Annotated in this window: 44 protein-coding genes and 1 tRNA gene; 10 read left to right on the top strand and 35 right to left on the bottom strand. The window is 71.0% G+C overall.

Going from position 1 to position 42,960, the window contains the following annotated elements; translation table 11 throughout:
* From H0488_RS05780 to pafA, 8 genes are all read right to left on the bottom strand, one after another.
* Nucleotides 1-234, bottom strand: a 234-nt coding sequence (locus tag H0488_RS05780) for a diacylglycerol/lipid kinase family protein (RefSeq protein ID WP_312856228.1), incomplete at its 3' end; no start/stop codon positions are given.
* 25 nt (nt 235-259) lie between these two features.
* Nucleotides 260-706, bottom strand: a complete 447-nt coding sequence (locus H0488_RS05785) for a hypothetical protein (RefSeq protein WP_183098337.1) — start codon at nt 704-706, stop codon at nt 260-262.
* Nucleotides 703-1,539: a twin-arginine translocase subunit TatC gene (tatC, locus tag H0488_RS05790; protein ID WP_183098338.1), complete on the bottom strand. Its 837-nt coding sequence runs from the start codon at nt 1,537-1,539 to the stop codon at nt 703-705. Before tatC ends, H0488_RS05785 begins: the two co-directional genes overlap by 4 nt.
* A 13-nt stretch (nt 1,540-1,552) precedes the next feature.
* Entirely contained in the window at nt 1,553-1,795 is a 243-nt protein-coding gene (locus H0488_RS05795; protein ID WP_183098339.1) for a Sec-independent protein translocase subunit TatA, read from the bottom strand.
* A 54-nt stretch (nt 1,796-1,849) separates the two neighbouring features.
* Nucleotides 1,850-2,857 carry a helix-turn-helix transcriptional regulator gene (locus H0488_RS05800; protein ID WP_183098340.1) on the bottom strand — a complete coding sequence of 336 codons (1,008 nt, stop codon included), beginning with the start codon at nt 2,855-2,857 and terminating at the stop codon, nt 1,850-1,852.
* The gene (locus tag H0488_RS05805; RefSeq protein WP_183098341.1) at nt 2,854-3,816 is read right to left on the bottom strand and encodes a helix-turn-helix transcriptional regulator; all 963 of its coding nucleotides are present in this window, start codon (nt 3,814-3,816) and stop codon (nt 2,854-2,856) included. The genes H0488_RS05800 and H0488_RS05805 overlap by 4 nt, the downstream gene beginning before the upstream one ends.
* A gap of 20 nt (nt 3,817-3,836) precedes the next feature.
* Nucleotides 3,837-4,832 carry an FKBP-type peptidyl-prolyl cis-trans isomerase gene (locus H0488_RS05810; RefSeq protein WP_183098342.1) on the bottom strand — a complete coding sequence of 332 codons (996 nt, stop codon included), beginning with the start codon at nt 4,830-4,832 and terminating at the stop codon, nt 3,837-3,839.
* Between the two features lie 63 nt (nt 4,833-4,895).
* A complete protein-coding gene (gene pafA, locus H0488_RS05815) occupies nt 4,896-6,257 on the bottom strand; it encodes a Pup--protein ligase (protein WP_183098343.1) in 1,362 nt (453 codons plus the stop codon).
* A 71-nt stretch (nt 6,258-6,328) separates the two neighbouring features.
* On the opposite strand from pafA, the gene H0488_RS05820 reads away from it, so the two are divergent.
* Nucleotides 6,329-7,759, top strand: coding sequence for an FAD-dependent oxidoreductase (locus tag H0488_RS05820; RefSeq protein ID WP_220794241.1), 1,431 nt, complete (start codon nt 6,329-6,331; stop codon nt 7,757-7,759).
* A gap of 6 nt (nt 7,760-7,765) precedes the next feature.
* Here the strand turns inward: H0488_RS05820 and prcA are convergent, their stop codons facing one another.
* From prcA to dop, 4 genes are read right to left on the bottom strand one after another with little or no spacing between them, the layout of a single operon-like run.
* The gene (prcA, locus tag H0488_RS05825) at nt 7,766-8,596 is read right to left on the bottom strand and encodes a proteasome subunit alpha (RefSeq protein WP_183098344.1); all 831 of its coding nucleotides are present in this window, start codon (nt 8,594-8,596) and stop codon (nt 7,766-7,768) included.
* Nucleotides 8,593-9,444: a proteasome subunit beta gene (prcB, locus tag H0488_RS05830; protein WP_183098345.1), complete on the bottom strand. Its 852-nt coding sequence runs from the start codon at nt 9,442-9,444 to the stop codon at nt 8,593-8,595. Before prcB ends, prcA begins: the two co-directional genes overlap by 4 nt.
* 49 nt (nt 9,445-9,493) lie before the next feature.
* On the bottom strand, nt 9,494-9,691 hold the full coding sequence (locus tag H0488_RS05835; protein WP_183098346.1) for a ubiquitin-like protein Pup: 198 nt from the start codon (nt 9,689-9,691) through the stop codon (nt 9,494-9,496).
* Between the two features lie 9 nt (nt 9,692-9,700).
* Complete coding sequence (gene dop / locus H0488_RS05840) at nt 9,701-11,209, bottom strand: depupylase/deamidase Dop (RefSeq protein WP_183098347.1); 1,509 nt, start codon at nt 11,207-11,209, stop codon at nt 9,701-9,703.
* 30 nt (nt 11,210-11,239) lie between these two features.
* On the opposite strand from dop, the gene H0488_RS05845 reads away from it, so the two are divergent.
* Nucleotides 11,240-12,103, top strand: coding sequence for a DUF1206 domain-containing protein (locus H0488_RS05845; protein WP_183098348.1), 864 nt, complete (start codon nt 11,240-11,242; stop codon nt 12,101-12,103).
* A 99-nt stretch (nt 12,104-12,202) separates the two neighbouring features.
* On the opposite strand, the gene arc is transcribed toward H0488_RS05845, so the two are convergent.
* The 4 genes from arc to H0488_RS05865 form a co-directional block, all read right to left on the bottom strand.
* Nucleotides 12,203-13,954 carry a proteasome ATPase gene (arc, locus tag H0488_RS05850; protein ID WP_376768455.1) on the bottom strand — a complete coding sequence of 584 codons (1,752 nt, stop codon included), beginning with the start codon at nt 13,952-13,954 and terminating at the stop codon, nt 12,203-12,205.
* Nucleotides 13,955-14,033: 79 nt separating this feature from the next.
* On the bottom strand, nt 14,034-14,801 hold the full coding sequence (locus H0488_RS05855) for a glutamine amidotransferase (protein ID WP_183098349.1): 768 nt from the start codon (nt 14,799-14,801) through the stop codon (nt 14,034-14,036).
* Nucleotides 14,801-15,808, bottom strand: a complete 1,008-nt coding sequence (locus H0488_RS05860) for a tRNA (adenine-N1)-methyltransferase (RefSeq protein WP_446685603.1) — start codon at nt 15,806-15,808, stop codon at nt 14,801-14,803. The genes H0488_RS05855 and H0488_RS05860 overlap by 1 nt, the downstream gene beginning before the upstream one ends.
* Nucleotides 15,809-15,819: 11 nt before the next feature.
* The gene (locus H0488_RS05865) at nt 15,820-16,974 is read right to left on the bottom strand and encodes a site-2 protease family protein (RefSeq protein WP_312856229.1); all 1,155 of its coding nucleotides are present in this window, start codon (nt 16,972-16,974) and stop codon (nt 15,820-15,822) included.
* 100 nt (nt 16,975-17,074) lie between these two features.
* Between H0488_RS05865 and H0488_RS05870 the strand changes: the two genes are divergently transcribed.
* A complete protein-coding gene (locus H0488_RS05870) occupies nt 17,075-17,983 on the top strand; it encodes a RecB family exonuclease (protein ID WP_183098350.1) in 909 nt (302 codons plus the stop codon).
* Here H0488_RS05870 and H0488_RS05875 read toward each other — a convergent pair.
* Entirely contained in the window at nt 17,949-18,590 is a 642-nt protein-coding gene (locus H0488_RS05875; protein ID WP_312856230.1) for an HAD family hydrolase, read from the bottom strand. The genes H0488_RS05870 and H0488_RS05875 overlap by 35 nt on opposite strands.
* A 5-nt stretch (nt 18,591-18,595) precedes the next feature.
* A complete protein-coding gene (gene metH, locus H0488_RS05880; protein WP_183098351.1) occupies nt 18,596-22,342 on the bottom strand; it encodes a methionine synthase in 3,747 nt (1,248 codons plus the stop codon).
* A gap of 192 nt (nt 22,343-22,534) precedes the next feature.
* Here metH and H0488_RS05885 point away from each other — a divergent pair, with 192 nt between their 5' ends.
* Entirely contained in the window at nt 22,535-23,386 is an 852-nt protein-coding gene (locus H0488_RS05885) for a PAC2 family protein (protein WP_183098352.1), read from the top strand.
* Here the strand turns inward: H0488_RS05885 and mshC are convergent.
* The 4 genes from mshC to H0488_RS05905 all read right to left on the bottom strand — a co-directional run bounded on the left by mshC (nt 23,381) and on the right by H0488_RS05905 (nt 26,861).
* Nucleotides 23,381-24,622 carry a cysteine--1-D-myo-inosityl 2-amino-2-deoxy-alpha-D-glucopyranoside ligase gene (mshC, locus tag H0488_RS05890; RefSeq protein ID WP_183098353.1) on the bottom strand — a complete coding sequence of 414 codons (1,242 nt, stop codon included), beginning with the start codon at nt 24,620-24,622 and terminating at the stop codon, nt 23,381-23,383. The genes H0488_RS05885 and mshC overlap by 6 nt on opposite strands.
* A 173-nt stretch (nt 24,623-24,795) precedes the next feature.
* Nucleotides 24,796-25,551, bottom strand: coding sequence for an Rv2133c family protein (locus H0488_RS05895; protein ID WP_183098354.1), 756 nt, complete (start codon nt 25,549-25,551; stop codon nt 24,796-24,798).
* The gene (locus H0488_RS05900) at nt 25,551-26,135 is read right to left on the bottom strand and encodes an Rv2134c family protein (protein ID WP_183098355.1); all 585 of its coding nucleotides are present in this window, start codon (nt 26,133-26,135) and stop codon (nt 25,551-25,553) included. Before H0488_RS05900 ends, H0488_RS05895 begins: the two co-directional genes overlap by 1 nt.
* 9 nt (nt 26,136-26,144) lie before the next feature.
* The gene (locus tag H0488_RS05905; RefSeq protein WP_183098356.1) at nt 26,145-26,861 is read right to left on the bottom strand and encodes a histidine phosphatase family protein; all 717 of its coding nucleotides are present in this window, start codon (nt 26,859-26,861) and stop codon (nt 26,145-26,147) included.
* 68 nt (nt 26,862-26,929) lie between these two features.
* Between H0488_RS05905 and corA the strand changes: the two genes are divergently transcribed.
* Complete coding sequence (corA, locus tag H0488_RS05910; protein ID WP_183098357.1) at nt 26,930-27,913, top strand: magnesium/cobalt transporter CorA; 984 nt, start codon at nt 26,930-26,932, stop codon at nt 27,911-27,913.
* Nucleotides 27,914-27,923: 10 nt separating this feature from the next.
* Here the strand turns inward: corA and H0488_RS05915 are convergent, their stop codons facing one another.
* Nucleotides 27,924-28,748 carry an undecaprenyl-diphosphate phosphatase gene (locus H0488_RS05915; RefSeq protein ID WP_183098358.1) on the bottom strand — a complete coding sequence of 275 codons (825 nt, stop codon included), beginning with the start codon at nt 28,746-28,748 and terminating at the stop codon, nt 27,924-27,926.
* 75 nt (nt 28,749-28,823) lie between these two features.
* On the opposite strand from H0488_RS05915, the gene H0488_RS05920 reads away from it, so the two are divergent.
* Both H0488_RS05920 and H0488_RS05925 read left to right on the top strand, forming a co-directional pair.
* Nucleotides 28,824-29,774 carry an aldo/keto reductase gene (locus tag H0488_RS05920; RefSeq protein ID WP_183098359.1) on the top strand — a complete coding sequence of 317 codons (951 nt, stop codon included), beginning with the start codon at nt 28,824-28,826 and terminating at the stop codon, nt 29,772-29,774.
* A complete protein-coding gene (locus H0488_RS05925; RefSeq protein ID WP_376768456.1) occupies nt 29,771-29,971 on the top strand; it encodes a DUF5703 family protein in 201 nt (66 codons plus the stop codon). Before H0488_RS05920 ends, H0488_RS05925 begins: the two co-directional genes overlap by 4 nt.
* 15 nt (nt 29,972-29,986) lie before the next feature.
* Here the strand turns inward: H0488_RS05925 and H0488_RS05930 are convergent, their stop codons facing one another.
* The 6 genes from H0488_RS05930 to H0488_RS05955 all read right to left on the bottom strand — a co-directional run bounded on the left by H0488_RS05930 (nt 29,987) and on the right by H0488_RS05955 (nt 37,491).
* Nucleotides 29,987-31,198, bottom strand: coding sequence for a methyl-accepting chemotaxis protein (locus H0488_RS05930; protein ID WP_183098360.1), 1,212 nt, complete (start codon nt 31,196-31,198; stop codon nt 29,987-29,989).
* Nucleotides 31,195-31,740, bottom strand: coding sequence for a PAS domain-containing protein (locus tag H0488_RS05935; protein WP_183098361.1), 546 nt, complete (start codon nt 31,738-31,740; stop codon nt 31,195-31,197). Before H0488_RS05935 ends, H0488_RS05930 begins: the two co-directional genes overlap by 4 nt.
* 78 nt (nt 31,741-31,818) lie before the next feature.
* Complete coding sequence (locus H0488_RS05940; protein ID WP_183098362.1) at nt 31,819-33,120, bottom strand: M20/M25/M40 family metallo-hydrolase; 1,302 nt, start codon at nt 33,118-33,120, stop codon at nt 31,819-31,821.
* Nucleotides 33,121-33,166: 46 nt separating this feature from the next.
* Complete coding sequence (locus H0488_RS23600; RefSeq protein WP_220794243.1) at nt 33,167-34,465, bottom strand: hypothetical protein; 1,299 nt, start codon at nt 34,463-34,465, stop codon at nt 33,167-33,169.
* Between the two features lie 126 nt (nt 34,466-34,591).
* Entirely contained in the window at nt 34,592-35,968 is a 1,377-nt protein-coding gene (locus H0488_RS05950) for a glycosyltransferase family 2 protein (RefSeq protein WP_183098363.1), read from the bottom strand.
* Between the two features lie 131 nt (nt 35,969-36,099).
* Complete coding sequence (locus H0488_RS05955; protein WP_183098364.1) at nt 36,100-37,491, bottom strand: calcium-binding protein; 1,392 nt, start codon at nt 37,489-37,491, stop codon at nt 36,100-36,102.
* A 97-nt stretch (nt 37,492-37,588) separates the two neighbouring features.
* Here H0488_RS05955 and H0488_RS05960 point away from each other — a divergent pair, with 97 nt between their 5' ends.
* On the top strand, nt 37,589-38,083 hold the full coding sequence (locus H0488_RS05960) for a GNAT family N-acetyltransferase (protein WP_183098365.1): 495 nt from the start codon (nt 37,589-37,591) through the stop codon (nt 38,081-38,083).
* A gap of 22 nt (nt 38,084-38,105) precedes the next feature.
* On the opposite strand, the gene H0488_RS05965 is transcribed toward H0488_RS05960, so the two are convergent.
* Nucleotides 38,106-38,194: transfer RNA gene (locus tag H0488_RS05965), tRNA-Leu, on the bottom strand.
* Nucleotides 38,195-38,326: 132 nt separating this feature from the next.
* Between H0488_RS05965 and H0488_RS05970 the strand changes: the two genes are divergently transcribed.
* Nucleotides 38,327-38,605: a Fe-S cluster assembly protein HesB gene (locus H0488_RS05970; RefSeq protein ID WP_183098366.1), complete on the top strand. Its 279-nt coding sequence runs from the start codon at nt 38,327-38,329 to the stop codon at nt 38,603-38,605.
* Nucleotides 38,606-38,963: 358 nt separating this feature from the next.
* Here H0488_RS05970 and H0488_RS05975 read toward each other — a convergent pair whose 3' ends face one another.
* The 3 genes from H0488_RS05975 to H0488_RS05985 all read right to left on the bottom strand — a co-directional run bounded on the left by H0488_RS05975 (nt 38,964) and on the right by H0488_RS05985 (nt 41,110).
* Nucleotides 38,964-39,566 carry a M23 family metallopeptidase gene (locus H0488_RS05975; protein ID WP_220794244.1) on the bottom strand — a complete coding sequence of 201 codons (603 nt, stop codon included), beginning with the start codon at nt 39,564-39,566 and terminating at the stop codon, nt 38,964-38,966.
* A 228-nt stretch (nt 39,567-39,794) separates the two neighbouring features.
* Entirely contained in the window at nt 39,795-40,649 is an 855-nt protein-coding gene (ppk2, locus tag H0488_RS05980) for a polyphosphate kinase 2 (RefSeq protein ID WP_183098367.1), read from the bottom strand.
* The gene (locus H0488_RS05985) at nt 40,646-41,110 is read right to left on the bottom strand and encodes an HNH endonuclease (protein ID WP_183098368.1); all 465 of its coding nucleotides are present in this window, start codon (nt 41,108-41,110) and stop codon (nt 40,646-40,648) included. The genes ppk2 and H0488_RS05985 overlap by 4 nt, the downstream gene beginning before the upstream one ends.
* Before the next feature lie 91 nt (nt 41,111-41,201).
* Here H0488_RS05985 and H0488_RS05990 point away from each other — a divergent pair, with 91 nt between their 5' ends.
* Nucleotides 41,202-41,795, top strand: a complete 594-nt coding sequence (locus tag H0488_RS05990) for a LysR family transcriptional regulator substrate-binding protein (RefSeq protein ID WP_312856231.1) — start codon at nt 41,202-41,204, stop codon at nt 41,793-41,795.
* Nucleotides 41,796-41,805: 10 nt separating this feature from the next.
* Here H0488_RS05990 and H0488_RS05995 read toward each other — a convergent pair whose 3' ends face one another.
* The gene (locus H0488_RS05995) at nt 41,806-42,318 is read right to left on the bottom strand and encodes a calcium-binding protein (RefSeq protein ID WP_183098370.1); all 513 of its coding nucleotides are present in this window, start codon (nt 42,316-42,318) and stop codon (nt 41,806-41,808) included.
* Nucleotides 42,319-42,420: 102 nt separating this feature from the next.
* Nucleotides 42,421-42,960 (bottom strand): RNA polymerase sigma factor (locus tag H0488_RS06000; protein WP_183098371.1); only part of this gene is annotated, 540 nt, incomplete at its 5' end.

The following is a 42,960-nucleotide window of genomic DNA, read 5'->3' on the forward strand; positions in this document are numbered from 1 at the left end:
GACCACCTGGAGCCCGAGGTGCACGAGCCCGTCGCCGCCGCAGACCACCAGTGCCTCCGCACCCTCGGCGACCGCCTGCTCCGCCAGGTCGGACGCCTCGTCGGCGTCGCGGCCCTCGAGGGAGCGGACCCGCCACCCGGCCCCGTGGAGCAGCGGCAGCGCCGCGTCGCGCATCCGCAGGGCGCGGCCCTTGCCCGCCGTGGGGTTCATGAGGAGCGCGATCTGGCGAGTCACAACCCGAAACCTATCGGGCGCCCGATCAGTCGCCCGGGCCGCCGCCGCGGTCCCAGCCCGACCCGCCGCGCGCGACCCGCAACCGGACCGCGAAGTGGTCGGGCGGAGCGCCGACGGCCTTCGCCAGCCGACCGACCGCGTCGATCACCCGGGGAGCGGTGAAGTCCGTGCCGGGCGCACCGAGCGTGAGTCGGTCACCTCGTCGTACGACGTGCACCTGGCCGTGTCGCCACGCCTGGTGGATCTGGACCCGGGTCTGCTCGTCGACGACCGCCACCGGGTATGCGACGTCGCCCGCCATCAGGTCGCACGGCAGCTCGACGCCGGTCAGGTCGCTGCACAGCGTCCCGGGGACGATGCCGAGCCGGAGCGGACCGACCGCCGACCAGGTCACCGGGTCGGTGCCGAGCCACTCGGGCAGGTCGAACGCGTCGACCGCGCTGCACGAGGGTTCATTCGCAGGGGCGGTCACAGCGGCGAGGCCTCGTCCGGGCTCAAGCCGGCGTTGATGCCCCGCCCCGCGCGACGGCGGTCGTTGAGCCGTGCGATCACCTCGGAGATGAGGAAGAGGACGACCAGCGGGACCGCCATGAACGTCATCGTGAACGGGTCGCCGCTGGGCGTCGCGATCGCGGCGAACAGGAACGACCCGACGATGATCCATGGCCGGTGGGCGCCCAGCGACTTGCCCTTGACGATGCCGGCCATGTTGAGGAGGACGACGAACACCGGGATCTCGAACGCGATGCCGAACGCCAGGAGGGTCCGGGTGAAGAAGGAGAGGTAGTCGTTGAACTCCACCAGGTTGGTGAGGTCGCCCGGGGTGAAGCCGATGAGGATCTCGAGGCCCTTCGGCAGCGTCAGGTAGCCCAGCGCCAGCCCGGCGAAGAACAGGGGGCCGGCGATCGCGCCGAAGATGGCGGTCCACTTCTTCTCGGTGGAGTGGAGGCCGGGCAGGATGAACGCCCAGATCTGGTACAGCCAGAACGGGCTCGAGCCGACCAGCGCTCCGAGGCCGCACAGCTTGAGGTAGAGCAGGAAGCCACCGGCGGCACCGCTGGTCGTCGCGACCGTGCGGTCCTCCCCCAGGGCCTCGCGGGCCTGCTGGTAGGGCTCGTTGACGACTGCGAACAGCGCGTCGAAGAAGAACAGGGAGATGACGAACGCGACCGTGATCGCGAGCGCCGCCTTCAGGATCCGGGCGCGCAGCTCTCGCAGGTGGTCGGACAGGGCCATCCGCCCGTCGGGTCCGACGGGGTGGACGGGTCTGCCGACGAAGAGCTGGACGACCCCCGTGAGCGACAAGTGCTGACCAGGCTCAGGCGTTGCGCTCGCGCTCGTCGACGATCTCGCCCTCGGCGACCTCGTCGCCGGCGGTCAGCTCGCCCTTGGGCTTCTCGTCGTCGTCGCTGAGGCCCTTGGTCTCAGACTTGAAGATCCGCAGCGCCTGGCCGGTGCCGCGCGCCAGGTCGGGCAGCTTCGCCGCACCGAACACCAGGATGAAGATGGCGAGGATGATCAGCCACTCCCACCCTTGAGGCATGCCGATCAGGGGAATCATCTGGAGACCAACTCTCGGTTCGAGGAACTCGTGTCCCCTTATGGTACGCCGCCCTCACCGATACAGCGCGAGGGTCTCCTGTGCGGTCGCTGTGAAAGTCCCGGTGAATTCTTCCGGCGCCACCACGGCGGCGTACGGCGCCAGCCGCAGCAGCAGCCGCATCAACCACCGCGGGTCCGCGACGGGCAGGTCGACCTCGAGCGCGCCGTCGGCCAAGGGTCGCACGTCCTGCATCGGGTAGTAGTTCGGCACCCAGTCGGCCTGCGGTTGCAGCACGAGCGTGGCCACGGTGCCGCCGGCGGGTGCCTCTCCGGTCAGCAACCCCTCGTTGACCTCGCGCGGGGGCGTCGGTGCCGTCGCGATCGGGACGTCGAGGACCGTCGCCTCCGTGATCCGGTCGAGCCGGAACAGCCGTTCGCCGTCGGCGGTGTGGCACCAGGCGTCGAGGTAGGAGAACCGTCCGTGCGACACCACACCGCGGGGGTCGACGACCCGCTCGGAGAGCTCGTCGCGGGACGGCACGTGGTAGGTCAGCCGGACCTGCCGCTGTTCGTCCGCGGCGCGCTGCAGGGTGTCCGACAGCGCGATCAGGGCCACCTCGCCGGAGCGGGCGTCGACCGCGATCCGCCGCGCGGCGGCCGCGGTGGTGGCGGCCGCCTCCAGCTTGGAGAGCACGGCGTCGATGATCGCCTGGGTGTCGTCGGCCGAGACGTCGCGCAGCGTGTGGAGGGCGACCATCACGGCCGAGGCCTCGGTCGGGCTCAGGCGCAGGGGGCGGGCGAGGTAGTCGGCGTTCTCGATCCGGATCACGCCGTCGCTGACCGGGCCGCCCTCCTCCGACTCGATCGCATCGAGGTCGACGTCGATGAGGTCGTCCGGCAGCCCGCCAGGCAGCCCGCACATGAAGAGCACCTTGAGGTCGCCCAGCACCTGCGCGGGCGAGGTGCCGAGCAGGTCGGCGGCGTCGGCCAGCCGGACCTCGTCACGGTGGTGCAGGAACGGCACCAGGGTGAGCAGCCGGGCGACCTGGTCGCGGGCTCCTGGGGCGGCAGTCGTCGTCATCCGGCGATCGCCTCCAGCCGTCCGACGATCTCGGCCCGCAGCGCCGCCGGCTCGAGGAGCACGACGTCCGGGCCGTGGTAGAGCACCTCGTCGACGAACCCGCGCGCGGGGCGGTCCAGCTGGACCCGGTCCCACCCGGTGCGGGTGTCGGGGCCGGCCACGTCGGCCTCGACCCGCGACGCCCGGCGGCGGAAGCTGTGGCCCGTCCCCCGCCGGACGAGCAGCACCGCCCGCTCGGCGGCCGGGACCGGCGCCAACCGCTCGATCGTCTGGCGGAGGTCGGTGTCGGGCGGGACGTCGTAGGAGCGGGCGGGCCCGACCTTGCGAACCGCGCTGGTCACCCGGTCGAGGCGGAACACCCGCTCGTCGTCACGGTCGGTGTCGAAGCCGACGAGGTACCAGCGCCCCGACGTGCGGACCAGTCCCCACGGTTGGACGTGGCGGCGCCGCGACTCGGGCTCGTTGGGCCGCTGGTAGTCGAACTCGATGCAGGTCCGGTCGCACACCGCCTCCCAGCAGGTCGCGAAGGCCGGCTCGTCGGCGTTGAGCCGCGGCTGGGCGATCTCGAGCGCGGTCAGGTCGACGTCGAGACCGGCGGCGCTCAGCTTGCGCACCGCGTCGGTGGTGGCCTGGGCCATCGTGGCCTGCTGCCAGACCCGCGAGGCGAGGCCGACGACGGCCGCCTCCTCCGGGGTCAGCGAGACGTCGGGGAGGGCGAACTCGTCGGGTGGGATCCGGTAGCCGACCTCGTCGTCGAAGAGCGGGTCGATCTGCGCAACCTCGACGGGCACCCCGAGGCTGCGCAGCTCGTCCTTGTCGCGCTCGAACATCTTCTCGAAGGCGTCCGGGCGCGAGTCGGGGTACAGCAGCTCCCGGATCCGGTCCTTGGCGATCGGACGCCGCTGCACCAGCAGCATGATGAGGAGGTTGAGGAGACGCTCGCTCTTCGGCGCGGGCATGACCCTAGTGTGCCTCTCGGCTAAGCAGCGGCCAGGATGTCGACGATGAAGTAGAGGGTCGCGTTCGGCGGGATGTCCTCGCCCTGGCCCTTCTTCCCGTAGCCGAGCGTGGGCGGGATGCGGAGCAGCACCCGGCTGCCGACGGTCTTGCCCACCAGGCCCTCGTCCCAGCCCTTGACGACACCGCCGACGCCGATGGTGAAGGTCGACGGCTCGTCGCGCGAGAACCCGTTGTCGAACGGCTTGTCGGCGGCGTAGACCTGACCGATGTAGTCGGCGACGAGGAGGTCGCCCTTCTCGACCACCGGACCGGTGCCCTCGACGAGGACCGCCTGGGTGAGCTCCTTCGACTTGGCGTCGGGCTCGGGCTGGCCGCTCGAGTCGAGAGCCGTCGGCTCGCCCTTCTTCTCCACGATCTCGGGGGCCCAGCGCGGGGCCGCCTTGCTCTTGCCCTCGGGGCCGTCGAGGGGAACGGCCTCGAGGTCGGCGACGACGACGATGCCGTCCTCGTTGCCGACGCCGAGCGGCGTCAGGGCGAGGGCGACGTTGGGCTCCCACTCCTCCTTGACGTCCACCACGGCCGCGATCCGGGTGCCGACCTTGGTCTCGCCCGGTTCGATCCCCTGCGCGATCAGCTCGGTCAGCAGGTCGACGACCTGGGTCGGCTCGGCGTCCGACCCGACCTCGAGCAGCAGCGCGCCCTCGTCGCCGTAGGTGTCGAAGGAGATCTCCTGGCTGACGTCGTTGGAGACCGCGATGTTGGTGACCACCCGGTCGCCCTCCTCGAGGACGGGACCGTCACCCTCCTCGACGACCTCGACCTCGGCCTTGCCCGCCTTCAGCATCGCCTTCCAGTCGATCTCGGGGACGTCGCCGACGGCGCCGGAGATCTCGACCGCATCGAACCCGGCGGCGGTCTTCGCCCCGGGCTCGTCGTCGCCGCAGGCCGTGAGCGCGGCGAGTGCACACAAGGTGACGGTGGCGAGAGCGGCGGGGCGGGTCAGTCGGCTTGGCACGCCGAAACCTTACAAGGGGTCTCGTGACGGTCGCTGCGCGACCTCCTCGGCCGACGACGGGTGCTACATGCCGTCGATCAGGCGCTGCACGCGCTCGTCGTAGGCGCGGAACGGGTCCTTGCACAAGACGGTGCGCTGCGCCTGGTCGTTGAGCTTGAGGTGCACCCAGTCGACCGTGAAGTCGCGGCGGCGCTCCTGCGCCTTGCGGATGAACTCGCCGCGCAGCCGGGCGCGGGTGTTCTGGGGCGGCACCGACTTGGCCTCGAAGATCTTGAGGTCGCTGGTCACCCTCGCCACCGCACCCCGCTTCTCGAGCAGGTAGTAGAGGCCTCGATTGCGGTGGATGTCGTGGTAGGCCAGGTCGAGCTGGGCGACCCGCGCGTGGCTCAAGGGCAGTCCGTGCTTCGCCCGGTAGCGGTCGATGAGCTTCCACTTGATGACCCAGTCGATCTCGCGGTCGATGAGGCTGAGATCGTCGGACTCGACCGCCTTGAGCGCGCGCTCCCACAGGTCGAGGGTGCGCTCGATCACGGGGGTGCTGATGCCGCGCCGGTCGACGAAGTCGCGGGCCTTGGCGAGGTACTCGCCCTGGATGTCGAGAGCGCTCGCCTCGCGGCCGTTGGCCAGCCGCACCTTGCGGCGGCCGGTGACGTCGTGGGAGATCTCGCGGATGGCCCGGATCGGGTTCTCCATCGTGAGGTCGCGCATCACCACGCCCTCCTCGATCATCCGCAGCACCAGGTCGCACGACGCGACCTTGAGCATGGTCGTCGTCTCGCTCATGTTGCTGTCACCGACGATGACGTGCAGCCGGCGGTACTTCTCGGCGTCGGCGTGCGGCTCGTCGCGGGTGTTGATGATCGGCCGACTGCGGGTGGTGGCGCTCGAGACGCCCTCCCAGATGTGCTCGGCCCGCTGGCTGACGGAGTACGACGTACCTCTCGGCGTCTGGGTGACCTTCCCGGCCCCGACCATGATCTGCCGGGTGACCAGGAACGGGATCAGCACGTCGGCGAGCCGGCTGAACTCGCCCGCACGGCTGACCAGGTAGTTCTCGTGGCAGCCGTAGGAGTTGCCGGCCGAGTCGGTGTTGTTCTTGAACAGGTAGATCTCGCCGGCGATGCCCTCGTCGTGGAGGCGCTGCTCGGCGTCGAGCAGCAGGCCCTCGAGCACCCGCTCCCCCGCCTTGTCGTGCGTGACCAGCTCGACGATGTCGTCGCACTCGGGCGTGGCGTACTCCGGGTGGCTGCCCACGTCGAGGTAGAGCCGGGCGCCGTTGCGCAGGAAGACGTTGCTGGACCGCCCCCAGGACACGACCTTGCGGAACAGGTAGCGCGCCACCTCGTCGGGGCTCAACCGGCGTTGCCCCTTGAACGTGCAGGTGACGCCGTACTCGTTCTCGATACCGAAGATGCGGCGGTCCACGACTAGAGCCTACGGGTCACCACCCCAGTCTGGGGGACGTAACCGCCGGGTACCGCGCCTCCATGACCCCCATGACCCCCATGACTCCGCTGTGGCTGGACCGACCGCGCCTGACGCACCCCACGCTCACCACCCAGGCGACCTACGACGTGATCGTGGTCGGCGCCGGGATCACGGGGTTGTCGACGGCGTTGCTCCTGGCCCGTGGCGGGCGGCGGGTGGCGGTGCTCGAGGCCCGGCAGGTCGGCGACGGGACGAGCGGCCACACCACCGCGAAGGTCAGCGTCCTGCAGGGCACCAAGCTGAGCCGGATCGCGCGGACCAACCCGCCGTCGGTGCTGCGGGACTACGTCACGGCCAACCAGGAGGGCCAGGCCTGGCTGCGGGACTTCTGCTCGAGCCACGACGTCCCGTTCCAGGACCGCCCGGCCTACACCTACGCGACGACCCGCACCGGTGAGCTGCGCGCCCGGGCCGAGCTGTCCGTGGCGCAGCTCGCCGGGTTGGACGTCACCTGGGAGGACGCCACCGAGCTGCCCTTCCCCGTGCGCGGCGCCCTGCGGCTGGCCGACCAGATGCAGCTGCATCCCCTCGACCTGATGGACGCGCTGGTGGCACAGCTCCTCGCGGCCGGCGGCGAGGTCTTCGAGCAGACCCGGGTCACCGACCTCCACCACGTCCCCGACGGGGTCGGCGTGACGACCGAGCACGCGACCGCGACCGCGGCCCACGTCGTGCTCGCGACCGCCCAGCCGATCCTGCGCCGGCACGGCTTCTTCGCGCGCCTCCACCCGCAACGGTCCTACGCCGCCGCGCTGCGTTCGCCGTGGGTGCCGAACGGCATGTACCTCTCGGCGGACCACCCCAGCAGGTCCGTCCGGTCCCTTCCCTCCCCCGGCGCGGAGGAGCTGCTGCTCGTCGGCGGCAACGGCCACGTCACCGGGCGGACGTCGTCCGAGGCGGCTCGGGTCGAGGACCTGCTGGACTGGGCCCGCAGCACCTTCGGCGGCGAGGTCACCCACACCTGGTCCGCCCAGGACCACGCGACCGTCAGCGGACTGCCCTACGTCGGTCCGATGCGGCCCGGGGAGGAGGAGATCTGGGTCGCGACCGGCTTCGACAAGTGGGGGTTCGCGGCCGCACCGGCCGCGGCGCTCCTGCTCACCAAGCGCCTCTTCGCGCAGGCGGGCGCTGGCGAGCGACCGAGGTGGCACCGCGCGTTCAGCGCCTGGACGCCGCGCGGCGCGGCCGGCGCGGTCAGGGCGGCCCAGTTCAACGCCGGCGTGGGCGTCGAGATGACCAAGGACGTCGTACGCCGGAAGTGGCGGGACGCCGAGCAGGCGGAGCCGTCGCTCCGCGGCATCTGCACCCACCTCGCGGGCGCCGTGCGCTGGAACGACGCCGAGCGCTCCTGGGACTGCCCCCTCCACGGATCGCGGTTCGCCGCGGACGGCTCGGTGCTGGAGGGGCCTGCGGTCTGCGGGCTCAGGAAGCTGGACTGAGCCCGATCACGGCGGCGGCGCGACCGGAGGCTCGCCCGAGTCCTGGGGCGCGTCCGGGCTCGGGGCATCGAGGGACGGCGTGTCGGCCTCGATCCGGTCGTGCTCGGCGGGTGCGTGCTCGGTCGGCCCGCGGTCACCGAGGAGCGCGTCGAGCCGCGCCGGCATGATCCGGGCGAACTTCCGCGGCTGCGAGCGGGTGCGGTCGAGCACCGCGACCTCGAGGTCGCCGACGGGGATCACCCGGTCGGTCGTCTCGCCGCCCTCGGTCGCGTGGCCGAGCGCCGCCACGGCCACCGCGAGCGCGGCGTCGAGCGACGAACCGTCGGTGTAGTGCTCGCCCAGATAGGTCGCCACCGTCTCGGCATCGCCACCCATCGCGGCGTAGCCGTGCTCGTCAGCGACCCGGCCCTCGTAGGTCAGCCGGTAGATCTGGTCCTCGTCGCTGTTGGAGCCCACCTCGGCGACGAGGATCTCCACCTCGTAGGGCTTCTCGCCACCGCTGGAGAAGATCGTGCCGAGCGTCTGCGCGTAGGCGTTGGCGAGCCCGCGACCGGTCACGTCGCGACGGTCGTAGGAGTAGCCGCGCATGTCGGCCAGCCGCACGCCGGCGATCCGCAGGTTCTCGAACTCGTTGTAGCGGCCGACCGCCGCGAAGGCGATCCGGTCGTAGATCTCCGACACCTTGTGCAGGGCACGGGACGGGTTCTCGGTCACGAACAGCACGCCGTCGGCGTACTGCACCGCGACCAGGGAGCGTCCGCGCGCGATGCCCTTGCGGGCGAAGTCGGCCCGGTCCTTCATCAGCTGCTCGGGCGAGACGTAGAACGGCATGCTCATCGCGACTCCTCCCCTCGGGACAGCAGGGGGGCGTTGGGTCCGTCGGGACGCTGCATCCGTCCCGCGACCACCAGGTCGGCGATCTCGGCGACGTCCTCGTCGCTGAGCTTGCGGCCGCCGTCGACGGTCACGACCCACACGACGGGGAAGATCCGCCGGGTGAGGTCGGGGCCACCGGTGGCGGAGTCGTCGTCGGCGGCGTCGTACAGCGCCTGGACGGCGAGGGTGACGCACTCGGTCTCGGAGAGGTCCTCGCGGTAGAGCTTCTTCATCGCGCCGCGGGCGAAGAGCGAGCCGGATCCGACCGTGAAGAAGTGGCGCTCCTCGTGGCGACCTCCGGTCACGTCGTAGCCGAAGATCCGGCCGATCCCGAGGTCGAGGTCGAAGCCGGCGAACATCGGCACGACCGCGAGGCCCTGCATCGCCATGCCGAGGTTGGCACGGATCAGCGCCGACAGCCGGTTCGCCTTGCCGTCGAGGGACAGGATGCTGCCCTCGATCTTCTCGTAGTGCTCGAGCTCCACCTGGAAGAGACGGACCATCTCCACCGCCAGCCCGGCGGTGCCGGCGATGCCGACCACGGAGTACTCGTCGGCCGGGAAGACCTTCTCGATGTCGCGCTGGGCGATGACGTTGCCCATCGTCGCCCGCCGGTCACCGGCCATCACCAGGCCGCCGGGGAAGGTCGCCGCGACGATCGTGGTGCCGTGCGGGGCCAGGTCGGCGGCGCTGCCGGCGGGCAGCGAGCGGCGCGCGGGCAGCAGGTCGGGCGCCTGCTCGCTCAGGAAGTCGCTGAAGGACGAGATGCCCGGCTGCATGTAGGCGGCCGGGATGCGGGCGTCGGTCATGCGGGGTCCCCGTGAAAGTGCGAGTGCAGCGAGCAGCTTCGTGGGGTGCTCATTCTCCGCCCTTCTGGATGAACGACTTCACGAAGTCCTCGGCGTTCGACTCGAGCACGTCGTCGATCTCGTCGAGGATCGCGTCGACGTCGTCGTCGAGGGCTTCCTTGCGCTCCGCGACGTCGGACTCAGGGGCGACCTCGGTCGCGTCCTGCTCGTCGCCGCTCTTGCGCGGCTGCTTCTGCTCCTGGGCCATACGGAGAGCCTAGCGAGTCAGCGCAGCGACCAAGGCCTCTGCCGTGTCGCAGGCATCGATCAATCCGCCCACGTGGGCCTTGCTCCCCCGCAACGGGTCCATCGTGGGGACGCGCTGGAGCGACTCCCGGCCGGGCAGGTCGAAGATGACCGAGTCCCACGACGCCGCGGCCACGTGGGCGGCGTACTTCTCGAGGCAGCGGCCGCGGAAGTAGGCCCGGGTCTGCTCCGGCGGGTCGGTCATCGCGCCCTCGACCTCGTCGTCGTGCAGCAGCCGCTGGATCCGGCCGGCCTTCACCAGGCGGTGGTAGAGCCCCTTCTCGGGACGTATGTCGGAGTACTGGTAGTCGATCAGCTGCAGCTTCGCGTCGTCCCACGCCAGGCCGTCGCGCGAGCGGTACTGCTCGAGGAGCTTCAGCTTGGCCACCCAGTCGAGCTGGTCGGCGAGCGACATCGGGTCGCGCTCGAGCCGGTCGAGCACGTCCTCCCAGCGGGCCAGCACGTCGAGCGTCTGCTCGTCGGCGTCGGCGCCGAGCCGGTCCTCGACGTACTTCTTGGCGAGGTCGAGGTACTCCATCTGCAGCTGGACACCGGTGAGCCGCCGCCCGTCGGTGAGCGTGACGGTCTGGCGGAGGGTCGGGTCGTGCGACACGGCGCGGAGGGAGGCGACCGGCGTGTCCAGGGTCAGGTCGCGGCTGATGAAGCGCTCCTCGATCATCGCCAGCACCAACGCCGTCGAGCCGATCTTGAGGTAGGTCGCGATCTCGGAGAGGTTCGCGTCGCCGATGATCACGTGCAGCCGGCGGTACTTCTCGGGGTCGGCGTGCGGCTCGTCGCGGGTGTTGATGATCGGACGCTTGAGCGTGGTCTCGAGCCCGACCTCGACCTCGAAGAAGTCGGCGCGCTGGCTGATCTGGAAGCCCTGCTCGCGCCCGTCCTGGCCCTTGCCGACCCGGCCGGCGCCGGTGACGACCTGGCGGCTGACGAAGAACGGGGTCAGGTGGCGCACGATGTCGGCGAACGGCGTCGAGCGCCGCATCAGGTAGTTCTCGTGCGCGCCGTAGGACGCACCCTTGTTGTCGGTGTTGTTCTTGTAGAGCACGATCGACGGGTTGCCGGGCAGCTGCTGGGCGAGCCGCGCCGCGTCGAGCATCACCTGCTCCCCCGCCTTGTCCCACCGGACGATGTCGAGCGGCGTCACGACCTCGGGCGTGGAGTACTCAGGGTGCGCGTGGTCGACGTAGAGGCGGGCGCCGTTGGTGAGGATCACGTTGGCCAGGCCGAGGTCCTCGTCGGTGAGCTGGCTCGGGTCGGCGACCTGGCGCGACATGTCGAAGCCGCGTGCGTCGCGCAGCGGCGACTCCTCCTCGAAGTCCCAGCGGGCGCGGCGCGCGCGCACGGTGGCCGACGCGTAGGCGTTGACGACCTGGGACGAGGCGACCATCGGGTTCGCCGTGGGCATGCCCTGCACCGAGATGCCGTACTCCACCTCGGTGCCCATCACCCGCCGGACGCTCATGCAGCCAGCGTACGCGGATGCTCCCGCGCAATGCGGGTACTGGGCGACCCGGAGGGCAACATGACAACTCATCGCGCGGTCCGGACAACGACCGAGAGCACAGCAGAGCAGGCCAGGAACCATCCGGCACTCGAGTGGCTGGCCAAGATCGGCACGGCGGTCTACGGCGTCATGTACGTCGTCGTGGGCTGGCTGGCGATCCAGATCGCGTTCGGCGACGGATCCGGTCAGGCCTCGGGCCAGGGAGCGCTCCGCGAGATCGCGCAGCAGCCGTTCGGCGAGGCCCTGCTCTGGGTCGCCTGCGTCGGCTTCGTCGCACTGGTCGTGTGGAAGGCCTTCGAGGCGGTCGCCGGTCACACCGAGGAGGACGGCGGCAAGCTGGTCGCCGCCCGCGCCGCGTCGGCGGCGAAGGCCGTCCTGTTCGCCGTGCTGGCCTGGCTCGCCTTCCAGACCGTCACCGGCTCGTCCGGGGGTGGCAGCAGCGAGGAGGGCTACACCGCCAAGCTCATGCAGATGCCGTTCGGCCAGGTGCTGGTGGTTGCCCTGGGCCTCGCGATCGTCGGCTACGGCGGCTACAGCGTCTACAAGGGGCTCAAGGACAAGTGGCGCAAGAGCCTCGAGGCGCACGGTCACTCCGGCGACCTCGGTACGGCGATCACCGTCCTCGCCCGGGCGGGCTACTCCAGCCGCGGGTTCGCGTTCGGCGTGATCGGCGGCCTCTTCGTCTGGGCCGGCTTCACCCACGACGCCGGGAAGTCCGGCGGCCTCGACCAGGCGCTGCTGACGTTGCGGGACGCCCCGTTCGGCAAGATCCTGCTGGTCGTCGTCGCGCTCGGGCTCGCCTGCTACGGCGTCTTCAACGTCGTGAAGGCGTGGTACCTCCGCCAGCGCTGACCGGCCTGCAACGCTGACGCCGGAAGCCGCCAGACCTGCGCAACCCGTGACCGCGGCCCGGCAGCGTGTCGCACGATCTGCGACACGCTCGGGCGATATCTAGAGGTACTGGCCGGTGTTGGAGACGGTGTCGATCGAGCGGCCCGGCTCGGTGCCCTGCTTGCCGGTGATGAGGGTGCGGATGAACACGATCCGCTCGCCCTTCTTGCCGGAGATCCGCGCCCAGTCGTCGGGGTTGGTCGTGTTGGGCAGGTCCTCGTTCTCCTTGAACTCGTCGACGCACGCCTGGAGCAGGTGCGAGATCCGCAGGCCCTTCTGGTCGTGGTCGATGAAGTCCTTGATCGCCATCTTCTTGGAGCGGTCGACGATGTTCTGGATCATGGCGCCGGAGTTGAAGTCCTTGAAGTAGAGGACCTCCTTGTCGCCGTTGGCGTAGGTCACCTCGAGGAAGCGGTTCTCCTCGGTCTCGGTGTACATCCGCTCGACGGCGGCGCGGATCATGCCCTGCACCGTCGCCTGCCGGTCGTTGCCGAACTCGGCGAGGTCGTCGGCGTGGAGCGGGAGCGTGGTCGTGAGGTACTTGCTGAAGATGTCGCGCGCCGACTCCGCGTCGGGCCGCTCGATCTTGATCTTCACGTCGAGCCGGCCGGGGCGCAGGATCGCGGGGTCGATCATGTCCTCGCGGTTGGAGGCACCGATCACCAGCACGTTCTCGAGCGCCTCGACGCCGTCGATCTCGCTGAGGAGCTGCGGGACGATGGTGTTCTCGACGTCGGAGGACACGCCGGACCCCCGGGTCCGGAACAGCGAGTCCATCTCGTCGAAGAACACGATCACGGGGGTGCCGCTGCTGGCCTTCTCGCGGGCCCGCTGGAAGACCAGCCGGATGTGCCGCTCGGTCTCGCCGACGTACTTGTTCAGCAGCTCGGGGCCCTTGATGTTGAGGAAGTACGACTTCCCCTCGGCGCCGGTCTTGGCCGCGACCTTCTTGGCCAGCGAGTTGGCGACGGCCTTGGCGATGAGCGTCTTGCCGCAGCCCGGCGGGCCGTAGAGCAGGATGCCCTTGGGGGGCTTCAGCTCGTGCTCGAGGAACAGCTCCGGGTAGAGGTACGGCAGCTCGACGGCGTCCTGGATCATCTCGATCTGGCTGGCGAGCCCGCCGATCGTCTCGTAGGTGATGTCGGGGACCTCTTCGAGGACCAGCTCCTCGACCTCCGACTTCGGCACCCGTTCGTAGACGTAGCCGGCTCGTGCGTCGAGCAGCAGCGAGTCACCGGCGCGCAGGGTCTCGGTGCGGAGCGGCTCGGCCAGCCGGACCACGCGCTCCTCGTCGGCGTTGGCGATGACGAGGACCCGGTCGCCGTCGGCGAGCAGCTCCTTGAACATCACGACCTCGCCGACCGTCTCGTAGTCGAACGCGGCCACGACGTTGAGCGCCTCGTTGAGCATGACCTCCTGGCCGCGCCGCAGCTGGTCGAGGTCGACGTTGGGGCTCACGCTCACCCGTAGCTTGCGGCCACCCGTGTGGACGTCGACCGAGTCGTCCTCGTTGCGCTGCAGGAAGGTGCCGAACCCGGCCGGCGGCTGGGCGAGCCGGTCGACCTCCTCCTTCAGCTTCATGATCTGGTCGCGAGCCTCGCGGAGCGTCCCGGCGAGCCGCTCGTTCTGGGCCGTCACCGCGGCGAGGGAACGTTGCGCGTCGGCGAGGCGGAGCTCCAGAGTCCGCGCGCCCCCACCGGGGGCCTCGGTCAGGCGGTTGCGCAGGTCGTGGATCTCGGCCTCGAGGTAGCGAACCTGCTCCTCGAGCTCCTCACGGCTCTGTCGACGCCCATCGGCACCCATGCTCGACATCGGCACACCTCCTGTAGTCCGCGCTTACGACCCTACTCGGCCAGGCCTACCAGAAAAGGCGTTCCGCGCCGGGCGTCGGTCACGATTGCGTTGCGCCGACCGGGCGGTAGCGCGCAGCGAAGTTACGCAGGATGGTCATCGGGTGGCTCACCGTGACCGCCGCCGCCGCGGCGCCGAGGGCGTCCTGCTCGGAGGGGTCGAAGTAGCCGTGGTGCGCGTAGACCGCGATCCGGGTCAGGATGCCGTCGAGGTCGAGCTCGGGGTGGAACTGGGTCGCGTAGACGTGGTGGCCGACGCGGAACGCCTGGACAGGAGCCGCGGCGGACGTCGCGAGCGCCACGGCGTGGTCCGGCAGCCGGCTGATCGCCTCCTTGTGACCGCCGTACGCCGCGAAGGTGCGCGGCAGGCCGGCGAACAGCGGGTCGGCCGCACCCTCGTCGGTCAGCTCGACGCTCACCGGGCCGACCGGCTCTGGATAGGACCGGTCGACGACCGCGCCCTGGTGGCGCCCCACGGTGCCGATGCCGTAGCAGGCGCCGATGAAGGGGAAGTCGCGAGCGACGACCTCGTCGAGCAGGCGGGCCAGGTCGCGCTCGGCCTGGAGCTGGGTCTCGGACTTGCTCTCCTCCGGGTCGGAGGCGTTGAAGGCGCCACCGCCGAGCACGATCCCGGCCCAGTCGTCGAGGTCGAGGGGCGGCAGCGGCGACGTGCCGAGCTCGATCCGGGGCAGGTCCTCGGCGGTGACCCCGAGGAACCGCGCGAACGACGCGTGCTCGTTGAGCGCGGCCTCCTCCTCGACGCGGATCGAGAGCAGGAGGAGCGGCTTGGGCGCCGCACCGGGTCGCATCAGTCCTCCGGGGCGTCGTCCGGAAGGTCCGTCGCCGGCTCCGCGGTCGCTGCCGGCCGGGGTCCGGTGTAGTCGGAGCCGTAGGCGCCGGGCGCGGGACGCCGGGTCTTGCGGGGCGCGCGCTCGCCCGGAGCCAGCCGGCGCGCGGTCACGAGGAAGGCGGTGTGGCCGATCATCTTGTGGCCGGGTCGTACGGCGAGGCCCTCGACGTGCCAGTCCCGCACCAGCGACTCCCAGGCGGCCGGCTCGGTGAAGCCGCCGTGCACGCGCACGGTCTCGACGAACCGGGACAGCTGGGTCGTCGTGGCGACGTACGCACACACGATGCCGCCCGGGCGCAGGGCGCCGGCGGCTGCGTCGAGGCAGTCCCACGGAGCCAGCATGTCGAGGATGATCCGGTCGCAGCGCTCCCCCGAGGCCGGCAGCTCCTCGGCGAGGTCGCCGAGGGTCAGTCGCCAGGCGGGGTGGGACTCGCCCTCGTCCGCGCCGAAGAACTGGCTGACGTTGCGGCGGGCGACGTCGGCGAACTCCTCGCGCCGCTCGTACGACGACACCCGGCCGTGCGGGCCGACCGCGCGCAGCAGCGAGCAGGTCAGGGCTCCGGAGCCGACGCCGGCCTCGACCACGTGGGCGCCGGGGAAGATGTCGGCCATCGCGACGATCTGCGCGGCGTCCTTGGGATAGACCACCGCTGCTCCGCGCGGCATGGAGACGACGAACTCGGAGAGCAGCGGGCGGAACACGAGGTACTCCCCGCCGGCGGAGGAGGTGACGGTGAACCCCTCCTCGCGGCCGATCATCTCGTCGTGGTCGAGGTGGCCGCGGTTGGAGAAGAAGCGCTTGCCCGGCTCGAGGGCGAAGTTGTGCTTGCGGCCCTTGCCGTCGATCAGGCGCACCCACTCGCCGGCGCGCAGCGGTCCGCGATGGACGCCGGACCATGCCTCGGCGGCGACGTCGCCGGTGGCGTCTCGGGGGTCGCCGTCGGCGTCGCGATGGGGATCAGTCACGGTCGGGGAGCCTATCCAGCCCGGACCGCTTGCTCCACGTCGGCGGTGGCCAGCACGCCGTAGACGGAGCCGTCCTGCTCGACCAGGAGGTACTCGCTGGCGGGCGTGCGCCGGATCGCGTCGAGCAGCTCCGCTCCCGTGATGGCGACCGGGAGGCGCAGGCCGTCCTCGACCGTCCGGGTCACGGCGGACACGACGACCCACGGCCGGCGGTCCTCGGGCATCGCCCGCACGGCGGCCTCGTCGACCACGCCGAGCGGGGTTCCGGTGGCGGAGACGGTCACGATGCTCCCCGCGGAGGCGTCGCGGGCCCGCCGGATCGCCTCGGCCAGCGGCAGGTCGTCGGGGACGGCGAGGGTACGGCGCGCGAGGTCGCGCGCGACCACCTCCTCGACCCGGCCGCGGATCCTGGCCGCCGCGATCGCCTGGGAGGCGCCGGTCCAGAGGAACAGCGCGATCACGAACGCCAGCAGCAGGTCGAGAACGTTGGCCTGGACCCCCGTCAGTCCGGGGAGGACCAGCGGCCACGAGAGCACGGCGATCGCGGTCAGCCGGCCGCCCCAGCCGGCCGCGATCACGCCGGTGTCGCGGCGGCCGGTGAGCTTCCAGATCCCGGCCTTGAGGACCCGGCCGCCGTCGAGGGGCAGTCCGGGGACCAGGTTGAGCACGCCGATCAGGAGGTTGGCACCGGCCATCCCCTGGACGGTCAGCAGCAGCAGGCCGTCCGGGGTCACGAACCAGAGTGCGGCCGCGGCGCCGCCGACCGCGAGCGAGGTGATGGGGCCGACGACCGCGATCCAGAACTCCTGGCGCGGGGTGCGCGCCTCTCCCTCGATGGCGGTGACGCCGCCGAGGAAGTGCAGCGTGATCGAGTGCACCTCGAAGCCGTAGCGTCGGGCAGCGACCGCGTGCGACGCCTCGTGCAGCAGCACCGCGAGGTAGAGGACGATCGCGAACGCGACACCCACGACGTACTTCAACCCGCCGAGGCCCGGCTGGATCTCCTCGACGCGGGGCGCCATCACGACCGCGATCAGTGCCGCGACCAGGAACCACGACGACGACACGAGCACGTCGCTGCCGGCGATCGTGCCGATCCGGAAGGTGCCCCGAGGGCTCGACGCGCGGCGGGGCCGCCGATCGCTCTCCGGGTCGCTGGTGGGCACATACCGAGGCTATCCAAAGGTTCCCCGTCCCTCCCCTTCGGCGGCCCGTTCGCCGGACGGTCGGCTCTCGTTGTCGGCGGTGTGGCCTACCGTCGCTGGCATGACCACCCCGACCGTCCCGACCGGCGTTCCGCCGACCGACCCCGCCGAGCGGGTCGGCACCCGGGTCGACGGTGTGGACGTGCTCGGGGCGCTCTCGCCGTCGCGGGCGGGCGACTTCATGACCTGCCCGCTGCTCTACCGGTTCCGCACCATCGACCGGCTGCCCGAACCCCCCTCGGTCGACGCCGTCCGCGGGACCGTGGTCCACAAGGTCCTGGAGGACCTCTTCGACCTCCCGGCGGCCGAGCGCACACCCGAGCGCGCCGACGCGATGGTGGTCCCTGCGTGGCAGGCGGTGCTGGAGGCCGAGCCCGCCCTGGCCTCGTTGTTCCCCGACCCCGACGAGGGCGCGGCCATCGGCTCCTGGCTGGTCTCCTGCCGCTCGGTGCTGGCCCGCTACTTCACGCTGGAGGACCCGCGGCGCCTCGAGCCGGCCGAGCGCGAGCTCTACGTCGAGGCGCTCACCGACACCAAGCTGCTCCTCCGGGGAGTCATCGACCGGGTCGACATCGCCCCGGACGGCGCGATCAGGATCGTCGACTACAAGTCGGGAAGCTCGCCCGGTGAGACGTACGAAGGCAAGGCGCTCTTCCAGCTGAAGTTCTATGCGCTCGTGCTGTGGCGGATGCGCGGCGTGATCCCGAAGCGGCTCCAGCTGATCTACCTCGCCAACGCCGAGATCCTCACCTACGACCCCGACGAGCACGACCTGCTCGCGACCGAGCGCAAGGTCCAGGCGGTGTGGGAGGCCGTGCGCCGGGCCCACGAGACCGGCGACTGGCTGCCGAGCCCCGGCCCGCTGTGCAAGTGGTGCTCACACCAGGCCCTCTGCCCGGCCTACGGCGGCACTCCCCCGCCGCTGCCGGTCCCGGTCACCCGAGAAGAGCAGCAAGCTCCGCCGGAGTGACGCCCACCAGGCTCTCGCGGAACACCCGGCGCGGACCGGATGGCACCGCGACGTGGTTGGGCACGACCAGCACCCGGCAGTTCGCGGCGGCCGCCGACGTGGCGCCGGTCGGCGAGTCCTCGATGGCCACGCAGTCCTCCGGCTCGACACCCAGCGCCGCGGCCGCGGTCAGGTACGGCTCGGGATGCGGCTTGCCGTTGTCGACCTGGTCGCCGGTCACGACCACCCGGAACGTCTCGGGCGGCAGGTGCTCGAGGATCGGCGCGACGAATCGCTGGTACGACATCGTCACCAGCCCGCACGGCACGCCGGCGTCCTTCAGCGCGAGCAGCAGCTCCCGCGCGCCGGGGCACCACGGGACGGCGTGCTGGACCCGCGCCACGACGCCGTCCAGCAGCCGCTCGACGATCTGCTCGGCGCTCAGCGGGATGCCGGTCCGCTCGCGGATGTAGTGCCCCGACGAGATCAGGCTGTTGCCGACCAGGTGCTGCGCGTCGGCAGTCGTCCAGGTGGCGCCGTACTCCTCGGCCAGCTCGACCTCGGTCGCCATCCAGTAGGGCTCGGTGTCGACCAGCGTGCCGTCCATGTCCCAGAGGACAGCCTTCACGTCGGTCAGTCCTCCGGGTCGTAGCCCAGGTTGGGCGACAGCCAGCGCTCGGTCTCCTTCAGCGTCCAGCCCTTGCGCTCGGCGTAGTCCGCCACCTGGTCGCGACCCAGCCGGCCGACGACGAAGTACTGCGCCTCCGGGTGGCTGTAGTAGATGCCCGACACGGCCGCGCCCGGCCACATCGCCATCGACTCGGTGAGCTCGATGCCGGTGTTGGCCTCGACGTCGAGCAGGTCCCAGATGGTCTGCTTCTCGGTGTGGTCGGGGCACGCCGGGTAGCCGGGCGCGGGCCGGATGCCGGTGTACTTCTCGGCGATCAGGTCCTCGTTGGAGAGCTGCTCCTCGGGGACGTGCGCCCAGAACTCGGTGCGCACCCGTTGGTGCAGGCGCTCGGCGAACGCCTCGGCCAGCCGGTCTGCCAGCGACTCGAGCAGGATCGCGGAGTAGTCGTCGAGCGCGGCCTTGAACTCCTGGACCTTCTCCACGGACCCGAGCCCGGCCGTGACCGCGAAGGCGCCGACCCAGTCCTGGAGGCCGCTCGCCGCCGGGGCGACGTAGTCGGCCATCGACCGGTTCGGGATCCCCTCGCGGTGCTTGCCCTGCTGACGCAGCTGGTGCAGGACGGCGCGCGCCTCCGTCCGGTCGTCGTCGGAGTAGACGACGACGTCCTCTCCGGTGCTCGCGGCCGGGAACAGCCCGTAGACGCCGTTGGCGGTGACCCACTTCTCCGCGATCATCTGGTCGAGCATGACCTGCGCGTCGTCGTACAGCTTGCGCGCGGCCTCACCCGTCGTCGGGTTGTTGAGGATGTCGGGGAACTTGCCCTTCATCTCCCACGCGTTGAAGAACGGCTGCCAGTCGATGTAGTCGCGCAGCTCGGCGAGGTCGTAGTCCTTCAGGACGTGCACGCCCGGTGTGCGCGGCTGCGGAGGCGTGTAGCCCGACCAGTCGATCGCGGTGGCGTTGGCCTTCGCGTCCGCGAACGACAGCTGCGGCCGCTCGGACTTCTGGGAGTGCCGCACCCGGAGGGAGTCGTAGTCCTTCTTGACCTCGGCGAGCAGGGGTGCCCGCCGCTCGTCGTGCAGCAGTGCGGCGGCGGTGGGGACCGAGCGGGACGCGTCCTTGACCCAGACCACCGGTCCGTCGTACTTGGGGTCCACCTTCACCGCGGTGTGGGCACGGGAGGTCGTGGCGCCGCCGATGAGCAGCGGGATCTCGAGCCCGAGCCGCTGCATCTCCGAGGCCATGGTGACCATCTCGTCCAGGGACGGCGTGATCAGTCCCGAGAGACCGATGATGTCGGCGTTGTGCTCCTTGGCCGCGTCGAGGATCTTCTGGGCGGGGACCATCACCCCGAGGTCGATGACCTCGAAGTTGTTGCACTGCAGCACGACGCCCACGATGTTCTTGCCGATGTCGTGGACATCGCCCTTGACGGTGGCCATGACGATCGTCCCGTTGGTCTCCTTGGCGGTGGCCAGCTCGGGGTTGTCGATCTTCTCCTGCTCGATGAACGGGATCAGGTAGGCGACCGCCTTCTTCATCACCCGGGCGGACTTCACGACCTGCGGGAGGAACATCTTGCCGGCGCCGAACAGGTCGCCGACCACGTCCATCCCGGACATCAGCGGACCCTCGATCACCTCGATCGGACGACCGCCGCGGGCAGCGATCTCCTGGCGCAGCTCCTCGGTGTCGGCCTCGACGTGGGCATCGAGCCCCTTGACCAGGGCGTGGGTGATCCGCTCGCCGACCGGGAGCTCACGCCACTCCTCGGTGGCTGCCTCGACGACCTCGCCGCTCCCCCGGTGCTGCTCGGCGAGCCCGAGCAGCCGCTCGGTGGCGGCGATGGAGTCGTCGGTGCGGTTGAGGACGACGTCCTCGATCGCGTCGCGCAGCTCGGCGTCGATCTCGCTGTAGGGCACCAGCGCACCGGCGTTGACGATGCCCATGTCGAGGCCGGCCTCGATCGCGTGGAAGAGGAAGACCGCGTGGATCGCCTCGCGCACCGGGTTGTTGCCGCGGAAGCTGAAGCTCACGTTGGAGATGCCGCCCGAGACCTTCGCGCCCGGCAGGTTCTCCTTGATCCAGCGGGTGGCCTCGATGAAGTCGACGCCGTACGTCGCGTGCTCCTCGATGCCGGTGGCGACCGCGAACACGTTGGGGTCGAAGATGATGTCGTCGGCCGGGAACCCCACCTGGTCCACGAGGATCCGGTAGGCGCGCTCGCAGATCTGCTTGCGGCGCTCCAGGTTGTCGGCCTGTCCGTCCTCGTCGAAGGCCATCACCACGGCCGCAGCGCCGTACTTCTTGCACAGGCGCGCCTGCTCGATGAACTTCTCCTCGCCCTCCTTCATGGAGATCGAGTTGACGATGGGCTTGCCCTGGACGTTCTTCAGGCCGGCCTCGATGACCTCCCACTTGGAGGAGTCGACCATGACGGGCACCCGGCTGATGTCGGGCTCGGACGCGACCAGCTTGAGGAAGCGGTCCATCGCCGCGACGCCGTCGATCATGCCCTCGTCCATGTTGACGTCGATGACCTGGGCGCCGCTCTCGACCTGCTGCGCGGCGACCGACAGCGCGGTGTCGTAGTCACCGTCCTTGATCAGGTTGCGGAACTTCGCGGAGCCGGTGATGTTGGTGCGCTCGCCGACGTTGACGAAGAGGCTGTCCTCCGCGATGGCGAACGGCTCGAGGCCGGACAGCCGCAGCGCGGGGGTGGCCACGACGGGCTCGCGCCGCTCCTTGCCCTCCACCGCCCGCGCGATGGCGGCGATGTGGTCGGGCGTGGTGCCGCAGCAGCCGCCGAGGATGTTGACGAAGCCCGCCTCGGCGAACTCCTTCACGATCGCGGCGGTGTCGTCCGGGGTCTCGTCGTACTCACCGAAGGCGTTGGGCAGGCCGGCGTTCGGGTACGCCGACACGAAGGTGTCGGCGAGCCGCGAGAGCTCGGCGATGTAGGGGCGCATCTCCTTCGCGCCGAGGGCGCAGTTGAGCCCCACGGCGAGCGGCTCGGCGTGCCGGACGGAATCCCAGAACGCCTCGGTGACCTGACCCGAGAGGGTGCGGCCGGACGCGTCGGTGATGGTGCCGGAGATGACCACCGGCCAGCGGCGGCCGGCCTCCTCGAACAGCGTCTGCACGGCGAAGATCGCGGCCTTCGCATTGAGCGTGTCGAAGATGGTCTCGATGAAGATCAGGTCGGAGCCACCGTCGACGAGGCCGCGCGCCGCGATCAGGTAGGCCTCGACGAGCTGGTCCCACGAGACGTTGCGGGCCGCGGGGTCGTTGACGTCCGGGCTGATCGACGCCGTGCGCGTGGTCGGGCCGAGCGCGCCGGCGACGTAGCGCTTCTGCCCGGTCGCCGCGGCCACCTCGTCGCACACGGCGCGGGCGAGCCGGGCCGACTCGAGGTTGAGCTCGTAGGCGAGCTCCTCCATGCCGTAGTCGGACAGCGAGATCGAGTTCGAGTTGAACGTGTTGGTCTCGATCAGGTCGGCGCCGGCCTCGAGGTACTCGCGGTGGATGCCGGCGATGATCCCGGGCTGGGTGATCGAGAGCAGGTCGTTGTTGCCGACCAGGTCGGAGGGCCAGTCGGCGAACCGGTCACCGCGGTAGCCCGCCTCGTCGGGGCGATCGCGCTGGATGGCGGTGCCCATGGCGCCGTCGAGGATCACGATCCGCTCGCGCAGCAGCGCGGTGAGCTCGTCGGTCGTGTCCGGTCGCCAGTCGTGGGAACCCGATGCCATGTTTCACCCTTCCGTCACGGAAGGCGCCCTTGGAATCTCGCCGAGCGTGGCGGGCCTCACGTCGGAAGGTCCCGTTGCAACGCCTCTCGGCCCCCCGATCCTAACCGGCCCGGCCACCCCAGCGACGATTTCCCGCATGCTGGCACCCCTACGGGGGCTCCGGCCCCGTAGGCCCCCACTAGGCTCGTCAGGGTGATGGAGATCGAGGACCCGCCGAGCCTGGTCCGGCCCGTGGTGATCGCAGCGTTCGAGGGCTGGAACGACGCGGCCGAGTCGGCGTCGGCGGTCGTGGACCACTTGCTGAAGGTGTGGAACGCGCGGGTCGTGGCCGTGATCGACCCGGAGGACTACTACGACTTCCAGGTGAACCGCCCGAGCGTGGGCGTGGACGACAACGGCTTCCGCAGCCTGACGTGGCCGAGCACCCATGTCGCAGTCGCCTCTCCCCCGGACCTCGACCACGACGTGATCCTGGTCCGCGGCATCGAGCCCAACATGCGGTGGCGCGGGTTCTGCGCCGAGCTGCTCGCCTGCATCGACGACCTGGGCGGGGAGCTGGTGGTGACGCTCGGTGCGCTGCTCGCCGACACCCCCCACACCCGCCCGATCCCGGTCACCGGCACCGCGACCGAGCCGGACCTCGTCGACCGGATGAAGCTGGAGCAGTCGACCTACGAGGGACCGACCGGCATCGTCGGCGTGCTCCAGGACGCGTGCGTGAAGTTGGACATCCCGGCGGCGTCGTACTGGGCGGCCGTGCCGCACTACGTCGCGCAACCGCCGTGTCCCAAGGCCACCTTGGCGCTGCTCGGCCAGATCGAGGACCTGCTCGGCGTGAGCATCCCGTTGGGCGACCTGCCCGACGACGCCCGGGCGTGGGAGCGCGGGGTCGACGAGCTCGCCGAGGAGGACGAGGACATCGCCGACTACGTCCGCTCGCTGGAGGAGACCCGCGACACGGCCGACCTGCCCGAGGCGTCCGGCGAGGCGATCGCGCGCGAGTTCGAGCGCTACCTCAAGCGCAGGGGCGACGAGGAGTCATAGCAGCAGGCCCAGCGCCGCGTCGAGCACCGGCAGCAGGGTCGCCGCGGCGTCGGGGTCGCTGGTGTCGGCCAGCCCGTCGGTTCCGAGGGTCGACGCGACCCAGGCGTCGACCGCGGCTGTCGCGCGCGGTGCGTCGAGGTCGTCGGCGAGCGCGGCCAGCACCTCGGTGACCACCGGGGCCGCCGGCGCGCCCGCTCCGAGCGCCAGCGCCGACCGCCACCGGGCCACGTCGTCGACGGCGACCCAGAGCATGTCGTCGGTCCACTCCCAGTCCTCGCGGTAGTGGTGGCGCAGCAGCGCGAGCCGGATCGCCATCGGGTCGATGTCGCTGTTGCGCAGCGCCGAGACGAAGACCAGGTTGCCGCGCGACTTCGACATCTTCTCGCCGTCGTAGCCGACCATGCCGGCGTGCACGTAGGCCCGGGAGTACGGCGCACCGGTCGCCACCTGCGCGTGACCCGCGCACATCTCGTGGTGCGGGAAGACCAGGTCGCTGCCGCCGCCCTGGACGTCCATCGTCGAGCCGAGCTGCTCCAGGGCGATCGCGGCGCACTCGATGTGCCAACCGGGGCGACCGCGACCGAACGGGCTCTCCCACGCAGGCTCGTCCGGGCGCTCCGCCCGCCACACGACGCAGTCGAGCGGATCCTTCTTGCCCGCGCGGTCCGGGTCGCCACCGCGCTCTCCGAAGAACCGCAGCATGGTGGCGCGGTCGTAACCCGACTCCTCGCCGAAGGCCGGGTCGGCGGTGACGGAGAAGTAGAGGTCGTCCTCGACCTTGTAGATCGCGCCCGCGGCCTGGAGCCGCTCGATCAGGGCGATCACCAGCGGGATCGACTCGACCGCACCGATGAGCGCGTCGGGCGCCAGCACCCGCAGGGCGTGCATGTCCTGGCGGAACAGCTCGGTCTCGCGCTCGGCGAGCTCGACCCAGTCGACCCCGACCTTGGTCGCACGCTCGAGCAGGGGGTCGTCGACGTCGGTGACGTTCTGGACGTAGCGGACGTCGAGTCCCGCCGACCGCCAGGCACGGTTGAGCAGGTCGAACCCGATGTAGGTGTTCGCGTGGCCGAGGTGGGTCGCGTCGTACGGGGTGATGCCGCAGACGTAGAGCTTCATCTCCGCGCCGTCCGCGGGAGCGGTCGCCACGACACTGCCGGTCGCGGTGTCGTGAATCGCTACCGGCGGCCCGACCACGGGCAACGACGGCAACTCCGGAGCGGTCCACGCGCGCATGCGGCGATGTTATAGGTGGGTTCAGCGGTCGACTGCCGCGGTCCAGCTCGCTCGGCCATTTCGGGCCGGCAGCGTGGTGCACGCGGCGAAGCCGCACGGCGCGAAGTCCCTGGGCCGAGCTTGCGAGGGCCCGGGCGGCGAGCGTCGTCTGCGACACGCTCGGCCCATTCAAATCAGAACGGGGGCCAGGGGATGGCGGGCCAGCCGCCGTGGGGGCCTGGAAGCTCGCCCCGGGCGAGCAGCCGCTCGGCCCGGCGCTCCAGCGCGCGGACCTCCAGGTCGGTGAGGTGCTCGCGGAGCCGCTCGCCGAGGTCGCCCCGCACGGCCGTGAGTACGGCGCCCACGACCGCCTGCTCCTCGTCGGTCAGCGCAGTGCCGGCCCAGCCCCACAGGACGGTGCGGAGCTTGGGCTCGTGGTGGAAGGTGACGCCGTGGTCGACGCCGTACCGATGGCCGTCGGGCATCGGCAGGACGTGACCGCCCTTGCGGTCGGCGTTGTTGACGAGCACGTCGAACACGGCCATCCGCCGCAGCTCGGGGGTGTCCTCGTGGACGAGGGTGACGTCGCGGTCGCGGTCGTCGACCCCGTCGAAGACCGCGAACCAGCCGTCCGGCACCCGGCGGGCCAGGACCAGGGTCACCGCCTCGTCGTCGGGGTCGACGACCTGCCACTCCTGCAACATCCCCGGGCCGTGGGGGCCGTCGCCGCACCAGGTGCGCGGCACCAGGTTCCAGCCGGTCGCCTCGCTGACCAGGTAGGCCGCGACCTCCCGGTCGGCGAGCGTGCCCTCGGGGAAGTCCCACAGGGGCCGCTCGCCGGCGATCGGCTTGTAGACCACCTCGCGGCCGTCGAGCTCGGCGAGGAACGTCGCGTTGGACGCCGGCATGATCCGCCCGCGCAGGGCGAGGCGGTCGGTCGGCCCCGACATCACTCGGGGCGGCGCTTGAAGCCGTTGGCGCGCACGCAGAGGTGACCGTCGGGGTCGATCGGCTGGCCGCAGAACGGGCAGTCGGGCCGACCGGCTCCCAGGACCCGCTCGGCACGCCGGACGAACGCCCGGGCGTGGCCGGCGTCGATGCGGACGACGAAGACCTCGGTCGGCTCGGCGTCCGCGAGGAGCACCTCGTCCTCGGCGTCGTCGCTGATCCCGACCAGCTCCTCGCCGACCGGGAAGACCTCGATCACGACCCGCTCGGCCTGGGGGTCCCACGACAGCGTCATCGTGCCGGCGCGGAACTCCTCGGCGATCGGCAGGTCGAGCGGCTCCTCGTCGGTGAGACCGACCGGCGCGACCGCGGGGATGACGGTCGTGGTGCGCGCCTCGGCCATCACCTCGTCGAGCAGCTCGTCGATCCGCTCGGCCAGCGCCGCCACCTGCTGCTTCTCCAGCGCGACGCTGACGACCCGGGCACCGTCACGGGCCTGGAGGAAGAACGTCCGCGCGCCCGGCTCGCCGACAGTGCCCGCGACGAAGCGCTCGGGCGGGTCGAAACCATGGACGATCGGTGGCATGGAGCCACTTTACGAGCCCTCGGTGACGGGGTCGGGTCCGGCGCCGCCACCGACGGTGCCCCTGGACCGCCGGGTGCGCTTGCCGGCCGGCCGGACGAGCCAGGACAGGTCGCCGGCGTGGGTGTTGGACGCCAGCACGTAGGGCCGGTCGGCGGTGTACTGGATGATCGAGATCGACGCCGGGTCGACGTTGATCCGCTGGAACAGGTCCAGGTGCATCCCCAGCGCATCGGCGAGCACGGCCTTGATGATGTCGCCGTGGCTGACCGCGACCCACACCGCGCCGGGGCCGTGCTCGGCCTCCACAGCGGCGTCGTGGCGTCGTACGGCCTCGACGGCGCGGTGGCGCATCTGCACCATCGACTCGCCGCCGGGGAACGCCGCGGCCGAGGGGTGGCGCTGGACGGTCGACCAGAGCTTCTCCTTGGCCAGCTCGCCGAGCTTGCGGCCCTGCCAGTCGCCGTAGTCGCACTCCGCCAGGCCGCGCTCCGTGGCCGCCTTGAGGGCCGCCGGATGAGCCTGCGCGATCGCCTTGGCGGTCTGCCGGCAGCGTTCCTGCGGACTGGTGACGAGCGCCGCGAGCGGTACGACGGCGATCCGTTCGGCCGCGGTCGCGGCCTGCCGTTGCCCGGTGTCGTCGAGCCGGACGCCCGCGAGACGCCCGGCGAGCACGCCGGACGCGTTGGCGGTGGTGCGTCCGTGCCGAACCAGGAGAACTGTGGCCACGAACCGGAGCGTAGCCAGGTTTCGAGGCTCGCTGCGCTCGCACCTCAACCACCGATATGTTTCCCATCGTGATCGTCGACAGCGCCGTCTACCGCAAGGGCCGGCGGCTGCCGGTCGACTGCGGGGTGCACGACTACGGCGCGCTCCGCGCCGCTGCGGCCGGCGGCGGGCACGACTTCGTCTGGGTCGGTCTCTACGAGCCGAGCCACCTCGAGCTCGAAGACATCGCGCACGCGTTCGGCCTGCACCCGCTCGCGGTCGAGGACGCGGTGGTCGCCCACCAGCGGCCCAAGCTCGAGCTCTACGAGGGCAACCTGTTCCTCACCGTGAAGACGCTGTGGTACGTCGACGAGGACGACGCCGTCGAGACCGGCGAGATCAACCTCTTCGTGGGCGACGACTTCGTCATCACCGTGCGGCACGGGCGTGGATCGCAGCTGCGCGATGCCCGGCACGGGCTCGAGGAGCAGCAGAACGTCCTGAGCCACGGTCCGTCAGCCGTGGTCTACGCCGTCTGCGACACCGTCGTCGACGGCTACCTCGCCGTCATGGAGGAGCTCCAGGTCGACGTCGACGAGGTGGAGGAGTCGGTGTTCTCCGAGGAGCGCACCAACGACTCGGTGCGGATCTACACCCTCAAGCGGGAGCTGGCGGAGGTACGCCGGGCCGTGCTGCCGTTGCGCGAGCCGATGCGCCGGTTCACCGTCGGCGCGGTGCCGGGGATCCTGCCCGACGCCGGCCCGTTCTTCCGCGACGTGGCCGACCACCTCTCGGTCGCCGCGGACGCGATCGACAACCTCGACTCGTTGCTCTCGACCGCGTTCGACGCCCACGTCGCCCGGATCCAGGTGCAGCAGAACGACGACATGCGCAAGATCTCGGCCGGCGCCACGCTGATCGTCGTACCGACCCTGATCGCGGGCATCTACGGCATGAACTTCCAGCACATGCCCGAGCTCGGCTGGACGTTCGGCTACCCGTTCTCGCTGCTGCTCATGGGCGGCGTCGTCGCCGGCCTGTGGATGATGTTCAAGCGCTCGGGCTGGTTCTAGCCCGCTCGGATCAGGCCGTCAGGACGCCGGCGCTGAGCAGCACCAGCACGGCGCCGCCGAGCAGGACCCGGTAGATCACGAACGGCGCGTAGTTGTGCGTGCTGACGTAGCGCAGCAGCCAGGCGATCGCGGCGTAGCCGACGACGAAGGAGACGACGGTCGCGACGATGGTCGGCGTCCAGCCGTAGCTGTTGGCGCCGTTCGGGATCTCCTTCATCTCGTAGACGCCGGCCCCGATCACGGCCGGGATCGCGAGGAGGAAGGCGTACCGCGTGACCGCTTCGCGGTCGTAGCCGAGCAGCCGCCCCATAGAGAGCGTGGCGCCGGAGCGCGAGACCCCGGGAACCAGGGCAGCCGCTTGGGCGAGGCCCATGAGGACCGCGTCGCGGACGCTCAGCTGCTTGATCTTCTTCTCGGTGCCGCCGAGCCGGTCCGCCAGGCCGAGCACGACGCCCATCACGATGAGCATCGTCGCGATCAGCCAGAGGTTGCGGAACTCGCTCTCGATCGTCTCCTTGAAGGCGACGCCGAGCAGCACGATCGGCACCGACCCGACGATGATGAACCAGCCCATCCGCGCGTCGAGGTGGCCGCGGTACTCGGGCTTGAACAGCGACATCGCCCACATCCGGCCGATCCGCCAGATGTCCTTGCGGAAGTAGAGCAGCACGGCCAGCTCGGTGCCGATCTGCACCACCGCGGTGAAGGCGGCTCCTGGATCGCCCCAGCCGAACAGCTCCGGGAAGATCCGCAGGTGCGCACTGCTGGAGATCGGCAGGAACTCCGTCAGACCCTGCAGCGTGCCGAGCACCAGGGCTTGCAGGAAGTCCGCCACGCTGACGGATCCTACGGAAAGGTCGTGGGCGAGCCGTCAGCCGCCCCGCCGGCGTGACCGACTACCTTTGCCCCCATGCAGCAGCGGTACGTCGGCAGCAGTGGTCTCCGGGTGTCGCGGCTGGGGCTCGGCACGATGACCTGGGGCAAGGACACCGACGAGCACGAGGCCCGCGACCAGCTCATCGCGTTCTGCGAGGCGGGCGGCACGCTGGTCGACACCGCAGCGGGCTACACCGACGGCCGCTCGGAGGAGCTGGTCGGATCGTTGATCGGCGACGTCGTACGCCGTGACGAGGTGGTCCTCGCGACGAAGGCCGGGATCTGGCGCCGCGGCGGCGAGCGCACCACCGACACCTCGCGCCGCGCGCTCCTCGACGGCCTCGACACCTCGCTCGAGCGGCTCGGCGTCGACCACGTGGACCTGTGGCAGGTGCACATCTGGAGCGACGAGGTGCCGCTCGACGAGACCCTCGGCGCTCTCGACACGGCCACGTCCTCGGGTCGGGCGACCTACGTCGGGATCTCGAACTACGCCGGCTGGCAGACCGCCCAGGCCGCCACCTGGCAGCGGGCCGCGCCCGGCCGGGCCCCGATCGTCTCCACCCAGGTCGAGTACTCCCTGGTCAACCGCGACATCGAGCGCGAGGTGCTCCCGGCCGCGGCTGCCATGGGGCTGGGCATCCTCCCGTGGTCCCCGTTGGGGCGCGGCGTCCTGACCGGCAAGTACCGCACGGGCATCCCGGGTGACTCGCGAGCCGCCTCCCCCGTCTTCGCGTCGTTCGTCGAGCGCTACCTCGACGAGCGCAGCCGCGGCATCGTCGAGGCCGTCGTGCGGGCCGCCGACGGCCTGGACTGGACGCCTCTGGAGGTGGCGCTGGCGTGGGTCCGCGACCGGCCGGGCGTCACGGCGCCCATCGTCGGAGCCCGCACGGCGACCCAGCTCAAGGGTGCGATCGGCGTCGAGAGCAAGGAGCTGCCGCCCGAGATCCGCGAGGCCCTGGACGACGTGTCGGAGCCGGCATGATGCGCAACGGGACGGTCGAGTGGCAGTTCGAGAAGGTCACCTTCTCCCGCGACTACCCGCGCAACGTCGTCACCCGGCTGCTCGTCGAGCGCGCCGAGCACGGTGGCTGGGAGCTGGTGCGCGTGCGGATCTCGCCGGACGGCACCCGCCGGGTGATCCTGCGTCGCAAGATCATCCGCGCGGTCCGCACCGGCTGACGACCTCGCTGCCCGTCAGCGGATCTCCTGCAGGAAGCCCGCCACGTGGGTGCGCAGGTCCGTGGCCAGTCGCGACAGGTCGAGCGAGGCGTTCGTCATCTCGGTCGCACCTGCGCTGGTGGCCTCGGTGGACGAGCCGATCGCGGTGATGTCCTCGGTGACCTCGGAGACGGCGCTCGCCGCCTCGGTGGTCGTCCGGCTCAGCTCGCCGGCCGCGTCCCGCTGCTCGCCGACCGCCTGCGCGATCGTGCGCAGGTTGTCGCCCATCCGGCCCACCGCGCCGGTGATCCCCTCGAGCGCGCCGACGGCGGCGCCGGTGGCGGCCTGCATGGCTCCCACCTGCTCCTCGATCCGGTGCGTCGCCTCGGCGGTCTGCGAGGCCAGCGTCTTGACCTCGGAGGCGACGACGGCGAAGCCCTTGCCGGACTCCCCCGCACGCGCCGCCTCGATCGTCGCGTTGAGCGCGAGCAGCCGGGTCTGGCTCGCGACCTGGCTGATCAGGCCGACGACGTCGCCGATCTCCTGGGAGGCGTCGGAGAGCCCCTGGACGGTCGACCGGACCTGCTCGGCCTCCTGGAAGGCGAGCTCTCCGACCCGGTTGGACTCGTCGGTCTGCTCCTGGATCGCGCGGACGGTGCTGGCGAGCTGCTCCACGGCAGCCGCCGCGACGGTCACCGCGTCGGATGCGGTCCGGGACCCGTCGGCGACCTGGGCCGCCCGGGTGGCGGTGTCCTCGGCCGTCGTGGCGAGGCCGCGCGACGACGCCTCCATCTCCGTCGCGGCGGCCGCGACCTGGTCGGACAGCCCGAGCACGGCCTCCTCGAACGCGTTGGCGAGCTCGCCCTTGCGGGCCTCCTCGGCCTCGAGCCGGTCGTGGGTGTCGGCCATCGCGTCGATGGCGCTGTTGATGGTCTGGGCCCCGGCCTGGAAGGAGCCGAGCATGCCGCGCACCAGGAACCGGCGGTAGAACCGTCCCTCGCTCGCGTAGCGCAGCGAAGCCGAGGACTCACGGACGTAGGCGTCGGTGAGGTCGAGCAGCGAGTTCATCGCGTCCCGGACCGCGTGCAGCTCCGGGTGGTCACCGAGGTCCGGGACCCGTGGCTCGAGGTCGCCCTCGGCCGCCGAGCGGCAGACCTCGGTCACCGCGGCCAGCGCTGCCCGCAACCGGGTCAGCTCGTCGTCGGCCGCGTCGTTCAGTGCGCCGGTGTCCGGCAGTACGGCGGTCATGCCGCCACCTCCTCCTGGGAAAGCGACCAGACGAACTCGTCGTAGGTCTGTCCGGCCGCGGCGAGCTCGGCGTCGAGCAGTGCCTTGCCGGCTTCGACGGCGTCGCTGGTGCTGGCGTGCCGGGACTCCTCGGCCAGCAGCCGCGCGTACAGGTCCCGGATGACGGCGAGCGTGGCGCGGTCCGCCGTGCGGCGGTTGGAGTGGTAGCCCAGGATCCGCCCGCTGCTGTCGAACGTCGGCGTCACGTGGGCGAGGACCCAGTAGTGGCCTCCGTCCGCGCTGAGGTTCACGACGTAGGCGAAGATCTCCTCGCCGTTCGCGATCCGGTCCCAGAGCAGCCGGAACACGCTCCGCGGCATGTCGGGGTGCCGGATGATGTTGTGCGGCTTGCCGATGAGGTCGCGCTCGTCATAGCCGCTGATCTCGACGAACAACCGGTTGACGTAGGTCAGCCGGCCCTGGGGGTCGGTCTTGGACACGATGATCTGGTCGGGGCGGAAGGTCTTCTCCTGCCCCGTCGGGGTGATGCTGGTGGGGCGCACGCCGCGGGCCTCCGTTCGGTTCGACTCAACCCCTCATTCGGCAGGTCGGCCGTCCGGTTGAGGAACGCCGCGGCCCGATCAGACCTGGTCGAGGAACCGGTCGAGGACCCGCGCGCCGAAACGGAGCGCGTCGACCGGCACCCGCTCGTCGACGCCGTGGAAGAGGGCGGTGAAGTCCAGGTCGTCGGGCAGCCGGAGCGGCGTGAAGCCGTAGGTGCGCATGCCGAGCGCCCGGAAGTGCTTGGCATCGGTGCCGCCGCTCATCAGGAACGGGGCGACCAGCGCATCCGGGTCCTCCGCCAGCAGGCTCCGGGTCATCGCATCGACCAGCGCCCCGTCGTACGGCGTCTCCCAGGGCTGCTGGTTGGAGACGAAGTCGATGCTCACGTCCTCGCCGCACAGCTCGGCCATGGTCCGGAAGAACTCGTCCTCGTAGCCCGGGAGGAACCGGCCGTCGATGTGCGCACTGGCCTCCGTCGGCACCACGTTGACCTTGTAGCCGGCCGACAGCATGGTCGGGTTGGTCGTGTTGCTGATCACCGCCCCGAGCATCCGGGTGGCACCGCCGAACTCCTCGACCAGGGTGCGCGCGTTCTCCGGCGTGACGTCGGTGCCGGCGATCGCGCCGACGGTGCCGAGCAGCGTCCGCATCGTCGGCGTGAGCCGCACCGGCCACTCGTAGGCGCCGATCCGCGCCACCGCCTCGGCGATCCGGGTGACCGCGTTGTCGGGGTTGATCATCGACCCGTGGCCCGCCCGGCCCCGCGCGGTGAGCCGCATCCAGGCCATGCCCTTCTCAGCCGCCTCGATCAGGTAGAGCCGCTGGCCCCGCACGGTGGTGCTAAACCCGCCGACCTCCCCCACTGCCTCGGTGCACCCCTCGAACTCCTCGGGGTGGTCGCGCACCAGGACCTCCGCGCCGAGGTGGCCGCCCGCCTCCTCGTCGGCGGTGAAGCACAGCACGACCGGCCGCGAGGGCACCCGCCCCGAACGCTGGCGCTCGCGCACCACCGAGAGCAGCATCGCGTCGAAGTCCTTCATGTCGACGGCGCCCCGCCCCCAGACGCTCAGCCCACCGTATTGACACTCCTGGACCTCACCGCTGAACGGGTGGACGGCCCAGTCCTCCGCCGCGGCAGGCACGACGTCGAGATGTCCGTGGAGGAGCAGCGCGTCGGTGCGCGTCCCGTCACCGCCCCAGCGGGCGACCACCGAGGCTCGTCCCGGTGTGGACTCGTAGATCCGGGTGTCGATGCCGACGTCCTCCAGCAGCCCGGCGACATGTTCGGCAGCCTTGCGTTCGCCGGGCCCGTCGTCGGAGCCGTAGTTGGACGTGTCGATCCGGATCAGCTCGCGGCAGATGTCGACGACCTCGTCCATGCCGCCATCCTCGCACCCGGCGGGTGACGCCGGCGCTGACTCCCGGTCAACCGCAGCTGATCGGCCGCGGGTCCACCCGGTCGCGCTCGGCCCGCGGGTCCCGGCCGCCCCCGCAGTCGATCCGGCGGTCCGCCGTACGGTCCCTCGCCAGGAGGCGGTCCCTGCCCGCCTGGCCCCAGAGCCGGTCGGCCCCGGGGCCGCCCGACAGCCGGTCGTCGCCACCGCCCCCGCAGATCCGGTCCCGCCCGCCGAGACCGCGGAGGGTGTCCGCGCCGCCGAGTCCGGCGATCACGTCGGGTCCGGGCGTGCCGTCCAGCACGTCGGCACCGGCGGTGCCCACGACGGTCGCCGGCGCGCCGCCGCAGGTCGGAGCGACGGGGCGGTCCATGAGGAACGCCCAGATGCGGGTCTCCTGGCCACCGATCACGTGCCCGCCGTTCTGCACGAGGATCAGCTGGTAGCCGTCACAGCGGGCACCGTGGCCGGTGAGGTCGTAGACCCGGGCGCGATTGCCGCTGACCCGGTAGGTCTCGCGCAGCACGCCGTTGTTGGCGCCGCCGATCTCCTGGTCGAAGCAGCCGTTCTGCTCCGCCCAGAACCGCATCGGGTTGAAGACCCGCCAGTCGACGTCCCAGTCGACCGGATCGTGGTAGGCCGCGGTCGGCGGCGGTGCCACGGCTTGGTCGTCGGTCCCGTGCAGATGGATGACCCGGGCGTCGGCGCTGTGGAGGACGGGATCGGAGCTGTCGGCCTCGCACTGGCCGTCGCCGCCCTGGCAGTACAGCAGGCCCGCATTGACCGCGACCGCTGCGATCTTGTCCCTCGTCGAGGAACGTTGCAGGAGGTAATAGGGCATGAACGCTCCGCGCGAGGTGCCGCCGACGAAGATCCGGTCCGGGTCGACCGAGGCGCAATCACGGAGCCGGTCGATGACGAGGCTGAGGAACTGGCTGTCCAGGTTGCCCGGGCCGTCGGCGGCCCGGTGGTTCCACGTCCGGCCGATGCCGTTCGGCGTCACGATGATCGCGCCGTCCGGATCGGTGGCCGGCCAGAAGCCCGGCGCCATCGCAGAACCGTCGCCGCCGTCGCCGTGCAGCCAGATCAGCACCGGCCGACCCGGGGGCGGGGCCGGCGTCGACGGCACCCGCCAGTGGAAGGAGTGGGCCTGGCCGTCGGACGTGGTCAGCTGCGTCCGACCGGTCGCGGCCTCGGACCCGCACAAGCCGGTCGCGGTCGTGGGTGCGGCATCCGAGACCGACTGCGCGGGTGCGGACAGCCAGCCGAACGCCATCACGCCGGCAGCGGCCAGGCGCAGTCGGCGTCTGTTCGACACGGAGATCCCCATCGGCCTCCCCTTCGCGGCGCGTCGCTGCCGCGAGGCTAACCGCGGCAAGCGGCCTGGCTCGTCGAAACGACGGACTCTTTACGCAGGACGCTTCCCAGTGACCGGGTAGACCCGGGTCGACCCGGCTCAGCTCGCGGTGGACGTCGACGACCTCCACGCCGCCAACCGCTCGGGACGGGACGACCTGCCGAAGGTGACATCGGCGATGCCCTTGAGGTGGACCGCTCCGAGGAAGGTCGCGTACGCCAGCTCCGGCAGCAGCAGTACGGCGACGAGTCGTGCGCGCCATCCGCCTCGCCACACGCGGGCGACCCGGGCGAGCGCCAGCACGGCTCCCAGGACCAGCCAGAACGGCAGCCACACCCACGAGTCGACGGCCAGGGCCGTCACGGCCAGCAGCCCGAGACCGGCGCCGGCCGCGAGCGAGCCGTGGCTGAGCCCCAGCTGCTGGGTCCAGTGGCGCCAGGTGTGGGTGCGGACGCCGTACTCGCCGAGGGTCTCGAGAGCGCCGTGCTGGGTGCGCAGGCGCTGAGCCCACAGGGCGCCCCAGGTCGGCATCAGGCCGGTCACGACCGTGCAGTCGGCCGGCGAGACCACCAGCGCACCGAGCGACCTGAGCGCCAGTGTGATCTCGCTGTCCTCGGTCAGCGCGACCGTGTCGAAGACGTCGCCGGGAACGCCCGGGAGCGAGGTGCCGCGGGCGGCCGCGACCGCGCGGAGGGCCCGCGGGCGGAAGATCGATGCGGTGCCGGTCAGGACGTGGGCTGACGCCCCCTGGCCCCGGAGATCGAGGGCGTGGCGGAGCAGCTCGTTGCGCTGGAGCTGGCCCAACAGGCCTCCGCCCGCCTCGCCGGCGATCAGACCGCCGATCGCCATCAGCGCCCGGTCGTCGGCCATCCTGCGCGCCGCGCCTTCGAGGAAGCCGTCTCCGAGCACCGTGCCGGCACCCGTCACCATGACCAGGTCGTTGTCACCCAGGCCCGGCAGCAGCCCACCCAGCGCTCGGTTCAGGGCGCCCGCCTTCTCGTGGGTGCTGCGGAACGCCTCGACGACCTCGACGCCGTGCGACCTGGCCAGACCGACGGTGTCGTCGACGCAGTTGTCAGCCACCACGATCACCCGGTCGGGCTGCCGCGACTGCGCGCCGAGCGCGTCCAGCGTGACGCTGAGACTGCCCTCCGCGTTGTGGGCGGGGATGACGACGGTGATCGTCACCGGACCTGCGTAGACACCGCGCGTCTCCTCCATCACGATCCGGGGCGCCAGCGGGGTGCGGTGACGTCTGCTGCGCCGCGCACCCGTGGTGACCGCGCGCTCGACGACCGACACTCCGGCCGCGACGGCGACAGCCAGGACGACGGAGAGCACGACCGGCCACCCGGGACGGACATGGGCGCCGGCGCCTCCGAGCACCGACGAGAACGCCACTGCCCAGAGCGCGGTCGATGCGAGCACCGCACCACCCAGCACGACCAACCCGACCGTGCGCCGCCGTCGACCCATCGTTGACCCCTCCTACGATCAGGTTAGGGATCCGGCATCACACCAACAGGTGATCGGGTCCTGGCCAGGACATTGTCCCGCCATTTTCGACCGATCGGTCAGGTTCGGTAGTCCCCCAGGTGATGGCTGGGCTAGCAGCTGGAGACATCGCCCGGGTCGCCGACGCACGTCGAGAGCCCGGGGCTGCCGCTCGACACCCGCATCCGATCGCCGGCGAACCCGTCCACGGTGTTCAGGTCGTTGACGCCGGCACCACCGTCGAGCGCCACCTCCGTGGCGCCGAGTCCGCCGTACATGTGGTCGTCGTACCGGCTGCCGATGATCTGCTGGAAGTGAGTGATCTGGTCGGCCTCTCCCGATCCCCTGGTGACGGTACCCGCGTCGAGGTCCAGCCAGATGCCGCTGTCGGCCGCCAGGTAGCGAGCGGTGTCGATGCCGGTGCCCCCGTCCGCGACGTCGCTCCCCTGCCCGAGCATCACCCAGTCGTTGCCCTCGCCTGCGTCGATCGTGTCGTCGCCACCGCGCCCGTCGAGGAAGTCCGTGCCTCCCCCACCCCAGATCCGGTTGGGTCCGGCGTCGCCGTAGAACTGGTCCTCGAAGATGGTGCCGACGATGTCCTCGACGCCGGTGACCTTGCCGAGGATCCCGGCCCGTCCGCTGGTCAGGTTGACGATGATGCTGCGCCCCAAGGACGAGTAGTCGAGGGTGTCGATGCCAGCGTCGCCGCGGATGACGTCGGCTTCGGTGGGGCCTCCCGGGAAGATGACGTCGTCGCCGGCCAGCGCGTTGATGATGTTCGGCACGTCGACGGTCCCGCGCAGCACGTCGTCCGCCGGGGTGCCGACGATGTTCTCGAAGCCCGCGACGTCGTCGGACCCCGCGTCGCCGCCCGTCGTGCCGGCCGCGAGATCGACCACGACGCCTGCGGTGAGGAACCGGTAGCTCAGCGTGTCCTTGTCCAGGCCACCGTCGGCGGTATCGTCGCCGCGACCCGGGCGGATGGCGTCCGGGCCGCTGCCGCCGAGCAGGTCGTCGGCACCGTCGCGTCCGACCAGGAAGTCGCGCCCGCCCAGGCCCTCGAACCGGTTGTCGCCTGCTGTGCCGACCAGCCGGTCGTCGCGCTCGGTGCCGACCGCGTTCTCGATCGAGACGACCAGATCGGTCACCGCGCCGGTCACCGACCGCGCCGACAGCCGGACCTCGACCGAACCGCTGTCCAGGTCGTCGTAGCGGACCGTGTCGCTGCCCACCTCACCCCACGCCTCGTTGCTCCCCGGACCCGGGTAGAGGACGTCGTCTCCGTCGCCACCGCGCAGGACGTCGTTGCCGGCAAGTCCTTGCAGGACGTCGTCGCCGCCCAGACCGCACAACACGTCGGGACCCGGGGTGCCGACCAGGTCGTCGGCACCCGGGCTGCCCACGATCGTGCACACCGGCGGGGCCGCCGCCGACCCCTCTGTCGTCAGCAACGTCGCCGGGACTGCCAGGAGGCCGGCCGCACACACCACTCGCACGAGGAACATGCGTCGACGCTAGGACTGCGTGGGGCCCCGGGGGCAGAGGCCTTCGTCCCTCGCCCGGGCCCCAGATGACCCGTTCTCGCACTACCGTCACGATGTGGTGGAAACAGTTCCTGCGCAGGACGCAGACGGGCTGGCTTCGGCCGGCCGGCTCCTGCACGACTTCAACGCGGAGTACGACGAGCCGTCCCCGGCGCCCGAGGTGATGGCCGGGCTGCTGCGGTCGCGGGTCGCCGACGGCAACGCGACCGTGCTGCTGGCACGCGACGGGTCGGGGACGGCGGTCGGCGTCGCCGTCGTACGTCTCCAGCCGTCGCTGTGGAGCGATGCTCTCGAGGCCTACCTGGCCGAGCTGTACGTCGCACCCACCCGCCGCGGCCAGGGCTTCGGCCGCGAGCTGCTGACCGCGGTGCTCACGACGTCCCGCGATGCCGGCGCCGACTACGCGTTCCTCATCACCAGCGAGGACGACCACCTCGCCCAGCGTGCCTACGAGGCCGCCGGATTCCGGCGGACCGAGGGCGAGGGCGGCCCGATCATGTGGGCCTACGAACAGGATCTGAACCCCGAGGACGGCGTCAGCCCCGAGCTCTGACCGCAGAGACTCGGGGCTGATCTGGTGTCCGAGGGGGGACTTGAACCCCCACGCCCTAATACGGGCACTAGCACCTCAAGCTAGCGCGTCTGCCAATTCCGCCACCCGGACGAGTGCGGGCCGAGATTAGCAAATGTCGCCCCGTGATCCCGCATCGGGACCCCCTTCCGGGAAGGGCAACTTGAACCAGGCGGATGGGCCTGCAACGGTGGAGAAGCCCTGCACTCAACTCAGAAAGCAGTCATGCTCACCCTGACCGAGAACGCATGCAGCATCGTCAAGCGCTACACCGACCACCCGGACACCCCGGATCAAGCCGGGCTCCGCATCATGAGTACGCCGGAGGCGCAGCTCGCGGTGACCACCGCTGACGAGCCCGCGGCCGGCGACCAGCTCGTCGAGCAGGACGGGGCGAAGGTCTATCTCGACGCCGGCGCGGCCGAGCAGCTCGACGGCAAGGTGCTCGATGCCGGGATCGACGAAGCCGGCAACGTGCAGTTCGGCCTCCTCGCCGAAGACTGAAAACCGGGACCCTGTCGGGACCTTGGTCCCGCTAGCCCGACCCAGCCAGCGGCGTTGAAAAGGCATGACCGCAGCAGCCGACCGCATCCCGCAGGCCACCCTGCGGGAGGAGTGGTCGGCATCGCGGTTGAGCCATTGGGCACGGACCGTCGAACCCTCCAGTGAGGCTGTCCGCACCCCGGTGGACTCGCCTGCCGCCCCCTCCCGCGGGCGGTATCCGCGGCTGGCCGATGCTCTGCTTCGGCTGGCCGCGGACCCACGGGCGTCCGTCCACGAACGGGCACTCGCGGCCGACCGCGCGGCAGCGGCGCTTCGCCGCGCCTGAACGAACCTCGGCCGGCTTCGGCCGGCGGTGCGATCAGACGGTCAGGCCCCAGCCGGCCAGCGCGACCGCCGGGTCGACCGGCTCGCCGTCGACGCGCACCTCCAGGTGCAGGTGCGGACCGGTCGAGTTGCCGGTCGACCCGACCGCGCCGATCACGTCCCCGGCCGACACGGTGTCGCCGACCGCGACGCTCTGGCTCGACTGGTGGCAGTACCAGAGCTCGGTGCCGTCCTCGAGCGTGATGACGGTCTTGTTGCCGTACGACCCGTCGTAGCCGACCTCGGTCACCACGCCGGCGTCGATGGCGAGCAGCGGTGTGCCCGAGGGCGCCGCGAAGTCCAGGCCGGTGTGGTCGCTCGACCACAGGCTGCCCGCGTTGCCGAAGGTGGCGGTCAGGCGGTAGCCCTCGACCGGCAGCACCTTCGCGGACCGCTTCGGGCGGACGGTCAGGCCCTCGACGATCTTCATCTTGCGTCCGGACTTGGACTTGACCTTGGCGGTGACCAGCCAGGCGGGCGTGGTGTCCGGCTCCGCGGCGGCCGGCGGCACTCCGAGAACCGAGCACGCGAGCGCGCCGATCAGCACGGGCGCGGTGGCCGCCCGACGGATCCGACGGGCTGGGGTGGGCTTGTTCACGACGCTTCCTTTTGCTTGCGGAGCGCTTGCTTTTGCAAGCACGGCCCCCCAAGTGAGACAAGATCGCGCCGTCGGGCACAAGTCGAGCGTCACCGCCACGTGGCCCCCGTCACTAGAACGGGTTGCCGTTACCGCTCAGCCAGCCCCATTTCAGCGACCGAGATCACAGCAGCGACGACGGGCCGGAACAGGGCCGGACAAGGGGTCGGAGGAGGGCTGGAGGACGGGTCAGAAGAGCTGGGGAACGAACGTCTGCTCGTGCATCGGGGGGCGGATGTAGTTCTCCTCGCGCATGGTGGGCAGCACCACCTCGGCGGGCGCGGCATCCTCGTACTCGAACTGGCTCAGCAGGTGGCTGATGCAGTTGAGCCGGGCCGTCTTCTTGTCGTCCGACGGTACGACGTACCACGGCGCGTGCTTGGTATCGGTGTACTGGAAGGTGGTGTCCTTCGCCATCGAGTAGCGCACGTAGAGCTCGTGCTCGGCCAGGTCCATCGCCGAGAGCTTCCACCGCTTGAGCGGCTCGGCGTTGCGCGCCTCGAACCGCTTGCGCTGCTCCTCGTAGGACACCGAGAACCAGTACTTGATCAAGATGATCCCGGAGCGGACCAGCATCCGCTCGAACTCCGGCACGGAGCGGAGGAACTCCTGGTGCTCCTCCGGGGTGCAGAGGTCCATGACCCACTCCACGTTGGAGCGGTTGTACCAGGACCGGTCGAACAGGCACATCTCCCCCGCGGCCGGCAGGTGCGCGACGTAGCGCTGGAAGTACCACTGGGTGCGCTCGCGCTCGGTCGGCTTCGGCAGCGCGACGGTGCGCACCGTGCGGGAGCTGGTGCGCTCGCTGATCGTCTTGATCACGCCGCCCTTGCCGGCCGACCCGCGGCCCTCGAAGATCACCAGGACCTTCAGGCCCTGCCGCTGGATCCAGTACTGCAGCTGCACCAGCTGCTGCTGCAGGTGCTCGATCTCCCGCTCGTACACGTCCTGCCGGAGCCGGCCACGTTTCGTGTAGTCGTCGGGGTTGCCGCGGTGCGGAACGAACCCGACGTCGTCCGCCCCTTCGGGAAGGTGCGGTTTCACTGCCGGACCCGTCCCCACGCCGTGACCTCGATCCGGCTCGGCACCCACGGCTCGAACCGCAGCCGCATCCCGGCCTCGCGCGGGGTGCGGTTGCCCTTGCGGCTGTTGCACCGGCCGCAGGCGGCGACGGTGTTGAGCCAGGTCCAGGTGCCGCCGCGTGATCGGGGCACCAGGTGGTCGACGGTGTTCGCGTGCGCTCCGCAGTAGGCGCAGCGGTGCTGGTCGCGACGCAGCACGGCGTCGCGGCCGTAGGCCGCGGGCCGGTACATCCAGGAGGCGACGACGTAACGGACCAGCCGGAGCACCTTCGGCCACGGGTGCGGACCGATCCGCTTGTCCTCCTCGGCCTCGTGCACGACGGCCACGCCGCGGAAGAGCATCCGCACCGCGTGGGGGAACGAGACGACGTCGTGGGGCTCGTAGGAGGCGTTGAGCAGTACGACGGGCGTGTGGCTCGCCATGGCTATCGCCTCCTTCCGTATCGGAACCCTAAGCATGACCCGGGGCGGCACCAACAGAGTTTCGGCGAAGTTGCTGCAATATTCTTCGGGAGTGAATCGCCTCCGCGTCGCCTTCGTGCCCGGTGTGACCCCCGACAAGTGGGCCCGGGTGTGGCGCGAACGGCACCCGCGGATCCGGCTCGAGCTGATCCCCGTCGAGGAGGAACAGCAGCGCGCCGCGCTCGACGACGGTACGGCGGACCTGGTCCTCGCCCGGCTCCCCGTCGATCGCGAACGGCCGACGCCGCTGCACTGCGTGGTGCTCTACGAGGAGCAGCCCGTCGTCGTCGCCGCGCTCGATCACTTCGTGGCTGCTGCCGACGAGGTGAGCACGTCCGACCTCGCCGACGAGCAGCTGGTGCTGCCCGAGCGGTCGGGGTGGCGTCCCACGGCGGACCAGCTGGAGTTCCCGGACATGTCGGCCCGGGACGCGGTCGAGGTGGCGGCGGCCGGCACCGGCGTCGTCGTGCTTCCGATGGCGGTGGCGCGCCTGCACCACCGCAAGGACGTCGTGCACCGCCCGGTCGTCGACCTGCCACCGACCCGGATCGCACTGGTGTGGCGGATCGAGGACGACGGTCCCGTCCACCAGGACTTCGTGGGGGTCACCCGCGGCCGCCGCGCCAGCAGCGGCCGCGGTAACTGACCCGGGCACCTCAGACTGCGATGAAGTTGTCGCAGCCGTAGAACTCGTCGCCGGGGTCGGTGCTGTCGTAGTAGACGGTGTCGTAGCCCGGCCCGCACTTGATGAGGTCCGCGTTGCCGTCGGCGTAGACGTAGAAGTAGTCGTCGCCGTAGCCACCCCGCACCGCGTCCGGCCCGAAGCCCGGCACCAGGGTGTCGCTGGCGTCGCCGCCGAACAGCCGGTCGGGACCGCCGCCGCCGGCCAGGTAGTCACCGAGGCCGCCGCCGTAGAGCCGGTCCCGGCCGTCGGCACCCTCGAGGTAGTCGTAGCCCGGCCCGCCGTAGAGGTAGTCGGCACCGGCGTAGCCGTAGAGCGAGTCGTTCCCCTCGAAGCCCTCGATCGTGTCGGCGTACGGCGTGCCGTACAGGATGTCGTCGAGGTGGCTGCCGCCGATGTTGGCAGCCGAGGCGGGGCCGGCCGTGAACGCGATGGCGCCGGTGGCGACCGCAGCCGCGCCGAGGGTCAGGATTCGGATGGAACGCATGGCAATTCTCCTTGGGATCGGGGCCTGCCGCTGCAGCCGGCCTCATCCACTGGATGCGCCCACTCCCCCGGCCAGTTCCCGGTTCGGGGAGAATTCTTTTCGCTAGCTCCAGTGCCACGTCTGCCGGGCGAGCAGGTCGCGGGCGCGAGCGATCCGGGACCGGACGGTTCCGACCGGGACACCCAGCCGTTCAGCGATCTCGTCGTATCCGAGCTGGTCGAACTCGCGCAGGATCAACGCCTCGCGGTACGGCTCCGGCACCCGGTCGAGCGCCTGGCGCACGGCCATCTCGTCGGCCACGACCGAGCTGAGCCGCCGGCTGAACGCCGCGAGCTCGGGAACGTCGTCGGTCGCGGGCTCCGTCTTGCGTTGCTTCCTGCGGAGCAGCTGCAGCGCCTCGTTGCGGGCGATGGAGCGGACCCAGGTCTGGAAGCGGGACCGGCCCTCGAACTGGGAGATCTTCTCCATCACCGCGATCAGGGTCAGCTGCGCGGCGTCCTCGATGTCGGCCGGGTCGACCAGCAGCGAGGTGATCGCGGGGTGGGCGACCCGGTGGCGGTGCACGAGCTCGAGCAGCAGCTCGGTGGCGGCGACCGCGCCGCCCGCACCGAGCGACGCGAGGCTGTCCAGGATCGCGATCCG

Source organism: Nocardioides pelophilus, assembly GCF_014180685.1.
Classification (GTDB): Bacteria; Actinomycetota; Actinomycetes; order Propionibacteriales; family Nocardioidaceae; genus Nocardioides; species Nocardioides pelophilus.

Bases quoted from the DNA above. Each gene is read 5' to 3' on its own strand.
- H0488_RS05795 (WP_183098339.1), bottom strand. From the start codon at position 1,795: ATGATTCCCCTGATCGGCATGCCTCAAGGGTGGGAGTGGCTGATCATC.
- H0488_RS05800 (WP_183098340.1), bottom strand. From the start codon at position 2,857: ATGACGACGACTGCCGCCCCAGGAGCCCGCGACCAGGTCGCCCGGCTG.
- H0488_RS05805 (WP_183098341.1), bottom strand. From the start codon at position 3,816: ATGCCCGCGCCGAAGAGCGAGCGTCTCCTCAACCTCCTCATCATGCTG.
- H0488_RS05820 (WP_220794241.1), top strand. From the start codon at position 6,329: ATGACCCCCATGACTCCGCTGTGGCTGGACCGACCGCGCCTGACGCAC.
- prcA (WP_183098344.1), bottom strand. From the start codon at position 8,596: ATGAGCATGCCGTTCTACGTCTCGCCCGAGCAGCTGATGAAGGACCGG.
- prcB (WP_183098345.1), bottom strand. From the start codon at position 9,444: ATGACCGACGCCCGCATCCCGGCCGCCTACATGCAGCCGGGCATCTCG.
- H0488_RS05835 (WP_183098346.1), bottom strand. From the start codon at position 9,691: ATGGCCCAGGAGCAGAAGCAGCCGCGCAAGAGCGGCGACGAGCAGGAC.
- dop (WP_183098347.1), bottom strand. From the start codon at position 11,209: ATGAGCGTCCGGCGGGTGATGGGCACCGAGGTGGAGTACGGCATCTCG.
- H0488_RS05845 (WP_183098348.1), top strand. From the start codon at position 11,240: ATGCGGGTACTGGGCGACCCGGAGGGCAACATGACAACTCATCGCGCG.
- arc (WP_376768455.1), bottom strand. From the start codon at position 13,954: ATGTCGAGCATGGGTGCCGATGGGCGTCGACAGAGCCGTGAGGAGCTC.
- H0488_RS05855 (WP_183098349.1), bottom strand. From the start codon at position 14,801: ATGCGACCCGGTGCGGCGCCCAAGCCGCTCCTCCTGCTCTCGATCCGC.
- H0488_RS05870 (WP_183098350.1), top strand. From the start codon at position 17,075: ATGACCACCCCGACCGTCCCGACCGGCGTTCCGCCGACCGACCCCGCC.
- metH (WP_183098351.1), bottom strand. From the start codon at position 22,342: ATGGCATCGGGTTCCCACGACTGGCGACCGGACACGACCGACGAGCTC.
- mshC (WP_183098353.1), bottom strand. From the start codon at position 24,622: ATGCGCGCGTGGACCGCTCCGGAGTTGCCGTCGTTGCCCGTGGTCGGG.
- H0488_RS05895 (WP_183098354.1), bottom strand. From the start codon at position 25,551: ATGTCGGGGCCGACCGACCGCCTCGCCCTGCGCGGGCGGATCATGCCG.
- H0488_RS05900 (WP_183098355.1), bottom strand. From the start codon at position 26,135: ATGCCACCGATCGTCCATGGTTTCGACCCGCCCGAGCGCTTCGTCGCG.
- H0488_RS05920 (WP_183098359.1), top strand. From the start codon at position 28,824: ATGCAGCAGCGGTACGTCGGCAGCAGTGGTCTCCGGGTGTCGCGGCTG.
- H0488_RS05925 (WP_376768456.1), top strand. From the start codon at position 29,771: ATGATGCGCAACGGGACGGTCGAGTGGCAGTTCGAGAAGGTCACCTTC.
- H0488_RS05930 (WP_183098360.1), bottom strand. From the start codon at position 31,198: ATGACCGCCGTACTGCCGGACACCGGCGCACTGAACGACGCGGCCGAC.
- H0488_RS05940 (WP_183098362.1), bottom strand. From the start codon at position 33,120: ATGGACGAGGTCGTCGACATCTGCCGCGAGCTGATCCGGATCGACACG.
- H0488_RS23600 (WP_220794243.1), bottom strand. From the start codon at position 34,465: ATGGGGATCTCCGTGTCGAACAGACGCCGACTGCGCCTGGCCGCTGCC.
- H0488_RS05950 (WP_183098363.1), bottom strand. From the start codon at position 35,968: ATGGGTCGACGGCGGCGCACGGTCGGGTTGGTCGTGCTGGGTGGTGCG.
- H0488_RS05955 (WP_183098364.1), bottom strand. From the start codon at position 37,491: ATGTTCCTCGTGCGAGTGGTGTGTGCGGCCGGCCTCCTGGCAGTCCCG.
- H0488_RS05970 (WP_183098366.1), top strand. From the start codon at position 38,327: ATGCTCACCCTGACCGAGAACGCATGCAGCATCGTCAAGCGCTACACC.
- H0488_RS05985 (WP_183098368.1), bottom strand. From the start codon at position 41,110: ATGGCGAGCCACACGCCCGTCGTACTGCTCAACGCCTCCTACGAGCCC.
- H0488_RS05995 (WP_183098370.1), bottom strand. From the start codon at position 42,318: ATGCGTTCCATCCGAATCCTGACCCTCGGCGCGGCTGCGGTCGCCACC.